Source organism: Mycobacterium sp. 1245111.1 (assembly GCF_001673405.1).
Classification (GTDB): Bacteria; Actinomycetota; Actinomycetes; order Mycobacteriales; family Mycobacteriaceae; genus Mycobacterium.
Map to the genome: position 1 here is coordinate 56,665 of NZ_LZLV01000153.1, position 55,784 is coordinate 112,448.

The following is a 55,784-nucleotide window of genomic DNA, read 5'->3' on the forward strand; positions in this document are numbered from 1 at the left end:
GCCGGGAGCCGAGATCGCCGTCTGGTCGGCGGTGCACGGCCTGGCCACCCTGCTGCTGGACGGACCGCTACCGACCAGCGACGCGGCCGTCAAATTCGCGTGGGAGCAGGTCCAAGATCTCGTCGAGCGCGGAATGCTGAACGGGGACTAGCGCTCCTGCTATCGCGTAGCGGCGATTTCCCAGTCTTTGACGTCGGCAACGGGTCCGAACAAATCTGCGGGCACATCGGGGGACAGGGGCTGCCCGGTTCGCACCCGGTGGGGCCAGTTCCGGTTGGCCAGTGCGGGTTTGGCCAGTGCGGCCACGTCGGCGGCGTCCGAGGTGAGTAGGGCGGCGGCGCCACGCGGGTCGTCGAGGTGCCCGTTCGCAATGATCGTCAGCCCGCTGTCATCGGCGCCAACGCGACACGGTTGGCGAGCTCGACGTCACCGATGACAGTCGGGGTGAACCCGGCCTCTTGCCCCCGTGTGCCGCCTGGCCGACTAGCCGCGCGCCTACCCTGCGGCGGCGTCGCTTAGCTGGTTGACTTCACGCATGAGCATGGCTTACCTGGCACAACCGGAGCAACAGCAACAACTGGAATGGCTCGACGGCGGCACGTTGGCGATCTTGCTCGACGGCGAGGCCACCGACGGCCAATTGATGGTTGGGCGTTTCGATGTGAGTGAGGGCGAAGCACCGCCATATCACAAGCACACGCGCGAGGACGAGGTCTTCATGCTCATCAAGGGCACCGCGCTGCTCTGGTTGGACGATGAGGAGATGGAGCTCTCAGAGGGCGGGATTGTGTTCTTGCCCAAGAACATTCCGCATGCCTATCGCATCACCTCGAAGAAGGCCGACCTGCTGATGATCAACACGCCGGCGGGCATCGAGGGCATGTTCCGTCACTCTGGTCGCGACAAGGCGACACCGCGACCGGACGGATTCGAGATCACGCCCGAACGGATGGCCGAGGGCGCGGACATGTACGGGCAGATCATCCTCGGCCCGCCGCGCTGACGGCGGATAAGCGCCGGAACTCTTCTCCACCAACGCCTTTCGGCCTAAGCGCGCGCTTTTACGGGCTACCGGCAAGGCGGGACGGGCAGGTCATCCGCTGACCGCCGCGCAGCCTCGCGCCGGTTAGCGGCCGGGCGGCAGGTACGTGGTCGTCACGGTCGTGGTTGGCACGTAGGTGGTCGTCGGCTCCCTGGTCACCGTGACGGTGCTGGTACTCGTGGACGGCGGCGTTATCTCGACCGTTGTGGTGACCGTGGAGACGCTGGTGGTGGTCGTCGTCGACGACGTGGTGGTGGCTGAACCGGCGGCGATGACCCCGCACCCGATCCGCTTGCCCGCGCTACCACCCGCGGAATTGGGGCTCAGATTGTCGGCGTTCTGGTGCACGATCAGCGAGGTGCCCAGGTTGTTGCGCAGGTCCGCGGCGGTGAACAAGCTCGTCGTCGTGACGAGTTTGGCCGACCCGTCCGGCCGCACCTGTAACGCGGTCAGGTCACCGCTGGCTGGAGAGCCGGTGTGGTCCGGTGCCTGGTATACGCTTCCTGCCGAGGCGAAGTCGCCCGTCGAATCTCCGCCTGGTGCGGTCGAATTGGGCTCACATTTTCCAATGGCGTGGACCATGAGACCGTGAAATCCGGGACTGAGGACCTGGTTGGGCCCGGCCTCCACGGTGACTGTCGCATACCCGTTGGCGAAATCGAAGGTCGCGTTGGCGATCGTGCTGCCATCCGCGGCCTTCACTTGCGTGGTCATCCGCTCGGTGCCGGGTGGCGGTGACGACGACGTGGACTGTCCGGTACCGCCCTGGTTCACACATCCGGCCAATGTCGCGATCGCAGCGGCGGACGCCGCGACACCGAATGCTTTACCCGCATTCATGGGCCCGGATTACCCAGATTTGCTGCGGGGAAACCGCTGACGGTAACGACGCCGCTCCACGCGGAAATAGGGCATTTGCCCGATGCGCTTTAGCCAGGCGCCGAGAAGACTCGCGAACTATGAAGCAACTAACCGCAGCCTGGGCAGCGGTGGCGTTGACGTGCGGCGGATTGGCGATGGTCGGTCCTGGTGCGGGTACCGCTCGAGCGGACGACGACTGTGGGCCCGCGGCGATGGTCGACCACGTGTGCTGGGGGCCCAATCGCTGGTGCCCGGGCGATTCCCTGTTCCACCTGACCCAGAACCACGTGCATCAACCGGTGACGTGGGATATGAACGTCTGCCACACCTACTATCACGTTGCCCCGGACCAGGCCAACCAAGGTCAAGGTATCTACGAAGGCCCCAATCCTCCTCCGCCGCAGACTCTTCCACCCCGCGGGCCGTATCTGCCGCCGCCTCCGGGGACATGCTGGAACATGTGGATCCCAGGCCCCTGCCCTGGCGGCTGACGACACCGAGCTCGGCGGGGTCAAGATCCCGGCAGGCTGCACGGTGATGCCGCTGCCCAATCTGCGGCTCGATCCCGACGCCGACGACCCGCACATTCGCTGCAGGTGTTCCGCTCACCGACGGCGCTGCCCGGCGCTGTTCGATCCGCAGTAGATCCGCGATATGGGCTTTACATTCGCGAGGGCAGCCGTAAAGTCCTACCTGAGCTTCTGCTCAACATTTCCGCTCAGGAGGAACGACGCGATTGTCCGGACAACTGCGAGACATCAGGGAATTTCTCGGCGACGCCGACGCCTACCGCGACGAGTTGTACCGCCGCTGGACGGGGCTGCTGAGCTATCGCTACATCGGGCGCAACCATTCATCGATGAATATCGGCGACACTGACGACACCGTCGTCATCCGTCGCGACATGCGCAACGAGGCGGGTGGAATCATGGTGGCGCCGTTGGCCATCGCCTCGCCCGAAGGCTGCCAGACTGACATGGTTGCGGTCCCCAACCCGGTGATCGCCTCGGTGCAGATCGTCGACCCCGGATACGACGTGAAGCGGGTGGAGATCGTCGGCTCGGGCAACGTCCATCAGGGCCGGATGATGGGCTACGGGCGCTGCAAGATCGTCGACGCCGACAATCCTGACCGTGTCATCGCGTTCAACGAAGGCCAGGGCGCGATCATCGGCGTCCCGCCCGAAGGCCTTGGCAAGATGGATGTTTCGGGCACCGAGCTGGTGATCGAGGACTCGCCGGATCTGCCGCCGCTGTGGCAGGCCTTCGGCGCATCGAGACGACCCGATGGCCGTTGGCAACTGCCGGCCCTCAGCGAGGAGCTGGCATCGCCGGATGCGGCGCTGCACATCGGGCCCCAGCACGTCGTGCTCGAAACCGCCGCGATCGACCTGGCCGCCGACGCGGTTGGGACCCGCAAATTGCAGGTGGTCAGCTGGCACGTGATGTTCATGTCGCGCGGCAAGGTCGGCCCGTTCCGGGTGGACGGCACCGCGCACGTGGGAGGGTCGGGCAAGGTCGGGGTTCGCATGCTGCTGCACGACGAGGGCAACGCCGACAAGGCGGTCACGTCGGCCGCCGCGATCTTCGAAACTGTTGGAAGTCAATGATGGCTAACGCCAAGGACGCTCGTCAGTGGGCGCGTCATTCATTGCGCGGCATCGGCGACTCGCTCTACACGCCGTTCAGCGGGCACGACGGTGACGACATCGACTGGGACGCCTACCGCACGCTGGTCCGGCACTGCGTCGGCACCCTGGGCCACCCGATGCTCTGGGTGACCAGTGGGGTGGCGGAATTCTGGTCGCTGACCATCGCCGAGCGAAAGAAGCTGTTGGAGATCGCGATTGACGAGGCCAAGGGCATCAACCCGGACGTCATCGTGCAGTCGTGTACCGCGGCGTTGTCGGCCAAAGACTGCGTCGAGCTCACCCAACACGCCCAAGATGCCGGCGCCGACATCGTCTACATCCAGACCCCGATGATGGAATTGCACGGCGGCGACGGCGTTTTGAACTTTTTCAAATACGTGGCCGAGCGCACCGACATCGCTCTCGGGATGTTCAACTCGCCCAGTTCCGGGTACGTGCTCTCCGCGCAGGAGAGTGCACGAATCGTCGAAGAGATTCCGGCGGTGTGCGCCACCAAGGAGGGCTCGTTCCGCCCCCATCAGAGCCGGATGCTGCATGAGCTCGCGCCGGATCTGGTGATCTGGGAATGCGATACGACCGTGTACCGCGCCGGCTGGCTGCGATCCGGCATCGTCGGCCCGGCTCAGCTCGGCACCACCGGCTACCTCTACGAGACGGCGGAGAATCGGTCGCTGTCCCAGTACTGGGACATGGTCTGGAACGACAAGCTGGTCGAGGCAATGGATTTCGCGCGGGAGTCTGGGCTCGACCAGTTCGAGCTCGACATGCGGGGCTGGTTCACCCGCTACCCGGGGCGGTCGGACTACTTCACCCACTGGGGCGGCGCGTTCAAATACGCCGCATCAGTGGTCGGGCTGCCGATCGGCTCGTACCCAGACCCGCCCGCCCCAAGCGAAATTACCCGAGCAGGCGCGTACCGACATCCGCGCGGCGTACCGTCGTTTCGGCCTCATCGGCGAATCACTGAAAACGACTGCGAAAGTAGAGGACTCATCATGAGCGACGCCAAACCGCTGAGCGGCATCCGCATTCTGGAGGTCGCGGCCTGGACGTTCGTCCCGGCGGCCGGCGCGGTGTTGGCCGAGTGGGGCGCCGACGTGATCAAGGTCGAGCCTCGTGAAGGCGGCGACCCGCAGCGCGGACTGGTGACTATGGGACTCATCCCCGGGGGCCCGACCGCGGTCAACTACATGATCGAAATGCCCAATCGCGGAAAGAGATCCATCGGTATCGACCTGACCACGCCGGGCGGTCAGGAGGTGGTTCACGAGCTGGCGAAGTCCAGCGACGTGTTCCTCACCAGCTATCTGCCCAGTCGCCGCAAGCATTTCGGCATCGACATCGAGCAGATCCGCGCTGCCAACCCCGAGATCATCTATGTCCGCGGGTCTGGGTACGGGCCGGAGGGTCCCGACGCCGACCGCCCCGGCTATGACGGCGTCTCGTTCTGGTCACGCGGCGGAATCGCCGATGCGCTGACCCGCGAAGCTCCCGAGCCGGTGATGCAGACCCCGGCGTTCGGCGACCTGATGGGCGGGCTGACCATCGCCGGCGGGATCGCCGCCGCGCTGTACAAGCGCAAGGCGACCGGCGAGACTTCGATCGTCGACGTTTCGCTGCTCGGGCTCGCGGCGTGGGCGATGACCCCCCAGGTGACGGCGGCCAACCTCTACGGCGGGGACCCGATCCCGACGTTCACCCACCGCGAGATGCCCAACCCGCTGGTCGGCAACTACAAGACCAAGGACGACCGCTACATCACGCTGATGATGTTGCAGGGCGACAAGTTCTACCCCGAGTTCATGACGGTCATCGGCCGCACGGACCTGATCACCGACGAGCGCTTCGCCGACGGCCATTCGCGTTTCATGAACCGGGGCGAGCTGATCGACATCATGGATGCCGAATTCGCCTCCAAGACGCTCGACCAGTGGCGCGACGTGCTCAAACCGCTGACGGGCGCCTGGGGTGTGCTGCAGAAGAGCAGCGAGTTGCACGAGGACCCCGCCGTCATCGCCAACGGATACATCCCCGAGGTCAAGGCGATGAACGGCAAGCCCTACATTCTGCCGACCAACCCGGTCCAATTCGACGGGCACCATGTCCAGCCGACGGGCGCACCCGAACACGGCCAGCACACCGAAGAGATCCTGCTGGACGCCGGCGTCGACTGGGACAAGATCGAGCAGTACAAGCAGGACGGGTCGATCCTCTAAGCGCTAAGCGCTGCGACGGATGCTGCGCGTGCGGCCGATATCCCGCTTGAGAAGCAGCTCGCGCTCGGTCTCGGACAGCCCACCCCAGATTCCGTACGGCTCGCCGACTTCGAGGGCGTGTGCGCGGCACTGGGTCATCACCGGGCAGCTGCGGCACATCTCCTTGGCCCGACGCTCACGCTGCAGGCGCGCCCGACCGCGCTCGCCGTCCGGGTGGAAGAACACCGACGAATCCACGCCGCGGCAAAGGCCTTGTAATTGCCAGTCCCAGATGTCTGCATTGGGGCCTGGAAGTTGCTCCGGTTGCGGCATTGAAGTCCCTCTCTACGCGCCCATGTTCTGGCCGAGCGGGTCATCGGTGACTACTCGTCGCGACAAACGTAGAGGCGCTAGGGAATTCCCGTCAACAGGCTGCACGCTGCCGAATAGCCGTGTGCGGCTTGGGAATTTACTTTGAGTTCATACGCCTCAAAACCTCGCTGAAGCCGGAGAGTGCATGTGAGGTGCGTGCAATATACAAATGTCGCTGCTGGCGGCCTGATTGCAGGGGAGGCACAAAATGTTCAATCCTCGGCGGATTTAATACCTGTGTAACTCAGAAACCATGAAGTCTTAACGGGTAACGCGTGGTGATACATATCTCTCACGACTCGTCCGGCGAGTCAGTACTGCTGGCCGCTGCCTTCGGCGATCGCCCCGGCCGCTGGCCGCTGCCGGCCGCGACCTCGCCCGATCAGCTGTGGTTGCGCGCGGTCGCGGCCGCGGGGCAGGGCCGCTACGGCAGCGCGTATGCGGACCTGGACGCGCTGCTTCGGGCCGCCCCGTCGGGTCGGCTGGCCTCGCTCGCGAACAGCACGCGGGCGTCGTTTTTGCGCCAGCTGGGCTGGCATGACCTGGCCCGCGGTTGGGACGGTCGCGCACTGGCGCAGGCGGGCGACGACCCGGAGGTCACCGGCGATGCGCTGATCGGACTCGCCGCCGACGCGCTCGGCGTCGGGCGGCTGGCCGTCGCGGCGACGCTGCTGACGCGCGCGGAGCCGTTCGTGACATGTGCGCCGCACCGGGTCGCAGTGCGACGGGCGTGGGTCGCGGCCGAGTTGGCGATGGCCGGCGGTGACGGCAACGCCGCGGTCCGCAACGCGGAGGCCGGTGTCGAGTTGGCGGCGAGCACCCTCGATGGCGCGGCCCGCCACGGGGCCAAGAGCCAGGTGGTGCTGGCCGCCGCCCTATGCAGCGCCGGAGCAGTGGACCGCGCACGGCCCGTCGCCGAGGCCGCGTTGGAGCTCACGGGCGACCTGGGGCTGATTCCGTTGCGCTGGGCGCTGGCCTGTCTGCTCGTCGACCTTGCCAATGCCGAAGGCCGGATCGCCGAGCTGAGCGACATCCGCGACGAGTGCGCCGCCCGCGTCGAGCGCTGGGGAGGAACGTGGCGACGGCGTTGAAATCCGCCGGGTCGTTATTGTCGAGGTGACATCCCACAGGGCCGGGTGCCAACCCGGTCGTAACGCTGGAGACGTTGCCGCCGATGACAACGCAGGAGGAGCGTCTCGACGCGGTTGTCGCGGACGCCGTCGCAGGCGATCGGGACGCGCTTCGAGAGGTTCTGCAGACGATCCGACCGATCGTGGTCCGATACTGCCGTGCGCGTATCGGCACATTCGAGCGGAGCGATTTGTCGGCTGACGATGTGGCACAGGAGGTTTGCTTGGCCGCCGTGATGGCGTTGCCGCGCTACCGTGATCGCGGCCGCCCCTTCCTGGCTTTCGTGTACGGCATCGCCGCGCACAAGGTCGCCGACGCTTACCGCGCGGTCGGCCGCGATCTCTCCTACCCCACCGAGTCTGTCCCGGAGCGGCTGTCGAGTCAGCCGGGCCCCGAGCAGTCGGCGATCGATGCCGACTCCGTGACCAGGATGTCCGAGCTGCTCGACATCCTGCCCGAGGCGCAGCGCGAGATCCTGATCCTGCGCGTGGTGGTCGGGCTCAGCGCCGAGGAGACGGCCCAGGCGGTGGGCAGCACCGCCGGAGCCGTGCGCGTCGCGCAACACCGAGCGCTGGCACGGCTCAAATCCGCGATTGCCGCCGCGGGGCGTGACTATGTCTGAGCAGCTCGACCGGCCGCATGAGATGGCGCGCAGTGCACGTTTCGTCGACGCGTTGGCCAATGGCGATCCGGTCGACGTCGCCGACCTCGCCGGTGACGGCGATGCCGGGGACCGAGAGCTGGCCGGGCTGCTGCAGGACTGGCGCGACGAGCTGCGAAGCCGCTCGACGGCCGAGCTGTGTGCCGAGCAGGACGCCGCGGCGGTGCTCAGCCGCGCGCTGGCCGGGCGCCGACGCGCGAAGCGCCGGATGACGTTGGTCACGGCCGCGGCCGCGGCGATCCTCGGCATCGCGGCCTTCGGCGCCGTGTTGGGCCAGGCCAAGCCGGGTGACGCGTTCTACGGCGTGCGCGCGACGCTGTTCGGCGAGCCGGACTGGGTACAGGACGACAAGATCGCGGTGTCGGCCGAGGCGGATCTGGATCAGGTTGAGCAAATGATCGCCCAAGGGCAATGGGATCAGGCCCACGAGAAGCTGGCCGCCGTCGGCGCTCACGTCCAGACGGTGAAGGACGTCGGCCGCAAACAAGGGCTCATCGAGAAGGTCAACCGGCTGAATGCCAAGGTGGTCAGCCGTAACGCCCATCCACCGGAGGCCGGTGCGATTGCCTCAGTAGCGGTGATACCGCCTGGCGCTCCGGTTATCACCGTGGCGCCCAGCCCAATTGGCGGCTGAGGCGGGCGAAGCAGCTATTCCCGTGACAGCGGGGTGTCAGAAGTTGCCTCGTTGAGTGAGGCGTCCGCGTATCCGCGGCAGTAATCCCAGGTCACGTACGAATCGGGCTCGGGATCATAAGCCGGCTCGTGCGGGCGGACCGTGCCGTCGACCAGCAACTGAAGAAGGTTGGCGCGCAACATGTCCCAGTCGTGGTAGTGGTCCTGTTGACACTCGTCGCAACAGACCACCAGGCCGCGAATTCCCTTGTGCGCCAACAGGGCTTCATACACCGCCAGGTCAGCGAGGTCGGCCTCGACGGCCATCCGCTCCTGCGGGTCCAGCGGCTGGCCGGGCTCGACAGCATCCAGCGCCGCCGACGGATCGCAGGGGTCGTCGGCAAACGGGTCGGGTGGCAGACCGGGTGGCAGGTAGTCGCGCACGGGTCCACAGTACGCAGCCTGGCGGGGATCACGCCAGCGCTACCCGCGCGGTCACGACGCAGTCCGTGCAACGGACTGAGGAGGCGCCGCGCCATCTACCCCGCTGCCCAGCTGCCATGTCGTGGTCTGCCCGGACTTCTGCGGCGCGCGTCGTCGGCGCTGTCCGTTAGAGCCGATAGGATGGCCAAATCAGTCCGCGCTCGTATTGGGAGGGCCCCGGCTATGTCATCTGGCTTGTCCCGTCTCGAAGGTAGCGGCGACCTGATCGTCACCTCGTATCCCCGGGTCGGTGGTTTCCCGGACGATCCGGTGCCGACCGGTGGTGACGATCCGCAGAAGATCGCGATGCTGGGACTGACCTTCGACGACGTTCTGCTGCTTCCTGCTGCCTCCGATGTGGTGCCCGCGACCGCCGACACCTCCAGTCAGCTCACCAAGAACATCCGGCTGAAGGTGCCGCTGGTCAGCTCCGCGATGGACACCGTGACCGAGTCGCGGATGGCGATCGCGATGGCCCGGGCCGGTGGCCTCGGCGTCTTGCACCGCAACCTGCCGATCTCCGAACAGGCCGGACAGGTCGAGACCGTCAAGCGCTCGGAAGCCGGCATGGTCACCGATCCGGTTACCTGCAAGCCGGACCACACGCTGGCCGAGGTGGACGCGATGTGTGCCCGGTTCCGGATCTCCGGGCTGCCGGTCATCGACGACGCCGGTCAGCTGGTCGGCATCATCACCAACCGCGACATGCGCTTCGAGGTCGACCAGTCCAAACACGTCGTCGAGGTGATGACCAAAGCCCCGCTGATCACCGCCCAGGAGGGCGTCAGCGCGGACGCGGCGCTGGGCCTGTTGCGCCGGCACAAGATCGAGAAGCTGCCGATCGTCGACGGCCACGGCCGGCTGACCGGCCTGATCACCGTCAAGGACTTCGTCAAGACCGAGCAGCATCCGCTGGCCACCAAGGACAGCGACGGCCGGCTGCTGGTTGCCGCCGCGGTCGGAGTCGGCGACGACGCCTGGGTGCGCGCGATGACGCTGGCCGACGCGGGCGCCGACGTGCTCGTGGTCGACACCGCCCATGCGCACAACCGGCTGGTTCTCGACATGGTTCGCCATCTCAAGACCGAGGTCGGCAATCGCGTCGAGATCGTCGGCGGCAACGTCGCGACCCGCTCCGGCGCCGCGGCGCTGGTCGAGGCCGGCGCGGACGCGGTCAAGGTCGGGGTCGGCCCGGGGTCGATCTGCACCACCCGCGTGGTCGCCGGTGTCGGCGCCCCGCAGATCACCGCGATCCTCGAGGCCGTCGCGGTCTGCGGCCCGGCCGGGGTCCCGGTGATCGCCGACGGTGGGCTGCAGTACTCCGGCGACATCGCCAAGGCGCTGGCGGCGGGCGCATCCACGGCGATGCTGGGTTCGCTGCTGGCCGGTACCGGTGAAGCGCCCGGCGAGCTGATCTTCGTCAACGGCAAGCAGTACAAGAGCTACCGCGGCATGGGATCGCTGGGCGCCATGCAGGGCAGGGGCGAGGCTAAGTCCTATTCGAAGGACCGCTACTTCCAGGACGACGCGCTGTCGGAGGACAAGCTGGTGCCCGAGGGCATCGAAGGCCGGGTGCCGTTCCGCGGCCCGCTCGCGTCGGTGATCCACCAACTCACCGGCGGACTGCGCGCCGCGATGGGCTACACCGGCGCCGAGACCATCGAGGCATTGCAGCGGGCGCAGTTCGTCCGCATCACCGCGGCCGGTTTGAAAGAAAGCCATCCGCACGACATCACGATGACCGCCGAAGCACCTAACTACTACGCTCGGTGAACTGATCTAAGGACCGCTCATGCGTGACATGGTTGAGATCGGCATGGGCCGAACCGCCCGGCGCACATACGAACTCGATGAGATAAACATCGTGCCGTCGCGTCGCACCCGCTCGTCGCAGGACGTCACGACGGCCTGGCAACTCGACGCCTACCGCTTCGAGATCCCGATCGTGGCGCATCCGACCGATGCGCTGGTGTCGCCGGAGTTCGCCATCGAACTCGGGCGGATCGGCGGTCTCGGAGTGCTCAACGGCGAAGGGCTGATCGGCCGTCACGCCGACGTCGAGGCCAAGGTCGCCCAGGTCATCGAAGCGGCGTCGAAAGAGCCCGAACCGTCGGCGGCCATCCGGCTGCTGCAACAGTTCCACGCCGCTCCGCTGGACCCCGATCTGCTCGGCGCCGCGGTGGCCCGCATCCGCGAGGCCGGAGTCACCACCGCGGTCCGGGTCAGCCCGCAGAACGCCCAGGCACTCACGCCGGCGCTGCTGTCGGCCGGTATCGATCTGCTGGTCATCCAGGGCACCATCGTGTCCGCCGAACGCGTCGACAGCCACGGCGAACCGCTCAACCTCAAGACGTTCATCTCCGAACTCGACGTCCCAGTGGTGGCCGGCGGCGTGATCGACCACCGCAGCGCGCTGCACCTGATGCGGACCGGCGCGGCCGGCGTCATCGTCGGCTACGGCTCGACCAGTGGAGTGACCACCAGCGACGAGGTGCTTGGCATCAGCGTGCCGATGGCCACCGCGATCGCCGACGCCGCCGCCGCCCGCCGCGAATACCTCGACGAGACCGGCGGCCGCTACGTGCACGTGCTCGCCGACGGCGACATCCACACCTCCGGTGACCTCGCGAAAGCCATCGCGTGTGGGGCCGACGCCGTCGTGCTGGGCACCCCGCTCGCCGAGGCCGCCGAAGCGCAGGGCGAGGGCTGGTTCTGGCCGTCCGCGGCGGCCCACCCTTCGCTGCCGCGGGGCGCCCTGCTGCAGATCGCCGGCGGCGAACGGCTGCCGATGGATCAGGTGCTCAACGGGCCGTCCGACGACCCGTTCGGGTCACTGAACCTCGTCGGGGGCCTGCGTCGCTCAATGGCCAAGTCGGGCTACTGCGACCTCAAGGAATTCCAGAAGGTCGGGCTGACGGTCGGCAGCTGAGAGCTACGCTGGCCGGATGGAACCTGACTACGACGTCTTGATCATCGGTTCGGGTTTTGGCGGCAGCATCATGGCGCTGCGGCTGACCGAGAAGGGGTACCGGGTCGGTGTGCTCGAGGCGGGCCGCCGCTACGCCGACGAGGACTTCGCCAAGACCTCGTGGAACCTGCGCAAGTTCCTGTGGGCGCCGCAGCTCGGGTGCTACGGCATTCAGCGCATCCACCTGCTGCAGAACTGCATGATCCTGGCCGGCGCCGGCGTTGGCGGTGGATCACTGAACTACGCCAATACCCTGTATGTCCCGCCGGATCCGTTCTTCAACGACCCGCAGTGGAAGCACATCACCGATTGGCGCGCGGAGTTGACGCCGCACTACGAGCAAGCCAAGCGGATGCTCGGTGTGGTCGAGAACCCGACGTTCACCGACGCGGACCGCCTCATGAAAGCAGTCGCCGACGACATGGGCGTGGGCGACACCTTCGTGCCGACGCCGGTCGGGGTGTTCTTCGGACCCAACGGAACCAAGACGCCCGGCGAGACGGTGCCCGACCCGTATTTCGGCGGCGCGGGCCCGGAGCGGACCGGCTGCCTGGAATGCGGGTCGTGCATGACCGGCTGCCGCTACGGCGCCAAGAACACGCTGCTGAAGAATTACCTCGGCCTCGCGGAATCGGCTGGGGCGCAGATACATCCGATGACGACCGTGACCAGGTTCGCGCCGCGGCCCGACGGGATCTGGGACGTTCGCACCAAGCACACCGGCCGCGTCGTGCGGCGCAAGAGGCGCACGTTCACCGCGAGGCATGTGGTGCTGGCCGCCGGCACCTACAACACCCAGAAGCTGCTGTTCAAAATGCGCGACACCGGCACGCTGCCCGGCCTGTCCGAAAAGCTGGGCGTGCTGACCCGCACCAACTCCGAATCGATCGTCGGCGCAGCGACATTGAACGTCAAACCGGACCTCGACTTGACCCACGGGGTCGCGATCACGTCGTCGATTCACCCGACGTCGGACACTCACGTCGAGCCGGTGCGCTACGGCAAGGGCTCCAACGCGATGGGGCTGTTGCAGACGTTGATGACGGACGGGTCGGGTCCACAGGGCACCGATGTGCCGCGCTGGAAGCAGTTGCTGGATCAAGCCGGCGAAGATCCGCGCGGCATCCTTCGCATGCTCAACCCGCGTCAGTGGAGCGAGCGCACGGTGATCGCATTGGTGATGCAGCATTTGGACAACTCGATCACCACGTTCACCAAACGCGGGCGGCTGGGCCGTCGCCGCTACGTCAGCAAGCAGGGGCACGGCGAGCCGAACCCGACCTGGATCCCGGTCGGCAACGAGGTCACCCGTCGCATCGCCGAGAAGATCGACGGGGTGGCGGGCGGTACGTGGGGGGAGCTGTTCAACATCCCGCTGACCGCCCACTTCCTCGGCGGTGCGGTGATTGGCGACAGCGCCGAACATGGGGTGATCGACCCGTATCACCGGGTCTACGGCTATCCGACGCTGTCGGTCGTCGACGGCGCGGCGATCTCGGCCAACCTCGGCGTCAACCCGTCGCTGTCGATCTCGGCTCAGGCCGAGCGAGCCGCATCGCTGTGGCCGAACAAGGGGGAGAACGACATTCGGCCGCGCCAGGGCGAGCCCTATCGCCGGCTCGACCCGATTGCGCCGGCCCAGCCGGTGGTGCCGGCGTCGGCCCCGGGGGCGCTGCGCTGGCTGCCGATCGAGCCCGTCAAGTCCGCCGGCGACGATGCAGAGCGAAGCGATGCTGACGAGCGGCGTATTAGGCCGGCGGGCTGAACCGGTCAGCTCTGAGTGGCGGCCGAAATTTTCGCTCCCAGGCCGCTACGCCGGTGCATCGGCTCGCGGCCCGGCGGCTGCGGCGGCCGCGGTAGCAGCGGCTCGCGCTCCTGAATCGCGACGGTCAACGGCTCATTGCTGTTGAGCACCAGGTCCTCGCCGGCATGCCGCATCTTCAACTCGCCGTCGGGCCCGTCCCGCAACGTGTAGGTGACATCCTTGTGGGTCACCGAGACCGTCAGCCGGTATTCCTGCCAATTCAATCGGAAACACAAGCGCGAGAAGCTATCCGGCAGCTGCGGGTCCAGTGAGAGCACGCCTTCATCGTCGCGCAGGCCGCCGAAGCCGTTGACCAGGGCCATCCACGCGCCGGCCAACGACGCCATATGCAGGCCGTCGCGGGTGTTGGAGTGCAGGTCGTGCAGGTCAATCAGCGCCGCCTCGAAGGCGTAGTCGTGCGCGAGCTCCAGGTGGCCGACCTCGGCACACATCACCGCCTGGGTGCACGCCGACAGCGACGAGTCGCGGACCATCCGCCGCTCGTAATAGTCGACGTTGCGCGCCTTTTGCTCCGGAGTGAACGCGTGACTCTGCCACTGCATCGCCAACACCAGGTCGGCCTGCTTGATCACCTGCGCGGGGTAGAGCCGCACGTAGGGTTCGTGAAGCAGCAGCGGATACTGATTCCTGTTTTCGAAGTCCCACTCGGCGAAGGTGGTGAAGCCTTCGCATTGCTGATGCACGCCGAGCTCTTCGTCGTAGGGGACGTTGGCCGCGTTCGCCGCGTTACGCCAGGCAGCCGTCTCCTCGGTGGTCACACCGAACGTGCGGGCCTGCTCCGGATGGCGGGCGCATGCGGCAGCGGCGACCTGAAGATTGTGTGCCGCCATCAGATTCGTGAAGACGTTGTCGCGCACGATCGCCGTGTACTCGTCGGGACCGGTGACCCCGTCGATGTGCCACACGCCGTGCCGGTCGTGATGGCCGAGCGAGCGCCACAGCCGAGCCGTCTCAATCAGCACCTCGAGCCCGCACTCGATTTCCAGCGACTGGTCGCCGGTAACGATGCGATACCGCTCGAACGCCATCGCGATGTCGGCGTTGATGTGGAAGGCCGCGGTTCCCGCCGGCCAGTAACCCGAGCATTCCTGACCGCGAATCGTCCGCCATGGGAATGCCGCACCTTCAAGGCCGAGTTCGACCGCGCGATCCCTGGCCAGATCCAGCGTCGACGCCCGCCAGCGCAGAGAGTCAGCGGCCGCGTGCGGCAACGTGTAGGTAAGGACGGGTAGAACGTATCCCTCACTGTCCCAAAAGATGTGGCCGTCGTAGCCGGTGCCGGTGAGCCCCTTACTCGGAATGCCGCGGCCTTCGGCACGTGCACTCGCCTGCACCAGGTGAAAGAGCCCGAACCGCACGGCCTGCTGGATCACCGGGTCGCCCTCGACCTCGACGTCGGCGTTGTCCCAGAAGTTGTCGAGGTATTCGCGTTGTGCCTCGAGCAACCCCTTCCATCCGGCGTAGCGGGCGCCGGCGAGCGCACCCGCGGCCTGGTCGCGCAGTGCGGGCCGGGAGCGCAGGCTCGACCATCCGTAGGCCAGGTACTTCACGATGCGCAGACGCTGGCCCGGGCGCAGCCCGCAGATCACGGTGGTGCGGGCCAGATCTGGGCGAGCTTCGGTCTGTACCTCGACGCGCCCCGGGACCTCGATCTCGTGATCCATCGCGGCCGACATCATCAGCCCGCTGGCCCGGGTGCGGTGCATCAGCACCGCGCGGTTGTCGGTGACCTCATGATCGACCGCCTCCAGCGGCTGGTCCAGCACCGCGGCGACCCGGGGGTCGCTCGAGGTCTCCGGCTGGTCCTCGTTGCTGACGAGCTCGGATTGCACTGTGACACGGATGAATTCGTCGACGGCCTCGACTATGTACTCGATCGCGGCGACGCTGCGATGGGCGAGCGACACCAGCCGGGTCGACGTCACTTTCACCTGCCGGCCCGCGGGCGAACGCCACTGCACGCGGCGCTCCAGCGTTCCAGCCCTCATATCGAGAATCCGCTCGTGGTCGATCAATTGGCCGTAGCGGACGTCGAACAGCTCGTCGTTGACCATGAGGCGAAACACTTTGCCATTGCTGACGTCTACGACGGTCTGACCGGCTTCGGGATAACCGAACCCGCCCTCCGCGTACGGCAACGGCCGGACTTCGTAGAACGAATTCAGGTAGGTGCCCGGCAGTCCGTGCGGCTCACCTTCGTCGAAGTTGCCGCGTAATCCGATGTGCCCGTTGGAAAGAGCGAAAAGCGACTCAGACTGAGCCAACATATTCAAGTCGAGCTTGGTTTCCCGGACGTGCCAGGGTTCGACGGGGAAGGCGTCTTCGTTGATCATCTATGCCTCCTGAATCAGATCGCCGAGGTCGGTGACCACGACATCGGCTCCGTGGCTGCGCAATTCGTCGGCCTGGCCCACCCGGTCGACACCGACGACGTAGCCGAAGTCGCCGGCGCGACCGGCCTCCACCCCGGAGAGCGCGTCTTCGAACACCGCGGCTTCGGCGGCGGGAACGTTGAGCAATTGCGCGGCGCGCAGGAAAGAGTCGGGGGCCGGCTTGCCCGCGATGTGCTCCTCGCGCAGCGTCACACCGTCGACGCGCTGCTGGATGTACTTCTCGAGCCCGGTGATCTCCAGCACCTCGCGGGTATTGGCACTCGACGACACCACCGCGGTGGCCAACCCGGCGGCGGCCACCTTTTCCAGGTAGCGCCGCGACCCTTCGAACACCTTGACGCCGTCCTTGTGCAGCGTCTCCTGGAAGGCGTCGTTTTTGCGGGTGCCCAGGCCGTAGACGGTGTTCTTGTCGCCGGAGTCGTCGGGGGCACCGTCGGGCAGCTCGATGCCGCGGCTGGCCAAAAACGAACGCACACCGTCTTCGCGCTTCTTGCCGTCGACGTATTTCAGGTAGTCGTCGACCGGGTCGAATGGCACGAACGGCTGGCCACTCTGCTCGGCATGCTGCTTCAGGAAGGCATCGAACATCACCTTCCAGGCCTTGGTGTGCACGCTTGCAGTGTCGGTGAGCACACCGTCGAGATCGAACAGGCAAGCGTGGACGGCGTCCGGTAGACCCAGCAAGGCGGGCCTCCCTTCTTGGTGACTACGGCCGGGGATGGTTTCTGCCGTGAGCAGTTATTACCTCACCATGCCCGATGCTGGTTCGCCAGCCGTTCCACTGGCCGAGTGTTTTCCCGGCGTTCGTTTGCCCGACCTTGCGTCGAGCCGTCAGGTCGACGGTGTGCCAGTGAACACCCCTTCGGCCAATCGCAGCCACGCCTCGCGGAACCGCTGGGCGTCCATGTTGCCGGGCGTTCGCCCGACTAGCAATTGCGCGATCGGCAGGTACGCCAGGGCTGCGACCAACACCGTGGCGGTCGCCTCGGGGTCGTCGGCCAGCGCGACGCCGGCGTCCTTGGCCGCCGTCAGCGCACGTCCCATTCGCTGGTAGGCGGTGCTGGCTGCCGCCGACCACAGGTCGTCGATCATGTCTTCGATCGCCTCGGGCTCACGGAACATCACCCGCAGCAATTGTGAGTTGGAGTCGATGCTGGCCCAGATCTGCTCGGCGCCTTGGCGCAACGCTCCTCGAGTGTCTGTTGGGCGCGTCCGGTTGTAGTCGTCACGCATGGCGCCCATCTGCTCCACCTGGCGGCGGGTCGCTTCCTGGAGCAGCGCCTTTTTCGACGGGAAATGCTTGTACAGCGCGCCGGATCCGGGCGAGAGCCCGCACGCCTGCTGGATGTCGGCGATCGACGTGGAGGCATACCCCTGACGGGCGAACAGCGCCATGGCCGCTTCCAGCAGACGTTCGCGCGTGCTGGCATCAGCGGAAGTCATGGGCGTGACCGTACCTTGGCCCTGACCAGCGCTTGCGATGAGTGGGCAGACCCATCAGCTCGCGGCCCACTCAGCTCGCGGCGCTGTCCACCGCCTGCAACGGCGCCCCGCTGATCACCCGGCTGCGCTGGCCGTGGATGTCGACCGGCACGTCGCCCTGCACGGTGACACGGTTCATCAGCCGGTACTGGTCGTCGTAGTCGTCGACGGCTCGGTGTTGGGTGGCACGGTTGTCCCAGACGGCGACGTCACCGGCTTCCCAATTCCATCGAACTGTGTTCTCCGGCATGGTGATTCGGCGTTGGAGCAATTCGAGCAGGGTGTGCGACTCGTAGCTGTCCAGTCCGACGAATCCGCGGACGAAGTTGCCGGCCACCAAGGTGCGTTCGCCGGTCTCGGGATGCACCCGCACGACGGGATGCTCGGTGCGGAAGTCGATCTTCTCGAAGCGGGCCCGGAAGGACGCCTGGTGGTCGGTCTGCGCCTCGGGCGGCGCGATGTAGTCGAACCGGTTGCTGTGCAACGCCCAGAGATTGTCGGCGAGGTGCTTGAGGGAGTTTGGCAGCTCCGCGTAGGCCGCGGCGGTGTTGGTCCACAGCGTCGATCCGCCGTAACTCGGCAGGGCGACGGCGCGCAGCACCGATGCGGCCGGGTAGTTCGCGACGAACGTGACGTCGGTGTGCCAGCGATTCGCCTTGCCGTACTCCGAGCTGATCGGCGTGATGACCGGCATATTCTCCTGCTGCACCGCGGGATGGGCGATAGGTGTTCCGATGCGTGACGCGAAGGCGTGCTGCCCGGCGTCGTCCAGGTGGTGTTGGCCTTTGAAGAAGATCACCTTGTGTCGTAGTAGCGCCTTGCGGATGTCTGCGACGGTGCTGGCGTCGAGATCGCCGGAGAGCCGCACGCCGTCGATGCGGGCGCCGGTCCGGCTGCCCAACTGGGTCACGGTCATCGCCATGGGAGATCCTTTCAACCTTGTCTGTAGTCACTTGACTACAGAGCGATGAAAGTGAGTGTAGACATATGACTACGGCAAGGTCAAGCGCGGACCGGCTATCTGTGCGGCGGCCCTAGCCGATCGCGCGGGCGACGCCCTGGATAGCGCGGAGCCGGCCGTCGGACAGGGCGGCCGTGAGGTTCTGGGCTTTCCGCGCAAAATCGGAGACGAAGGCCTGCAGTCCGAGCGGGCTGGGCGGCAGCGCCAAGAGTGCTTGCATCAACGTGGCCGCCTGGTCGGTCAAGTCGTTCCACTGGGCGATCGCAAACCCGGCCGACTCGACGACCCTGCGCAGTTCCTCTGGAGTGGCCAGGTGGCTGACCCCTGAGCCGTCAGCCCACGGCAACGGGTAGTCGAGTTCGCCGGGATTCCCAATTGTGATGTCCCACAAGGCAAGCCGGCCCTCGCTGCCCAGCACTCGGCGCACTTCGCGATAGAGGCTGGGCTTGTCCGCGATGTTCATCTGGACATGTTGGCTCACCACCACGTCGAAAGTTGCATCGGCGAAGGGTAATTCGGTGACATCTGCTTGCTGGACCGAAATCAGTTCGTCCAACCCGACAAGTCCGTTCAGCCAACGTGCCGTTTCGCAATACTCCTCGGTCAGATCGACAGCCGTGACTTGGCACCCACGCTGGCCGGCGACAAAGCGAGCAGTTCCGCCGATGCCGCTGCCGGCGTCGAGCACCTGGTCGTCACGTGAAATGCCCACCAGATCCACCAATTGGCTCGTCGCAATACGACCCATCGTGTGGAAGTCCTCCAGCATCGCGAGGTCTGCCGGCTGAAGCTGGTCTAGGTCTTTGCCGGCGGCGACGAGGGCGTGCTCAATGTTGCTCTGAGACAGGCCAGTCGAATACTGCGCCGGGATTTGGCTGTTGGTCATCATTGGATTTCCTTCTCTCGTTGGGTCATTCGAGCGCTTGCGGGAGGATGCGCGTCATGGCGCTTACTCGACGCGGACCGAGGACACATCCACGGTGATGATCGCGAGGCGTTGGTCGGCGACGCCGTCGTCCCCGCTCCGGTAAATCCGGCGGCGGGTCGGGAAGACGAACTCGTCGAAAGTCTTGTGGTCGTCGGTGTAGTGCGCGACGGGAGCATTGCCGGTCGCATCGGCGGCGTAGTCCATCCGACGCAGCATGAAGTTGTCGTCGTAGTAGAAGACCTGATCGGCGTTGTGGTTAGGCATGTCCGGCGGAAAGTGCACGGCGAGGCGCCGCCAGGTTTCGTCACCCTCCCACCACGGCTGGATTTCGTCGACCTGCACGCCGGGGTAGGTCAGGCTGAACGGCTGGGTGAAGTAGTTCCAGTTTGCGCAGCTGGTGAAGTACGCGATGTGGATCGCATCCCACGTGGTGGTCTGCAGGTCAAACGGGGGAAAGCTCGGCCGCGGGTCGTCGCGCTCCTCAACGACTTTCCCGCCGGCAGTGTGAATGGTCAGCCGTTCCGGATCCACGTCGAACACCGCGCGCTGATCAGGCCCGGGAAAAGGTGTCGTCGTGATGTGTTCGCGGTGGGCGGCCATCGCGACCGTCAGCGTGGGCGCGAGGTCCGGCCAGCCTCGCGGGGCCCAGAACGGCCCTCCGACCGTGATCTCGGCGGTGACCGCGCTGACGCGGTCCCAGTTCGCCAGCCCGCCGTGGGCTTCCAGCACATCGTCGAGAAGCTCGCTGCTCATCGTTATCTCCTTAATGATTGGGGGTTAGACAGGCGTGGAAATGGAACGCTTGATGAGATCGGCAACCTCAACGGGTTGATCCCATTGGGGCCAGTGGGATGCGCGATCGATCAGGTGTACTTCGGAATTCGTGAACAGGTCGCAGATGTGTTGTGCCACAGCAGGGGTCAGATTCGGATCGTCGCGGCCGAAAATCACCGATACCGGCACTTGGAGCGGCTGCAGCCGGCCCGATGCGATCACGGCATCCTGCCGGTCGAGGGCCGCGCGGAGACCGCCGGTCCATGAACGGATTTCGGCGAGGGCATCTGGTTGGCCGGTGTCGCCGAAAAATTGCGGCACGACAGAGGTCACGCCGATGCCGTCGGGGGGAAGGCTTCCGTCGAGGCCGAAGCGGCGGCCGGTGTAGGCCAACAGCCACAGCCGCTGGTCGGGGTCGTCGACGAGAGCGTCGGTCAACGGTGTCAACGCGGGATCGGCCATCAGAGCGATCATTTCGGGTAACCGAAGGTTCGGCCTCCGCCCGAAGTAAGTGTTCAGCAGCACCAGCCCTGCGACGCGTTCCGGGTGGGCCAAGGCGAACTCGATGGCTTCGGGTCCCGATGCGTCGTGTCCGACCAGCACCGCCTGCTCGAGTTCTAGGGCGTCGCAGACGGCCAAAAGCTCTCGCTGACGGCTGATGGTGCTCGATTTTCCCGAGGGGCGCCGGCTTGATCGCCCGTAGCCGATCCAGTCGAATGTCACCACCCGCTGTGGGTCGAGCGGACCGATGAGCCGGTCGTAGATACGCGAGTCGTCGGGAAAGCCGTGCATCGCCACGATCGCCGGAGGGCGGCCGGGGTGGTCCCGTACGTACAACCTCCCACCGTCGCAGTCGAGCAGCCGTTCGATGGGTTCATTCATGGTGCTGGCGTTCGAGTTCGCTGGGCACCGGCAGCCCCAGCAGCGCCAGCAGCTCGGCGACCTTGGCGTCGAGCAGGAGGCCAACCTCGGCGATGCGGGGATCTCCAAAGCTGGCGAACCGTGTCGAGGGTTGGTCGATGCTGAAATGGGTTGCGCCGGCTGCATCCTCATAGATCGCGGTGCGAAGCGGGGCGTAGAGCATGACCGCCGGATTGTGGCGGTACATCCTCTCCACGACCACGTTGTTGCCCATCATGTAGGTCATCACTCGGGTCTCGTGCCCGAGTAGCCGCATCATCGGTGTCGGGTCCAAAGACCAAAACCGGGCAAACGTATGCGGCGTGTGTTCCGCGGTGTAGCGCACCACTTCGTCCAGGTCGCCCCGGTCGAGCAGGGCTCTCAGGTCATCTGAACCGATATCGGGAACGATTTCCTCGTAGTGCCGGCACAGATCGTCGAAGCCACTGTCGGAGTCGCTGACCAGACGATTGACCTGGTGGACGACGACGCGGGCGCCGGTCGGGCCGGCAACAGATTGAGTCACGGATCGCCTTTCCTCACGTGGCCGATTACTTGAGCTTGAATCTAAACCTAGTAGATAACTTTTTCAAGCAGAAGTTTGATAAAGAAGTGTGCGCTGGTAATATGGCTGGCATGGCAGGCCGCAAGAGCTACAACCAGAACTGCCCGGTCGCCAAGGGGCTCGACATCCTCGGCGAGCGGTGGACGATGCTGATCCTGCGGGAGTTGTTCGGAGGCCCGCGTCGCTACAGCGACCTGCGTGCGGAGTTGCCGGGTATTGCGACCAATCTGCTTGCCGAGCGCCTCAAGGAGCTACAGGACGCCGGGCTCGTCGACCGAGCCGAGTTGCCGCCCCCGGTCGCGCGCACGGTCTACAGCCTCAGCGATGTGGGCTGGCAGCGAGTCCCATGCGTCCTGCAGAGCATCGCCTGGCTCGGCTTGGATCGCCTGGACTTGATCGACGGTGGGCCGGTGACGCCGTTGACGGGGTTTCTCGCCGGGTTCGTGGTCCCGTTCAACGCGGTGAAAGCCGCGAACGTGACTGGGGACTACCGCGTCGACATCGACGGTCGCCGTTTCGAATTCGCGCTGAATCACGGTCAGCTCGCCGCGGCACGCCGCCAACCTGACGTGACGGTCACGGCGAGCGCCGACGATCTCGCGACCGCCCGGTTGGGGGCCACCGACGCCAAGCGCAAAGCAGCGCTGAAGCGCATCGTCTTCGATGGTGAAGCCGACGCCGTCGACGCGCTGCGCGCGGCGTTTTCGCTGTAGGCCGATCACGCCTGTAGCGCGTTGATCCATTTCTCGAGGCGTCGGGCCTCATGAGCCATGAGTTCCGGCTGCGCCAACGCGTTGGTCAGTACCGCACTGCCCTCGTAGGAGATGACGAGTTGAAGCGCCAAGTCGCGGGCGTCGCGGCGACCCATGGCGTGGAATTGCTGCTCGGCCCAGTCCAGCTCAATATTCGATTCGCCCGACGGCGTCGACAAGCTCACCGGTGACCTGGGCGGCTTGGTCAATGATACCGACAAGCTGGATATCCTGATGCCGCAAGTGATTTCGTTGCTGCCACCGATCATGGACGCGACATCGGCCATGCGGACGACGCCACGCAGCAGAACGCGTCCGCGATGGGGCCAGGCGTTCGATGCGGCGAAAAAACGACGGTTCCTTCTACCTGCCGCCGGAAGTGTTCGACAACCCCGACTTCAAACGCGGCCTGACGGGTTCCTGTCGCCCGACGGCAGGGCGGCGCGTTTCATCATCACCCACGACGGGGATCCCGCAACGCCCGAAGGCATCTCGCACGTCGACGCGATCAAACGGGCCGCGCGTCGGCCGCGACGACACCGCGCTGTGCCGCGTGATCTCGCTGGAGCCGCCGAGGCGGGTGCGCTGGCTGCAGCACGGCCCCCGGCTACCTGTTGTGTCGGTCGAGTTCCAGCTCGCTCTCGACGCCGAAGGTGGCCCCGGGACATGGGTGAACCACACCAGGACCTGGCTTCAACCCGGCCAGCCACTAAGCTGACGGGCATGGCCGAACCTGCTGACCCGAACGCGGCCGGATCACCACCCCGCCCCGTACTGGTCGTCGATTACGGCGCGCAATACGCCCAGTTGATCGCCCGCCGGGTTCGTGAGGCCCGGGTGTTCTCGGAGGTCATTCCGCACACCGCCTCGGTCGACGAGATCAAGGCCCGCGATCCGCTGGCGGTGGTGCTCTCCGGCGGACCCGCGAGTGTGTACGCCGACGGCGCACCGCAACTCGACCCTGCGCTGTTCGACCTGGGCGTGCCGGTGTTCGGCATCTGCTACGGATTTCAGGCGATGGCGCAGGCGCTCGGTGGCACCGTCGCGCGAACCGGCACCAGCGAATACGGCCGCACCGAGCTGAAAGTCGTTGGCGGCGAGTTGCATTCCGACCTTCCCGACACCCAGCCGGTGTGGATGAGTCACGGCGACGCCGTCACCTCAGCGCCCGACGGCTTCGAGGTGATCGCCACCAGTGCGGGCGCCCCGGTGGCCGGATTCGAGAACCGGTCGCGGCGTCTGGCCGGGGTGCAGTACCACCCGGAGGTGTTGCACAGCCCGCACGGACAGCAGGTGCTGACACGCTTCTTGCACGAGTTCGCCGGCATCGCCCCGGACTGGACGCCGGCGGGCATCGCCGAGGCCTTGATCGAGCAGGTACGCGCTCAGGTCGGCAACGGCCACGCGATCTGCGGGCTGTCGGGCGGGGTCGATTCGGCGGTGGCCGCGGCGCTGGTGCAGCGGGCCATCGGCGATCGGCTGACGTGTGTGTTCGTCGACCACGGTCTGCTGCGCGCGGGCGAACGCGCACAAGTCCAGCGCGATTTCGTCGCGGCCACCGGCGCCAACCTGATCACGGTCGACGCCGAGGCAACCTTCCTCGAGGCGCTGTCCGGGGTGACCAACCCGGAAGGCAAGCGCAAGATCATCGGCCGGCAGTTCATCCGTGCGTTCGAGGGCGCTGTCCGGGATGCGTTGGGGGACAACGAGACTGAAACCGAGTTCCTGGTGCAGGGAACGCTGTATCCCGACGTGGTGGAATCCGGCGGGGGTACCGGCGCGGCCAACATCAAGAGCCATCACAACGTCGGCGGCCTGCCCGACGACCTGAAGTTCAAACTCGTCGAGCCGCTGCGACTGCTGTTCAAGGACGAGGTGCGCGCCGTCGGCCGCGAGTTGGGCCTGCCCGAGGAAATCGTTGCGCGCCAACCATTTCCGGGTCCGGGCCTGGCGATCCGCATTGTCGGAGAAGTCACCGCGGCCCGCCTGGAGACCCTACGCCGGGCTGACTCGATCGCGCGCGAGGAGTTGACCGCGGCCGGCCTGGACCAGCAGGTCTGGCAGTGCCCGGTGGTGCTGCTCGCCGACGTCCGGTCGGTGGGCGTGCAGGGGGATGGGCGGACGTACGGGCACCCGATCGTGCTGCGGCCGGTGTCCAGCGAAGACGCCATGACCGCCGACTGGACGCGGGTGCCCTACGACGTGCTGGAGCGAATCTCGACCCGGATCACCAACGAGGTGGCCGAGGTCAACCGCGTGGTGCTCGACGTGACGAGCAAGCCGCCCGGCACCATCGAATGGGAATAGCTCACCTCGACGAGTCGACCTGGTCGGGGGAGTAGCCGATGACGGGCAGTGAGTCGCCGTATACGTCGAGGGTGTGCAGGAAGCGATGCAGTCCCATCGTTCCGGCGCAAGTGAATCCGAGCTCGACGATTTGCGCGGCGGTGAAGTGCTCGCCCAGCCGCCGGTAGAACTCGTCGTCGATCGAGTGGTGATCGCTCGACAATAAGTCGAGGAATTCCACGGCAATTCGTTCTTGCGGTGTCAAGGCGTCGTGCTGCGGGGCAAGCAGACACGCAACATCTTCGTCGGTGATCGAGGCGTGCTTGCGTGATTGGCTGCAGGGCTCGCACTCGCCCAGTTGGGCACTGCGGATGCGCAACAGCTCGAGTATCCGGCCGCCGAGCAGCGTGCCGGAGCCGAGGTGGGTCCTGGCCATGTTGACCTGTTCGAGCTGCGCGCTGCGATACGCGAAGATCTGCAGGGGAACTGGGGTGGCATAGAGCCCGGCCGCCACGCCGGCCTCGACGATTTCGCGGGAGTGCGAGCTGAGCTTGTCCATCGGGATTGGCGCTATACGCGGCATGATTCAGGCTAGCTTTCTTCTAGTGTCGGCGAAAAGAATCGGCGCTGGACACCGGCGATTAGCCGCTCAGCTACTCGGGCCGAGCACATACGCGTCAGTTTCCGGGTGGTGGTACCAGCCGCCGGCCGCGTGGGTGCCGCCGTCGACGTGGATGGTCTGTCCGGTGATGTAACTGGACATCTCGGACGCGAGAAACACTGCGGCGCCGGCCATCTCGTCGACATGGCCGGCGCGGCCCATCGGGACAGTGCGGCCGAACCGCTCTTCGGAGCCCGGGGGCGCGATGTTCATGATCCCCTCGGTCAGGGTGATGTCGGGTGCCAGGGCGTTGACCCGAATGCGATGCGATGCGAGTTCGAGTGCCGCCGTTTTGGTGTAGTTGATCACGCCGGCCTTGGCCGCCGCGTAGGTCGCGTAACCCGGTGCGGCGCGGACACCTTCGATCGAGGTGACGTTGATAATGCTGCCCGCCAGGTTTCGCTCGACGAGGCCACGCGCCACCCGCTGGGTGCACAAGTAGACGTGGCGCAGATTCGATTTGTACAGCGCGTCCCAGCCGTTCTCGGTGGTGTCGAGGATTCCGGACCAGAAGACCCCGCCGGCGTTGTTGACCAGGATCGTGACCGGCCCGAGCTCGGCCGTGGTCTGCGCGAGCGCAGCGTCGACCGCCGCGTTGTCCCGGACGTCGGCGTGGATGCCGAGCGCGCCGATCTCGTCGGCGGCCGACGCGCAGGATTCGGCGTCGCGTTCCCAGATCGACACCTTCGCGCCGAACGCCTTGAGTCCCGCGGCGATCCCACGGCCGATGCCGGCCCCGCCACCGGTGACCACTGCGACGCGGTCGTTCAGATAGATGCTTGCCGGATCCAGCGCCATGGACTAAGCATAGAGTAATAGCACGTCGTTCGTTACAAAAAATACCGCAGTTGTCTCATCTGTAAGGAGCCCGGCATGACCAGCACGATCTTCGTCACCGGCGCCACTGGTCAGACCGGCGGAAATGTCTGCGAGCAACTGATCGAGCGTGGCGACCACGTCCGCGCCCTGGTTCGAAACCCCGACGAGGCCACGGCGCTGAGCGACATCGGCGTCGAGTTGATCAAGGGCGACATCAGCGATGCCGACGACGTGTCGCGCGCGGCCAAGGGCGCCGAGGCGGCCATCCACTGCGCGGCACTGCTCGGCGGGGCCAGTCAGGACCTCGACGACTTCAAGGCCGTCAACATGGTCGGCACCGCCAACGTGCTCGACGCGGGGAAGCGTCTGGGTATGCGGCGGGTCGTGGCGCTGAGCACGGCGACGTTCTTGAATTTGAGTACCGGCCTCGATTTCGAAGAAGCCCCGGTCCTGGAGAACCCGCCGAGCGATCCCTATACGGTCACCAAGCTGGCCGCCTTCCAGGAAGTGCACCGGCGCGCCACCGCGGGCGACGACGTGCTGACCTGTCACCCCGGCGCCATCTTCGGGCCTGCCCCGGTCGTCGAACGCGCTTTGCACCGCACCAGCTTCAACAGGGTGTTGCTGGCCGGTATGCGCGGAAAGATCAAGCGCTACCTGGCTTTTCCGATGACGTGGGTGTCGGGAAAGGACGTCGCGAAAGGTTCGATCGCGGCTCTGGACCGAGGGATGGCCGGCGAGCGCTACCTGTTGGTCGGTCAGCCGGGTGACACGCTGAGCACCGCCGCGGGCATCAACCGGGCCTGCGAGATCGCCGGGATCGACCACCGCGTCGAGGATCTCGACTACCGCTCCGACCCGCAGGCGTTGACGGCCGAGTTCGGGCCCACCCTGATGGCCATCGCGGAAGCCGCGGCCAAAGACGTGCGCACGCCCAGGACCCGTGACAACCTGACCGCCCGCCGGCTTGGCTATGACCCGATGTCGTTCGACGACGGCCTGCGGCTGCTGATCCCGTGGCTGCGCGAGCTTGGCCGCCTCGACCCGGTGCTCGCGTGAATTCTCCCGTGCGGCAAGGCTTCACCCCAGAGTACGGCGATCTGGCCGATCGGATACTCGATGCGACTCGACGTCTCCTCGTGACGGCCGGCGCACGCAAACTGTCGATGTCCGACGTGGCCACGCTGGCCGGAGTGTCCAGGCCGACCATCTATCGGTACTTCGCGTCCAAAGAGGACCTGATCGATGCGCTCGGAGCCCAAGAGCGACGGCGATTCGATGCCGCAATGGAACGGGCGATGACCGGAGTCACCGGCGTCGCGCGGTTGGAGGCCGCGGTCGACGTGGTGGTGAGTTTCGTGGCGGATCAGCCGCCGGGACGTCAGCTCGACCTGGACCCAGGCTTCGCGCTGGAACAGATGGCTCAGGCACTGCCGATGATCACCAAGGGATTGACGGCGGTCGTGCAGCAGTGCGCTCGTGAGAACGGCATCGATGCCGCGGTGAGTGCTCATGGTCTCGCCGGTGCGATCGCGCGGGTCGCGCTGAGCCACTACCTGTTCCCCGATACCGATTCGACGGCGATGCGCCGACAGATCCGTGCGGCGGCCGGCCTCCCGGATTCGCCGTAAGTTAGCTGGCAGCTGCCTGCGGCACGCATCCGCTTGACCTTGTCGGTGGGTGGGTATTGACTGGTGGGGTTCGAACATACATTCGAACATCAGCAGTAACACCCGTACCGCAGGAGTGGGCCATGACGGCGATGCTTGCTTCCGAACAGCCGCATCTTAACCGTGCTGAACAGCTGAAACAGCTGCGTCGGCAGATGGCGGCGGTATCGGGGAAGATCGGCTCTTCTCGGCGTGGCCATGCCCATGTGGACGACCTGCTGCCGGCTTCGGAAACCAGGCTTGCCGTTCCGCAGTGGCTGGCGGAGGTGTTGCCGGATGCGTTGCCACGAGGGGCGGTCGCGGTGCTGTCGGGTGCCCGGTCGTTACCGCTGAGCATGGTGGCCGCGGTGACGGCCGGCGGCGGGAATGCGGCCATCGTCGGCCAACCGGATGTCGGCCTGCTCGCCGCGGTGGAAATGGGCGCCGACCTGAGCCGGCTTGCGGTGATCCCGGACCCCGGGACCGACCCGGTGGAGGTGGCCGCGGTGCTCATGGACGGGATGGACCTGATCGTGCTGGCACTGGGCGGGCGCTCGGTGCCGATGACGCGGGCCCGGGCCGTGGTGGCCCGGGCCCAGCAGAAAGGCTGCACGCTGCTGGTCACCGACGGCGACTGGCAGGGTGCAGCGATACGGCTGAAGGCTCGGGTCAGTGGTTACGAAACCACCTCGGAGAGGCCGGGTTTCGGGCGGATCAGCAAGGTGCGGCTCGAGGTGTGCGCGGCGGGTCGCGCGCCTGGGCTCAGGCGCTGGGCCCAGTCGGGGTGAATGTGGCGTCCCGGGTGTTGGCGATTTGGTGCATGGACTGGCCCGCGGTCGCCGCCGCGGCGGCCGCGGGACTGCCGGCGACGTCCCCGGTCGCCGTCACGCTGGCCAACCGGGTGATCGCCTGCTCGTCGGCCGCCCGGTCGGTGGGCGTACGCCGAGGGCTGCGGCGGCGTGAGGCGTCGGCCCGCTGTCCGCAACTGCATGTCGTGGCCGCCGACCCCGACCGCGACGCCCGCTTCTTCGAAGGGGTCGTCGCGGCGGTGGACGACCTGGTGCCCCGCGCCGAGGTGCTACGGCCCGGGCTGGTGGTCATGCCGGTCCGCGGGGCGGCCCGGTTTTTCGGGTCCGAACAGCAGGTCGCCGAGCGGTTGACCGACGCGGTGGCCGCGGCCGGCGCCGAGTGCCAGGTCGGCATCGCCGATCAGCTGCCGACCGCGGTCTTCGCCGCGCGGGCGGGCCGGGTCGTAACGCCGGGGGAGGATGCGCGGTTTCTGTCGTCGCTGTCGATCCGCCAACTCGCCACCGAGCCCAGCCTGTCCGGCCCGGGGCGGGCCGATCTGGCAGATCTGTTGTGGCGGATGGGTATTCGCACGATCGGACAGTTCGCGGCGCTATCGCGGACGGATGTTGCCTCCCGGTTCGGGGCCGACGCGGTGACCGCGCACCGGTTCGCCTGCGGCGAGCCGGAGCGTGGGCCCTCGGGGCGTGAGCCGCCGGCCGAGCTCGATGCGGTGCTGCAGTGCGATCCGCCGATCGACCGGGTCGACGCCGCGGCATTCGCCGGGCGTTCGTTGGCCAGCGCGTTGCATCAGACGTTGCTTGCCGCCGGGGTGGGCTGCACCCGGCTGGCTGTCCATGCCGTGACCGCCAATGGTGAAGAGCTGACCCGGGTTTGGCGATGCGCCGAGCCGTTGACCGAGGACGCCACCGCCGACCGGGTGCGTTGGCAGCTGGACGGTTGGCTGAACACCCGGATCGTCGTGGATCGGCCCACCGCGCCGGTGGTTCAGTTACGGCTGCAGGCGGTGGAGGTGGTGTCGGCGGGGGCGCTGCAGTTGCCGCTGTGGGGTGGCCTCGGTGAAGAGGACAGGATGCGGGCCCGACGAGCGCTGGTCCGGGTGCAGGGTCTGCTGGGCCCGGAGGCGGTACAGGTGCCGACGCTGTCCGGCGGTCGCGGGCCGGCCGAACGCATCACGTTGACCCCGCTGGGCGACGAGCCGGTGCCGCTCGCCGACCCGAATCGGCCGTGGCCCGGTCAGCTGCCGGAACCGTCGCCGACGGTGCTACTCGACGATCCGGTGGAACTGCTTGATGTCCAAGGCAATTCGATACGGGTGACCAGTCGCGGATTGTTCTCCGCCGACCCGGCGCGGCTGACCGCCCGCGGCCGCGACAACCGTCTGCATTGGTGGGCCGGCCCGTGGCCGGTCGACGAACGGTGGTGGGATCCGGATCGTGCTGGTGGTCGGACGGCTCGGGTGCAGGTGCTGCTCGAGGGCGAGCGACCGGCCGATCCCGGTACCGCGCTACTGCTCTGCTATCGGCAACGGAGGTGGTACCTGGAGGGAATCTACGAGTAAGAATGCGCGTCGCCGGCCCACCGCGCCCGGGTACGATCAGGCTCAATCCACCAGCGGCCAAGGGGAAGACGCGTCTTGTCTGACACCGAAGACGGCGACGAGAAGCCGGTCGTCGACAACGAGAACACGACCGTCGTCGAGGACAAGCCACCGTCCGTCTGGCAGCGACTCACGCTGAAACAACTGCGCTGGACGGCCGTTGCCGTCGTCCTCGTCCTCACAGCGGCGTTCGGCGGACTGAAGACCGCTCACCACGTCACGCCTATCTCATTGGGGCAGACATACAACGCTGGAGCGCTGCTCGTCACCCCGCGTTCGGTCTCGGTCACCGATCACTGGGTAGGGCTGCCGCGTCTGGCGCCGGAATGTCGCTATCTGGTGTTGCGGGTGACGATTCAGAACACTGCACACGAGTCCGTTCCATTCCCCCTCCAGGGCGGGTTTTCAGGCGAGGTCGGCCATTGCGCACCCCACCGTCCGGCCGATCCGGAGTTGTTCGGGCTTACCGGTATCGCCAACCAATTCGGGGCGACCTTCCGGGGCAAGGTATCTATTGCCGTCCCCTCCATCGACGCCGGATTCACCGATGACTACTCGGTGATTTGGGCGGTGTCTCGTGCCGAACTGAGTCACCACCCCGAGATGACGATCCGTATCCACAAGATGAGCTCGTTCATCTCCACGTTCGTCCTCGCTCACCGATGGGTCGGCGACGACGATCATTTCGCCGAATTGCGCATCTCAAATCTGGAGTCGTCATGACCGATCGGAAAGCTGTGCTGCCGGCGGCTCGCGGTCTATTGGCTGTTGCATTGCTGCTCACCGCGGGGGTGATGTGGTCGTGGCTGCCGACAAAGTTGCAGTCCTGGGCCCCGATAGACGTCCACGGGACGGTCGGGCAGCGGGTTGTCGGTCGCAACATCGTCGTGACCGTCCACCGCGCCTATCTAGCACACGAGGTGGCCGCGAAGGGCGCCAACGGACTGAACAGGCTCCCATCCAAAGGTGTGTGGCTCGTCATGTTACTCACCTATGAGCCGGCGACGACACCGCAATCGCCGCGCTTCGACCTGCTCGCCGACGGAAACACCTTCAACACCAACCTGTCCGGGTTTCACAGCGTGGTGCAGCCGGACATGCCGGAGAGTGGCCCGCTGACGTTCGAACTGCCGAAAGCGCCCAAGAACGCGACGCTGTTGGTCAGCAATGCTCTCTCCGAAAGCAGCATGGCGACAATGGACTTCAGACCACTCGATTCCAGAATCGCCGTCGACGTGCCGCTAGCCGGCGTAGTCCCCGCAGTGTCGCTGAACCTCGACGAACTGGCCGACCAGTGAGTTCGTGGATTCGCCGCAACGGGCGCGCTCTCGTGATCAGCGTCCTGGTGGTCGTTTTGATCGGAATCACGATCACTCGTCCGGCCTGGCAAGACAACATCGGCTACCTGCGCCCCAAATACACTGTGCCATGGGGGCATTCGATCGTCATCGCCGATACACGATGGCAACTGGCATCGGTGACAGCGCCGACCCGTCGTGAGTTGAGCAAATACTCGTCGGTCATGCCGAAAGACCCTTACGACCTTCCGCCGAACAGCCGGCTGGCGACCTATCTGCTGCGACGCACCAAAGACGGTAAGCCGGCCAGCGTTCCGGCGGGTTACGAGTTCTGCGTTGCGACGGTGAACTCCGGTGAGCGCCAATGGACCAAGGAATCCTACGCGCTCGGCATCACCGAGTGGCAACTCCACGGTGGCGTCTCCGCGATTTGTTCGCCCCGCCACACCGAACCTCTGCTGGTGGCAATTGTTGTCCCGAAGGACATCAAACTGACCTCGGTTGACGTTCGGTTCCTGCCCGAGTCGTGGGACAACAAGAAGGAAATATCCAAGCCCACCGACCTACTCGTGGTCCGCTTCGACACGGGTTGATTCCTCGCGGGCTTTCTCGGCGCGCACCTGGTCGACGCAGAACCAATAGGATGCCGCGACCAGTGAAATGCGAAGCGGATCGACCACTGCGCCGATCAACGCCCGAATGAGTTGATCGTAGGTCTGCCACCACGGCCAGTCATGCGGCCCGATGAGCAACGCCACCCCCCGCCACAGGTAACCGTCGGTGACCTTCATATCCCAGTAAGCGCCGTTCGGCGCCAAGAGCACCAATCCGGTATACGCGAGTACGAAAAACGCCATCGGCAACGCGCCGCCATGCAGAATCAATCGCCAGGCATCCGCGATCGGTCCGAACCGCCCCAACTGCGAGCGAGCGAACTCCGTGGCGCGCCTACGGATCTCAGTCGGCACCCGTTGCCAGCGAGGCTGCGCCGCGCGTTGGCCTCGTTTGATCACCGTCTCGAACACTGCCGCAGTTCGCTCACCCAGCAACACTCGCCGCGCGTTCGCCCAGGTCGGGGTCAGCGGCGTTCCGTAGACCACCGAGCCGATGGCTAGCCAGGCGAAAGCCAACGCCACCACCGACGCGACAGCGCCCAGCAGCATGCCGGCGGCGTTCCACCAGTGCGCCAGCCACGCGGCGTGGGCGAACAACTGGTCACGAACACCGCTGAACCACACCATGATTTGCCGCTCCCGGACCCAGCGGGGAGATCCGAACAGGACGACCGATGATGCCTTGATCGCGAAATACAGCCAGACCACTTCCAGATAGGCGGCGACGATCATGGTCCACCGCGGCAGTCGATCACGAAAGCGGGTCAAGAGTTGCCGTAGTGTGAACGCGACCAGAATCGCGATCCACAACTTGCCGGTGACGTCGGAGCTGTAAATCTCCCTGGCCGCCGCGTGCTTCCAGTCGTTGAGCAGCGTGTGGGCCACGCTGGTGACGTAAATGTAGTAGTCCTCGACGATCAGCTTCCACACGGTGTAGATGACCAGGAACGGCAGAATGGCCGTCATCACTACCTCGAAGACACCCTTGGCTTGCTGGTCGTCGGTTTCGACCCCCTGCAATCCCGGTGTGACGGAGCGGATTACCAAGAACATGGCCAAATACGTCAGCAACCGCACCAGCGGCGCGAGTGGAAGGACCAGGCTTCCCCAGAAGTCGCCGTGGCTCAGGCCAATGTGGATGGCCAGATGCAATGCCCAGTACCTGAGGAACCAGCCGATGAGGTAGATCGCGACCAGCCAGGGCCAGGTTTGCCACCACAGACCGACCGTCCGCCGCACGATTGTGAGCACCGCACCTCCCAGGGGTTCAGGATAGCCGTCGCTCGCCTCCGAAGGAGACGGCTTTCAACCTCCCGCTGACGCCGCGAACGGTCCGACGCGCTCGATGAATCGGTCGAAGAACGCCCCCGGGTCTGCCTGAATAGCGATCAACGCGTTGGGCTTTCGAGCCCAGCGGCCCGACCAGTCGGTGACCGTCATGCCGCGCGTCAGGGTGCCGGTCAACTCGACGTCCACCGTGGCCTGCTGGGTCTGGACAAGCTGCGGATCCAATGCCACCGCCGCGGCCAACGGGTCGTGCAGATGCGCGAGGTAGCCGTGGCCGAGGTCGTGATAGGACTCCAGGTAAAACCGGGTCGCATCTTCGATCACCCGAATCAGCGGGTTGGAGGCCGACGACCGGGTGCCTCGCTCGTCGTCGAGACTCAGGCCGCTTGTCGTCGAGCCCGCCGCGGCGGCCAGGCGGGCGAGAATGGTCGGGGTGAGCTCGATCTGCCGGGTCACGTCGAGGCCACATAAGATCGGGAGGCGTTGCGGGTCAACATCTTCTGAGGGTGACCAGGCGGCGAACACCTCGGCGGCCGCTTCGGGGTCGAAGGCGATATTCCACTCCGCGGCCGCGGTGGTGTTACCGCGGTAGTCGTAGGCGCCGCCCATGATCACCAACCGGCGCAACAGTGTCGGCAGCGCCGGCTCCTTTCGCACCGCCAGCGCCAAGTTGGTCAGCGGCCCGGTGGCCACCCCGATCAACTCGCCCGGATGTTGTTGTGCCGCTTCGACCCACGCCGTCGCTGCGTCGTCGACATGCAGCTGTCGATCGGTCGGTGCCAACTCGGCGTAACCCAATCCCTGTGGCCCATGGACGGGGCTGTCGGCGCGCACGGCGGAGTTCAGCGGATGCTCGGCACCTTTGAACACCGGCACGCCGTCGGCCCCACACAAGTCAAGGAGTCGCAGATTGTTGGCGCAGACCTGTTCCACCGGGACGTTTCCGGCGGTTGAGGCGACACCGACGAGTGCGGCGTCCGGGCTCGCCAGCAAGTAGATCAGCGCGATGGCGTCGTCGACGCCGGTGTCGACATCGGCGAAGACTGGTACGGCGGCCACTGCGGAAACAATACCCGCTTAGCCCTGGCCGTTGCGGTTGGCGACGTTATTACCAGTGCACGCCGGGAACCAGACGCACGACACGCTTGATCGTGCCGGGGACCCGCACGCGGGCGACCGCCGCGCGGACCGGCGGCTTCGGCCGGCGTGACGAGCGCTGTTCCACAACGTCTTTCGAATCGACCGGCCGCAATTCACCACGCGCCGCCGCTGAATCGGGATAGCCGAGATAGACCTGGTGCAGGATTCGGCGAGACAGCTTCGGGGTGAAGTAATGGCCCGCCTCGGACAGCGTGCCCAGCGGCGTGTCGATGCGAGCCGGCTTGTCGATCAAACCGCGAACCACCATTGCGGCCGCGTGTTCCGCGCTGATCGGGGGCACGGGGTTCAGCTTCCGGGACGGCTTGATCATCGGGGTGGCCACCAGCGGCATGTGGATGTTGGTGAATGTCACGTGGTCGGACAGTGTTTCGGTGGCGACCACTTCGGAAAACGCGTCGAGCGCGGCCTTGGTCGGCAGGTACGCGCTGTACTTGGGGCTGCGTGCCTGCACGCCGGCGCTGGACACGTTGACCACGTGACCGAATCGGCGCTCACGCCAATGAGGCAGCAGCGCCAGCACCATCCGCACCGCGCCAAAGTAGTTGACCGCCATAACTCTTTCGTAGTCGTGCATCCGGTCGGTCTGATTGACCACCGATCGGCGGATCGATCGGCCGGCGTTGTTGACCAGGTAGTCCACGTGACCGAAGCGGCCCAGGATGTCCTTGACGGTGTGTTCCACCGAACCGGAATCGGTGACGTCGCACGTGAAGGCGTAGGCCTGCCCGCCGTTCGTGCGAATCTCCTCCACCAGATCGTCGAGCGCATCGCCGTTGCGGGCCAGCGCGAATACCGTTGCGCCACGCTCGGCCACCGCGATCGCCGCCGCCCGGCCGATCCCGCTGGATGCGCCCGTGATGATCACGTGCCGGCCGACCAGCGGGCCATCCGGATCGTCCCGGCGGGCCCGGTCGGGATCGAGATGTTCGGCCCAGTACCGCCACAACGCGGGCGCGTAGCTGCTGAACTCGGGCACGGTAATCCCGGTGCCGCGCAACGCCTTCTGCGTCCGGTCGGAGATAAAGGTGGGAGCAAGGTCGACGACGTCGAGAACCTCGCCGGGAATGCCCAGCTGGGTGGCGACCATGTTGCGCCACACCTTGGGCCGACCACGCACTTTGAGCACGGGTGCCGCCACCGATCTGGGCAGTGACCCGCGCAGGGCCGGCAAACCGGCGGCGGCCGCGACACCGCGGTAAATACCCCGCAGCCCAATGGTTTTCGGCGATGTGAGGTGAAACGTCTGGCCGTCGCGTCCGTCGGCGTGCAGCAATGCGACCAGGGCATCGGCGACGTAGTCGACCGGGACGATGTTGGTGCGGCCGGTGTCGGGCAACATCATCGGCGTGAACCGGGGCAGCACGGCGAGCTTGCCCAGCATGCCGAAGAAGTAGTACGGCCCGTCGATCTTGTCCATCTCACCGGTGCGCGAATCGCCCACCACGACGGCGGGCCGGTAGATCCGGTATCGCAGCCCCGCTGTCGAGCGCACCAACAGTTCGGCCTCGAACTTCGTCTGGTGATACGGCGTCGGCAGCCGTTGGCCGATGTCGAAGTCGTCCTCGGTGTATTCGCCGTGGAAGTCGCCGGCCACCGCGATCGACGACACGTGATGCAGGGTCGCATCGAGCCGGCGGGCCAGCTCGATGACGGCCTGGGTGCCTTCCACGTTGGCCGCCCGCTGCTCGGCTTCACCGGCGGTGATGTCGTAGATCGCCGCGCAGTGCACCACATGGTCGACCGTGCCCAGCGCGGCGGTCGCCTCCCCGGTCAACCCGAGCTGCGGCTCAGTCAGCTCACCGACCAGTGGCTTTGCTCGATCACCCCAGGCTTCGGCCAGGCGCTCGAAGCGGCTCAGCGAGGCGCGGCGAACCAGGACCCACACGTCGGCGTCGGGATTGGCGTCTAACAGACGGGACACCACGCGGCGCCCAATAAACCCGGTACCGCCGGTAACGACATAGCGCATGCAAGACATGGTGCGCTGGGTATGGCCACACGTCAACGCAGTGTGACGTGATCGTTCGCGAGCATCAATCGGGGGATTGACGTGGCCATATCGAGAGAGCAGTATTCATCACACGATGACTTCATCATATGATGAATTATTCGCGAGCGGCCTGAACCACCAAAACCGGAAGGGGCCATCGATGACGGGATATATAGCCGCGCTGGCGATCGTGCTGCTGCTCGGCACGGTGCTGGCCCGAGTGTTCCTGCTCCGACGGGCCGGGACGCAGGCGATGCATTTCGGCCGGCTGGACAAGACGGACTTTCTGATCCCCGCGGTGATGCTGTTCTACTTCTACACAGTCTTTGCCGCCGCGTTCCATTGGCCGTTGGTCAGCACTCAGCTGTTCTTCAACTCGGCCGCCATAGCGTGGATCGGTGTCGGACTGTGTTACGTCGGACTGTTGGTGTTGTTCGCCAGCCTGGTGTCGTTTGGCAGAAGTTTTCGGGTCGGCATCGACGTCGATCAGCCCGACAAGCTGGTGACCACAGGCATTTTCGCCGTCAGCCGCAACCCGATCTACGTCGGGTTCGCATGTGTGTTGGTCGGTCAGTTTCTGGTGTTTCCCAACTGGGTTCCGCTGGCCTACCTCGGCGCTGGGTTCTTACTCTTTCACCGGCAGGTGTTGCGCGAGGAAAGCTTTATGCGCCAACACTATTCCGAGGAATATGTGGAGTATTGCCGACGCGTCAGGCGGTATCTCTAGACCGATGCGCGGGACGGCGCCACCAGATCTTTTTCTTCCGAGTCGTCCCACAGCAGCAGCTGGCGGACGGCCGGGCGCGATCCGTACGGCTGCAGCATCGAACTCGCGGGACGTGGGCGCACCCGCAACGGCCACCAGAACCACCGACCGAGCAGGGCGGCGATCGACGGCGTCATGAACGACCGGACGATCAGGGTGTCGAACAGCAGACCGAGACCGATGGTGGTGCCGATCTGACCGAGCACCTGCAATCCGCTGAACACGAATCCGCACATGGTCACCGCGAAGACCAGGCCGGCGGCGGTCACCACCGAGCCGGAGCCCGCCATGGCGCGGATGATCCCGGTTTTCAGCCCTGCGTGGATCTCCTCTTTGAAGCGGGATATCAACAGCAGGTTGTAGTCGGACCCAACGGCCAACAGGATCATGACCGCCAAAGCCAATATGACCCAATACAATTTGATGCCCAGTAGGTATTGCCACACCAGCACCGACAGCCCGAACGACGCGCCCAGCGATAGCGCCACCGTACCGACGATCACGATCGCGGCGACCAGGCTGCGGGTGATGAGCATCATGATCAGCAGGATCAGGCTCAGCGATGCGGTCGCGACGATCAGCAGGTCGTAGCGGTCCATGTCCTCGATGTCTTTGTAGGTCGACGCGGTGCCACCGAGATAGAAGCTGGCGCCGGACAGGGGAGTGTTCTTCACTGCCTCGTGCGCGGCGAGCTTGATCGGATCGACGTGGGAGATCGCGGCGGGCTCAGCCGGATCGCCTTCATGGGTGATGATCATCCGGGCCGCTTTGCCGTCCGGTGAAACAAACAGCTTCAGGCCACGCTTGAAGTCAGGGTTGGTGAATACCTCGGGAGGCAGATAGAACAGGTCGTCGTTCTTGGCCTTGTCAAAAGCCTGCCCCAGCGCGGCCGGATTGTCGTTCGCCAGTTCGGATTGCTTGTTGATACCGAGGTTGGTGGCGTAGTTCTTCAGCGTCAGTTCGCGGTTGACTTCCTGGCTGGCGATCTGTGGCGGGATCAGCCCGACCAGTTGCGGCTGGAGCGCGTCGAGCTTGTCCAGGCTCGCCGTCAGGTCTTCGAACTTCTCGGTGAGCTGATCGATGCTGTCGATCGACTCGAAGGTATTGCGCAGCGCGAAGCAGATCGGGATGTCGTAGCAATGCTTTTCCCAGTAGAAGTAGCTGTGCAGTGGCCGGAAGACGTCGTCGAAATTCGCCAGCTTGTCGCGCACCTCGCCGATGATCGCCAGCGTCTCGTGGAACTTTTGCGTCTCGTCATGTGTCGCGGTAGCAAGTTGCTGCTGCAGGGTGTACTGCTGCTGCAAGATTGCGATCGTCTTGTCGAGTTCCTCTGATTGGCGCATCAAGTCGTGCGCGCGGTCCGCTTGATACTTGAGGTTCTGCACCTGACCAATGCTTTGCTGGCTGATTTGGAACGCGATCGAACTGTGGTCGAGTGGAGCGCCCAACGGCCGGGTGATCGACTGCACCTGCGCGATGCCGGGGATGTGGACGATGTTCTTGGCCACCTTGTCCAGCACGAGCATGTCGGCCGGATTTCGGAGGTCGTGGTCGGCCTCGATCATCAGCAGCTCGGGCTCCAACCGGGCGCGCGAGAAGTGCCGCTCGGCGGCGGTGTATCCGACGTTGGCCGGAGCGTTGGCGGGGATGTACGGCCGGGTGTCGTAGCTGGTCTTGTAGCCCGGCAGGGCGAGCAAGCCGATGAGGGCAACCGCGATGGATACCACCAGAATTGGCCCGGGCCAACGGACAATCGCGGTGCCGATGCGACGCCAGCCGCGGGTCTGCAGCACTCGCTTGGGGTCGAAAAGGCCGAAATGGCTGGCAACCACCAGGATGGCCGGACCGAGGGTGAGCGAGGCTGCCAGGGCGACCAGGATCCCGATCGCGGCGGGCGGGCCCAAGCTCTGGAAGTAGGGCAGCCTTGTGAAAGCGAGGCACGCGACCGCGCTGGCGACCGTCAGACCCGAGCCGAGGACAACGTGCGACGTGCCGTGATACATGGAGTAGTAGGCGTCTTCGCGATCTTCGCCCGCTGAGCGTGCTTCGTGATAGCGGCCGACGAAAAATATCGCGTAATCCGTTCCGGCGGCGACCACCAGCAGGGTCAACAGGTTGGTGGCGTACGTCGACAGTGGGAGAATCCCGATATTGCCAAGGAAGGCAACGAATCCCCGCGCCGCGGCCATCTCGATCAGGACGGTCGCCAGCACCAGGAGCGTGGTGGAAAACGATCGATAGACGAAGAACAGCATCACCGCGATCACGCCGACAGTGAGTGCGGTGACCTTGTCGGTTCCCTTACTGCCTGCGGTGAACTGGTCGGCGATCAGCGGGGCAGCGCCGGTCAGGTAGGCCTTGACCCCTGGCGGCGGCTGCATGTGGTCGATGGTGCTGCGGACCACGTCGACGGATTCGTTGGACAGCGCTTCACCCTGGGCTCCGTTGAGGAAGAGCTGCACATAGGCGGCCTTGCCGTCGCTGCTCTGGGATCCCGCAGCCGTCAGCGTGTCGCCCCAGAAGTCCTGGATGTGCTGGACGTGCTTCTTGTCCTGTTCCAGCTTGTGCACCATTTGGTCGTAAAATTTGTGCGCGTCAGCGCCCAGCGGCTTGTCGCCCTCGAGGACGATCATCGCGGAGGAGTCGGTGTCGAACTCGTGGAACACTTTTCCGATGTGCTTGAACGCCTGATACGACGGAGCCTCGGGAGAGCTGAGGCCGACGTTGTGCACCCTGCCGACTTCTTCCAGTTGCGGCACAACGATATTCGGAATCGCTGCTAACGCCAGCCAGAACAACAGGATCGGCACGGCAAGACGGTGAATGAGATGCGGGACGCGTGGCCGGCGCACGCTGTGGTTGCTCATCCGGACTTGTCCAGGCAGAAGGTGTAGGCGCTCAACTCGTTCACGGTCCTTTCGTCCTTGACGATGCCGTTGACGGTGATGCGGCACCCCAACGTGCTGCCGTTGCCCTGGGCAACGACGTTGGCGATGACCGCGGGGTCGGTGGTGGTGATCGTGTAGGACCAGGGCAGCGGGGTGTTATCGACCCGTTGCGGCGCGGCGTGGACGTCCTGATAGTTGATGGTCGCTGTGGCGCCGGGATTGCCGAAGACCTCATAGACGACTTGTTTGGGGTTGAACGGAACGATCTCATTCGAGGCGCCGCCGCCGTCCGCGGTGTTCCTGCTCGAACCGAAGGCGTCGTGCAGTCGATAGACCGCGAAGCCCGCCAAGGCGACCACGGCAACGGTGACGAGAATCATCCACCGTCGCCGGACCAGACCGCCAATCGAAAAGCCTTTCATCCGTTTGCCTTTCGGTGCCGGGTCAGGCTGGGGATGATGACCTCGTCGACCAAAGCTTCCACCGTCTGCTCGTTGGGTGGGCGGTTGGGCATGATCGACCGGAAGATCAGGTATCCGGGCAACAGGTCCCAGAGCTCGTCGCTGATCGCGGCGGCGTCGATCTCACCGCGAAGGACCGCGTCACGCAGGACTTCCTGCAAGAGGGCTTTCCGTTGATCCAGAAACTGCGACTGCATGGCGTCGTGCAACGCAGGATGACGCGATATCTCGACCATGACGGCGCGGATGATGCCGGCCTGCGCGTGGGTCTGCTGGCTGATCGTGTGTCCTAGGCGCAGCAGATCGCCGCGCAGTGTGCCAGTTTCGGGATGAACGGCGACCTGCCGGCAGCCCTCGATGAACGCGGCCAGCACCAGTTCGGCCTTCGACGGCCAGCGCCGGTAGACGGTGGCCTTGCTGGCCCGGGCCCGCGCGGCAACGGCGTCCAACGTCAACCGGTCGTAGCCGTGTTCCTGCAGCAGCTCCAGGGTGACCTCGAGCAACTCGGTTTCACGCGGCGACCACGGTGAAGCCGCCATACCGCGCTGAGTCGTCCCGGTCACAGCGCCTAACCCTAGGGGTTAGAGGGCAGTACTGTCCAGTACCGTACCGCTGCGGATCTGCCCGTGAGGCTCAGTAACTGAAGTCGCGGATCCCGTCCCAGTCGACCAACGTCCATCCCATTGCGGGGCTGCCGGTGATCACCACGCGACCAACGTTCGACAGCGGATGGGTCTTTACCAGACTGTCCTTGGGGTTTTTCACGTTCATCAACGTCCAGTACATGATCGACTCGCGAGACGAGAACGCCACGGGTTTGGCGTGACCCTCGTCGTAAATCTTCTGCACCGCCGCAGTGAACTGGTCATTGAACTGATCACCGTTGACCGAGCCGGGAATGGCGTTTTGGATATCACCGTTCAGCCAGTCGGCCGGTGCAAGCAGATGGGGCGAGCATGTGGAGTCCAACCATCGATCGTGATCGGTTTGTACGCACGCCCCCTTCGACGGTGTGTGGTTGTACCTGCCCGCGTTGATCTCGTTGAGACCGGACAGGATTTCGACGGTCTTGCCGAGCGCGTGGGCCAGGGGCGCAGCGGTCTGCTGGGTACGGGCCATCTGGGAGGCATAGACAGCGTCGAAACTGTTGCGGGAGAGCTGGTGTGCCAGCTGCTCTGCCTGTGCCCGGCCTTCCTCGGTCAGATCCGGACCGGGAATGTCGCTGTCGATTATCTTGGCGACGTTGGCTTCGGACTCGGCATGCCGGATGAAGGTCAGCGTGATGCTGCGCGGCTGTGACCCGCCCGAGCAGGCGCTGGCGAATACCATCACGGCGAGCGCGACTAGTGCGGCGGCTTTGCTGATCGCGGTGCGATTTTGCATGGCGATAGCCTGCCTTGTCGGCGGCTTCGATGTGGCGGTTTCATAGGTTTGCCATGGTTAGCCGGACGAATCTGACCGAGAGGAGACCCGCATGGCGATCGACCCGAATGCCGTCGGGGCGACGACCGAACCCATGTTGTTCGAGTGGACCGACCGCGACACCCTGCTGTATGCCCTCGGGGTGGGCGCCGGCCTCGACGATCTGAAGTTCACCACCGAGAACAGCCATGGCATCGACCAGCAGGTGCTGCCCACCTACGCGGTGATCTGCTGCCCGGCGTTCGGTGCGGCGGGCAAGGTCGGATCGTTCAATTGGGCGATGCTGCTGCATGGTTCGCAAGGCATCCGGCTGCATGCGCCGCTGCCGCCCGCCGGGAAACTGTCGGTGGTCACCGAGGTGGCCGACATCCAGGACAAGGGCGAGGGCAAGAACGCGATCCTGATGCTGCGCGGCCGCGGCAGTGATCCCGACACCGGCACGCTGGTCGCCGAAACGACGACGACGCTGGTGATCCGCGGCGAGGGCGGCTTCGGGGGACAGCCGGGCGAGCGTCCCGTCGCCCCGGAGATTCCCGATCGCGAGCCGGATGCCCGGGTCGCGCTGCCGACGCGTAAAGACCAGCCGCTGATCTACCGGCTCTCCGGCGACCGCAATCCGCTGCACAGCGATCCCTGGTTCGCCAAGGAGCTGGCCGGCTTCCCGGAGCCGATCATGCACGGGTTGTGCACCTACGGGTTCTCCGGTCGCGCGCTGGTCGCCGAACTCGGCGGCGGCGACGCCCACGCCATCACGGCCATCGAGGCCCGATTCACCAAACCGGTGTTTCCCGGCGAGACGCTGACGACACTGATCTGGCGCACCGGGCCAGGCAGAGCGGTGTTCCGCACCGAAGCGGCCGGGCCCGACGGCAGCAACGCCCGGCTGGTGCTCGAGGACGGCGCGGTGGAGTACACCGAGGTTTAGCCGGACCGTCGGTGCGGCACTCTGCGGCCATGGCATTCAAACTCACCTACAGCGACGGGCATGAAACCAACTACGACGACGACACCAAATGGGAAGTCGACGACGGGGTCCTTAAGTTAGGGAAAGAGTCCGGAAAGTGGTCGGTCTTCCTCTCCCCGAGTCATTGGGCCACCCTCGAGCTAGCGACCGGCAAAGACGACAAAGGCGAGGGCAAGCACGAAGAGCGCGACGCCGAAGACGAGGACAAGAAGGACAAGAAGGACAGCTGAGCGTTCGGCGTCAGCCGACGGCAGTCAGGGAGGGCCCAGGCGTGCGCGAATACGACGGGATCGCCTCCCGGATAGTCGGTGTAGAAGAGCGAAAACTGTTCTGCTGTCGTGATATACGGCATGGTCGGCACCTATCCCGGTAGCTTGTCGAGGAAGCCGACGACGCGGGCCAGTCGTCCGTCGGCCCCAACGGCTGCGACGTCGAACCCGATCACCAGCGGGTCATCCCCGTTGCGGCCCAGGCCCCAGGTGAAGCGGGCGACGTCGTGATGAGCATCGACCGGGCCGGCTAACGCGAAGACGTGATCCGGGAATTGGCCTTGGGTGGCGGCGATTGCGGCATCGATCGCGTCGTGGCCGTGGGCGTCGACCAGCGGATCGACGTAGCTGGCATCCTCGGCCCACGTCTTGGCGATCAGATCGCGTCGCGTGGCCGAGTCGGTCTCGTTCCAGCAGGCCAGGTATCGGTCGATCACGTCGTTCATGGAAGCATCCTTTCGATGGGTGAAAACCCGATCGTGTAGTTCTCAGTGCGCCCTGTCGATTACCCGCGAGGTAATCGTCGCGACGACGCGGCGCGGCTAGCATCGGGGCGATGACCACCCTGACCCGGAACTCGCGCGCCACCCCGGCAGTCGGTCAGCTGCTGCGCGAATGGCGGGAGCGACGCCGAATCAGCCAGCTCGACTTGTCGATTCAGGCCGAGATCTCCGCTCGACATCTGAGCTTCGTGGAGACCGGACGCTCGCAACCGACCTCGGGAATGATCCTGCGACTTAGCGAGCAACTCGACGTGCCGCTGCGAGAACGCAACGCGCTGCTGCTGGCTGGGGGTTACGCACCCGCCTATCCCGAGCATTCGCTGGACGAGCCGGAGCTGACCAGGCTGCGTGCCGCGCTTCGGCAGATCCTCACCGGCCACGAGCCGTATCCGGCGCTGGTGATCAACCGATGGTGGGAAATGCTGGACGGCAACGCCGCAGTCGCCGTCCTGATCGACGGATGCGACCCCGCTCTGCTCGAGCCCCCGATCAACGCCTTGCGCGTCTCGCTGCACCCGGACGGGATGGCGTCTCGCATCGTCAATCTGCCCGAGTGGCGGGCGCATATCCTCGAGCGGCTGCACCGCCAAGTCCAAGCGACGCGCGATCCTCGGCTGGCCGAGCTGCTGTCAGAGCTGCGAAGCTATCCCGGGGGCGAAGCCGAACGCCCCGAGCCTACCGACGTTGCCGTTCCACTACGCTTGCGGCACAACGGAAAAGAGCTTGCATTCTTCAGCATGACCGCGGTCGTCGGAGCCCCGCTGGATGTCACCGTCGCCGAAGTGGCGATCGAGTCCTTTTATCCCGCCGACGCGAACACCGCGGCGGCGTTGCAGGCACTAGGAAAGTGAGCCGATGACCGACACCGCCGCAACCGAGATGATTCACGGGCTGGTCCCGCTGTCCGTGACGCTTGGCATCACCGCGGACGCCGCCGGCCCCGATGAGGTTGTGCTGAGCCTGGATTGGGCGGAGAGCCTGACGACCGGAGGAGGCGTGCTGCACGGCGGCATCGTGATGGCATTGGCGGATACGTCCGGCGCGGTGTGCGCGTTTCTCAATCTCCCCGAGGGCGCGGGTGGAACGACCACTATCGAATCGAAGACCAATTTCTTTGCCGCCACCCGCTCCGGCACGGTCAAGGCGCACAGCAGGCCGCTGCACGTCGGACGGCGCGTCATCGTGGTGGAGACGGAGATCCGCGGCGACAACGGCAAACTGGCCGCCAAAACCATTCAGTCACAAGCGGTTTTGTGATCGAGCTGGTCCGCTAGCCGCTCGGTGAATTCGCGCACCCGGCCGGGGTTGTCCAGCGCGTAGCGGGCGGCGGTGGCACGGTCCCCGTCGTCGCTGTGCCGCACCAGAATGGCGATGCCGTCGTCGGCTATCGCGTCGAAGGCATCCTCGTCGGTGATGTCGTCGCCGAGATAGATCGGCAGCAGCGGGCCATCGCCGTCATTGTCGCGGATGTAGTCGAGCACCCACCGCAACGTTTTCCCCTTGTCCCAGTCGACATCTGGGCGTAGCTCGATGACCTCGCGGCCGGTCGTCACCCGTAGGGCGGTTCGTTGCCCGGCGCTGCGCACCGCCGCGGCCACCTCGCCGACGCGGTCGCGCGCGGCATTGCGGTAGTGCACGGCGACACCAAATCGCTTGTGTTCCACGACGACTCCCGGAATGTCGCCGAGCTGGTCGGCGAGCGCGGCTGCCACCTCGGCCAGCACCGGAACACTCGCCGCGGCCTCGGAATTCTCGTGATGTGCCCCGTCGGGCCCGGTCAGCTCGAAACCATGGCTGCCCGCGTACCAGAGGCCGGGTAGGCCGATTCGCTCGCGCACGTCGGCCAAGTCGCGACCGCTCAGGATCGCCACCGGACACCGGGCGCTCAGCGCCGTCAGCGCCTCGGCCGCGCCGTCAGCCAGTCGCGCGGTGTCGGGATCGTTGACGATCTCCGACAGGGTGCCGTCGAAGTCATAGAACACCGCGGGTTGTGCCGGGACGTTCGTCGCCTGCATGCCGTCGGGCAGTTCGGACATCCGCCGATCGCCGGTGCGGACCTCGATGGCGCTTTGCCCGGCTCCGATGTCGATGACCAGCGCGAAACCGGCGGCCCGTGCGGCCGATGCGCTCTCCTTGCTGGACGTCGCGACCGCGCAGCGCCCCGGCCGCACCGCCAGGTCGTCGGCCGACTCGACGAGGGCGGCGGCATCGGATCGACCGACGCGGACACCGGCGTCGCGCAGGTGCGCGGCCAGGGCGGGGTCGGGCTCACCGTCGAAGAGCACGGCGTCCAGGCGGCGTGGGTCGATGATGACCGACATTGCCCGCCCTGCCTTCCCGGCCCGCCGTCGCGGTGCCAGTAGTCAGGTTAGTCGGTGATCGTCAGACGGATTTCTTGTCGAACAGCAATACCGAGTCGTGGGTGAGCATCTCCAGGCGTGCGACCGCGGTTGTGATGCCATCGGCCAGTTCCTCGATGTCGGCCCCTGCGTCGTAGTCGGCGGTGATGCCGAACACCAGATCGTCGGCGTAGCTCAGCACCGCGACGCCGGTGCGCAGCTGCAAGGCGATCGGCGAGATCGGCAGCAGCCGGCTGACCGTGCGGCCCATCATCTCCAACCGGCGGTGCGGGCCCGGGACATTGGTCGCCAGCGTCACGATGCCGCGTTGTGGCAGGCGGGTGAGCACGCGAATCAACCACGAGGACAACATGAATGGGACATAACCGGTCACCGATACCGCCATGTTGCCGGCCTGTTTCTGGCCGCCCTGCTTGGTACGGGTCATCCGCCTGTGCACAGTGCGCAGCTGCTGATGCGGGTCGCCCTCGTCGACTGGCAGATAGGGCAGCATGATCGAGATTTTGTTGCCCGGCTTGTCCGCAGAATCGGGGGAGCGGACGGACACCGGTACGAGCGTGCGCAGCGAGTTCGGTCGCGGCTCCTCGCCGCGACGGAGCAGAACGCGGCGATAGCCTTCGGTGATCGCGGCCAGCGCGACGTCGTTGATCGTGACGTCGAACTTGTGGCAGACCTCTTCGACATCGGCAAGGGGGACCCGGACCGCACGGTACCGGCGCATCGATGTCACTGGCCCGACCAGCGACGACCCTGCGGTGGGCCGCATCAGGCCGCCGGCGATCTCAGACGCGCCGCCGACAGTGCGGGTCAGCGTGTTGGCGATGCCGGTGGCGGTTCGCCAGAGATTGCCCAACGGGTTGGTGCGCGGCGGGTTCTCGGGTACCGGCGTCAGATGCGGGTGCCGCCTGCCCCGCTTGGCGACAGTGGGTCGCGCAAAGACGTCGCCGTCAAACTCATCGCACAGCCGGGCGAGGATGCGGGTCGCCGAGATCCCGTCGGCCATGCAGTGGTGGGCCTTCATCAACATCGCCCACCTGTTGCCCTTCAGGCCTTCGATGACCCAGCACTCCCACAGTGGGCGATCGCGGTCCAGTCGGCGCTCCAGTACATCGGCGACGACGCGAAACAACTCGTCGTCGTCGCCCGGGCGTGGCAGTGCGATCCGGCGCACGTGACGGCTGATGTCGAAGGCGGGATCCTTGACCCAGTGTGGGGCCGCCACGTCGAAAGGTTGGGTGCGCAACATCTGGGTGCATCGTGGGATCGACTGAACGCGTTCTGCCAGAACGGCTTTGAATTCGTCGTATTTGGGCGCCCTGCCATCGATGACGGCGATCGCGCCGATCGCCAAGCTGACATTGCGGTCCGAATCTTCGGCCATGAGGAAGCCTGCGTCGAGCGTGTTGAGTTGCTCCACGAATCGTCACCGCCTGTGCTGGGGCCGTCGCTTGGGTTGCGTCCGAGTATCGGCGGTGACCAGTGGTCAGAGGTGGCGGCGACATTAATTCGTGTAAACAACTGGGGTCGGTTGTGTGGCAACGCAGTTGGCGCTCGCATGCTTTCTCAGACTCTGAGAGTTTCTGAGAACTAACCGAATTGGCTGCGGGGTGTCGATATCGTTGTGCCGGGCGATAATTGGTCAGGTGAGAGATCGGGTTGCGGCCCGCAGCTCGTCGAGAGCTGCTAATGCGTAGTGCGCCAGCGGAGTGTCGTCGTCGGCCTTCAGCCATCGCGCAAAGCCCTGTTTGAACGCGAGGACGCCGAGCTCGCACGCGAGGTGTGCGATGAGCTCGGGTACACCTCGGGCGAGCAACGCGTCTGTCATCGCTGCCGCGAGGCCAACGACCTTGAGGGCGTCGCGCTCCTGTAGCTCGACATTGGCCGCGACGGCCGCGGTGATGCGGGGGGCGAGCTCGCGGTTCATCGGACCCATCGCATTGGATGCGCGCTCGAGCCCGGCCGCGACCGCCTCCAGTGGGGTCGCGTCCTGGGGTGCCTCCGCGATGCCCTCGGTCAGCAGTCGACCGAGCGTCTGTTGGCCGGCGACCAGGATCTCGCGCTTGTCGGGGAAGTGACGGAAGAAGGTGCTCTTCGTGACGCCCGCGCGCTCGGCGATCTGGGCGACCGTGGTGGAGTCGTAGCCCTGCTCGTTGAACAGATCCACCGCGGCGAACACGAGTCGCTCCCGTGCTCCAGGTTCCCACCGCGCCATGCATCCATGTTAGTGATGGGACTCTTATCCCATTACGGTGCTACGGTGATGAGACAAAAGTCCCATCACAGTCTGGGGGAATTATGCACGTTTTCGTCACCGGAGCTACAGGCCTGATCGGCTCGGCGGTAGTCGCCGAATTGCTCGGCAACGGTCACACCGTCCTCGCGCTCGCACGTTCGGATTCGTCCGCCGCCACCGTGCAGGCCGCCGGCGCCGAGCCTCATCGGGGAGAACTTGCCGACCTGCCCGCGTTGCGCGCGGGTGTCGAGCGGGCGGACGGGGTGATTCACCTGGCTTTTAGCCACGACTTCGACAACCCCGGGGCCCTGGCGGGTGCGGTCGCCGAGGAAACCGCCGCGATCGGTGCCCTGGGCGAGGCGCTTATCGGCAGCGGCCGTCCGTTCGTCACCGTCTCGGGGACCCCGGTGGTGCCGGGCCGCAGCTCGACGGAGGCCGATCCGCCGTCGACGGATGGGCCGGTCGGCGGTCGCGGCCGTGCAGTGCTCGCGATGCTGGATCTGGCCCGACGCGGCGTCCGGACGGCGGCGGTACGTCTGCCGCGCACGGTGCACAACGAGGGCGAAGGCGGATTCGCCGGGATTCTCACCGCGGCGGCGCGTGCCAACGGGGTGGTGGGCTATCCGGGCGACGGTGCCCAGCGCTGGCCGGCAGTGCACGCGCTCGACGCGGCCGTGCTCTTCAGGCTGGTGTTGGAGAAGGCGCCTACCGCGACGGCGTGGCATGCGGTGGCCGACGAGGGCGACATGGTTCGTGACATCGCGGCGGTCATCGGCCGGCGCCTGGGGCTTGAGGTACGGGCCGTGCCGAACGAGACGTTCGGGCCGCTCGGCGCGGTCTTCGCCGCCGATCAGCCGTCGTCGAGTGCACATACCCAGCAGACGCTGGGGTGGCGGCCGCGGCAACCGAGCCTGCTCGAGGACCTGGAGAACATCCAGCCCTGATCGAACATATATTCGATACACTTGTCGGGTGGGGTGGAGCAATGGGCCGCCGGGCTGGTCGGAGATGGAGCGGGTGCTCTCCGGCAAGCCGCGCCGTTCCGGCACACCGACTGTGTGGACCCCGGCGGACGAGGCCCCCTGGTCGCGCAAGCGGGTGGCCTACCAGCCACCGGACGAAGACCGGCCGGCTCGGTCGTCCATCCCATACGCCGAGCTACACGCGCATTCGGCGTACAGCTTCCTCGACGGGGCCAGCGCGCCGGAGGAGTTGGTCGAAGAGGCGGTGCGGCTGGATCTGCGGGCCATCGCGCTGACCGACCACAACGGGCTCTACGGCGCGGTGCGGTTTGCCGAAGCGGCGGTGGAACTGGACATGCAGACGGTGTTCGGCGCGGAGTTGTCGCTGGGGTCCGGCGCCCGGACAGACGATCCGGATCCGGCCGGCCCACATCTGCTGGTGCTGGCGCGGGGACCGGAGGGTTATCGCCGGCTGTCTCGGCAGTTGGCCGTGGCGCATCTGGCCGGCGGCGAGAAAGGCAAGCTGCGCTTCGACTTCGACGCGCTCACCGAGGCGGCGGGCGGCCACTGGCAGATCTTGACCGGTTGCCGCAAAGGTCACGTCCGCTCCGCGCTGTCCACCGGCGGCCGGGATGCGGCCTCGGCGGCGTTGGCCGATCTGGTGGATCGATTCGGCTCCGATCGGGTCAGCGTCGAGTTGACCCACCACGGCTGCCCGGTCGATGACGACATCAACAGCGAAATGGCCTTGCTGGCAAGGCGATTCGGGCTCACCTGCGTGGCGACCACCGGCGCGCATTTCGCCGGTCCGTCACGTCGGCAACTGGCGATGGCGATGGGCGCGATCCGGGCCAGGCAGTCGCTGGACGAGGCGGCCGGCTGGCTTGCCCCGTTGGGCGGTTCGCATCTGCGCTCCGGTGAGGAGATGGCGCGGCTGTTCGCGCAGCACCCTGAGGCAGTGACCGCCGCGGCCGAACTCGGCGAGCAGTGCGCCTTCGGCCTCGCGCTGATCGCGCCGCAGTTGCCACCGTTCGACGTTCCCTCCGGGCACACCGAAGACAGCTGGTTGCGTGAGCTGACGATGGCTGGGGCCGAGCGTCGCTACGGCCCACGGTCACAGGCCCGCCAGGCGTATACCCAGATCGAGTACGAGCTGAAAATCATTGAGCAACTGAAGTTTCCGGGGTACTTCCTGGTGGTCTATGACATCACCCGATTCTGCCGGGAGAACAATATCCTGTGTCAGGGCCGGGGATCGGCGGCCAACTCGGCGGTCTGCTACGCGCTCGGGGTCACTGCGGTCGACCCGGTGGCCAACGAGTTGCTGTTCGAGCGCTTCCTGTCGCCGGAACGCGACGGCCCGCCCGACATCGACATCGACATCGAATCGGATTTGCGCGAAAACGTCATCCAGTACGTCTACGACAAATACGGCCGCGACTACGCCGCCCAGGTCGCCAACGTGATCACCTACCGCAGCCGAATCGCGGTGCGCGACATGGCTCGGGCCCTGGGCTTCTCACAAGGACAACAGGACGCCTGGAGCAAGCAGATCAGCCACTGGAGTGGACGTCCGTCGGACATCGACGGCATCCCCGAGCAGGTGATCGAACTGGCCGATCAGATCCAGAACCTGCCCCGGCACATGGGCATCCATTCCGGTGGCATGGTGATCTGCGACCGGCCGATCGCCGACGTCTGTCCGGTCGAGTGGGCACGCATGGAGAATCGCAGCGTGTTGCAGTGGGACAAAGACGATTGCGCGGCAATCGGTTTGGTGAAGTTCGATCTGCTCGGACTCGGCATGCTCTCGGCGCTGCACTACGTCATCGACCTGGTGGACGAGCACAAGGGCATCAAGGTCGACCTGGCCACGCTGGACCTGTCCGAACCGGCGGTCTACGAGATGTTGTCTCGCGCCGACTCCGTCGGGGTGTTCCAGGTGGAGTCGCGTGCGCAGATGGCTACGTTGCCGCGGCTGAAGCCGCGGGTGTTCTACGACCTGGTGGTCGAGGTGGCGTTGATCCGGCCCGGGCCCATCCAGGGCGGATCGGTGCACCCGTACATCCGGCGGCGCAACGGTCTCGACCCCGTTGTCTACGACCACCCGTCGATGGAGCCGGCGCTGCGGAAGACGTTGGGAGTGCCGCTGTTTCAGGAGCAGCTGATGCAGCTTGCGGTGGACTGCGCCGGCTTCACCGGCGCCGAGGCCGATCAGCTGCGCCGTGCCATGGGCTCCAAGCGGTCGGCCGAACGCATGCGACGGTTGCGCAGCCGGTTTTTCGATGGCATGCGAGAATTGCACGGCGCTTCCGACGAGGTGATCGACCGGGTCTACGAAAAGCTGGAGGCGTTCGCGAATTTCGGGTTCCCGGAAAGCCATTCGCTGAGCTTCGCGTCGCTGGTCTTCTATTCGTCGTGGTTCAAGCTGCACCATCCCGCGGCGTTCTGCGCCGCGCTGCTGCGTGCGCAGCCGATGGGCTTCTATTCGCCGCAGTCGCTGGTGGCCGACGCTCGCCGGCACGGTGTCACGGTGCACGGTCCGTGCGTGGCTGCCAGCCTGGTGCATGCCACGCTGGAGAACTCCGGAACCGAGGTGCGGCTGGGGCTGGGCGCCGTCCGTCACATCGGCGAAGACCTGGCCGAGAAACTGGTCGAAGAACGAAAAGCGCACGGCCCCTTCACTTCTCTGCTGGATTTGACGACCCGGGTCCAGCTGTCCGTGCCGCAGACCGAGGCGTTGGCCACCGCGGGCGCGCTGAACTGCTTCGGGATGTCGCGGCGCGAGGCGCTATGGGCGGCCGGCGCAGCCGCCACCCAACGGCCGGATCGCCTGCCGGGAGTGGGCTCGTCGTCGCATGTCCCGTCCCTGCCCGGGATGAGTGAGATGGAGTTGGCCGCGGCTGACGTATGGGCCACCGGCATCTCGCCGGACAGCTATCCGACCCAGTTCCTGCGGTCGGACCTCGACGAGTTGGGAGTGATACCCGCCGCCGACCTGCTGTCGGTGCCCGACGGCAGCCGGGTGCTGATCGCCGGGGCGGTCACCCATCGGCAGCGCCCCGGGACGGCGCAAGGGGTGACGTTCATCAACATCGAGGACGAGACCGGGATGGTCAACGTGCTCTGCACGCCGGGGCTGTGGGCCCGTCACCGCAAGCTAGCCCAGTCGGCGCCGGCGCTGCTGATCCGCGGCCAGGTCCAAAATGCCAGTGGCGCAGTCACCGTCATGGCCGAGCGATTCGGCGAGCTGACGCTGAAGATCGGATCGAAGTCCCGCGACTTTCGGTGAGTTCTATGCGCCCGGCGTCGTCCAAACCTTGGTCGGGGTGATCGCCAACCGGGTGCTGAAAGCATCCATCGAGATCCCCTCAGCCGACTCCAACTCTCTGGCGAGCTGGCCGTACTTTGCCCAGTAGGGTGCGTCGTCCTTGCAATTCACGTCGGTTGCGTCGATCTTCGCCGTACCGCCGATAACGATGATTCCGCCGCCGTTACCGTCCGAGTCCAGGTTCAGGCTCACTTCGGGGTGCGCCTTGATGTGGGTGACCTTGGCGGCCTGCGGCATGGAGTACACCGTCAGCCTGGTGCCGTCGAAGTAGTACCAGACCAGCCGGGGCACCGGTTGTCCCGATTTGGCGACGGTGGTCAACCACCCGAAGTGGTCCGATTCGAGCCTGCTGGAAACCTCTTGTGTGAGTTCGATGCTCATGGGTCGAATGTAGTCTCCAGGCATGGCCCTTAACCTTTCTGTCGACGAACTCCTCACCACCACTCGTTCGGTCCGTAAGCGCCTCGACTTCGACAAGCCGGTGTCGCGCGAGATCCTGATGGAATGTCTCGATTTGGCGCTGCAGGCACCCACCGGCTCCAATTCGCAAGGCTGGCAATGGGTTTTCGTCGAGGATGCCGACAAGAAGAAGGCGATCGGCGAGATCTACCTAGACAACGCCCGCGGCTACCTCAACTCACCGGCGCAGGAGTACGCCGCCGGTGACACCCGTGGCGAGCGGATGCCGGCGGTGCGGGATTCGGCGACCTATCTCGCCGAGCACATCCACGAGGCGCCGGTGCTGATGATCCCGTGCATCGAAGGCCGCGAAGACAAGCAGCCGATGGGCGGCGCGGGTTACTGGGCGTCACTGCACCCGGCGGTCTGGAGCTTCTGCTTGGCGCTGCGCTCGCGCGGGCTGGGAACCTGCTGGACGACGCTGCACCTGATCCGTGGCGGCGAGGAAAAAGTCGCCGACATCGTCGGCATCCCCTCCGAGAAGTACAGCCAGGGCGGCCTTTTCCCGATCGCCTACACCAAGGGCACCGATTTCAAGCCGGCCAAACGGCTGCCCGCCGAGCAGCTCACGCACTGGAACACCTGGTAGATCAGCCGGCGAGTTGCACCCTGACCGCGACACCGCCGGAGCTGTCGCGGCTGGCGACGGCGTGGCCGTGCCGGTCGGCGCCGTCGAGGCCGACCAGCGTGATCGGCCCGCCTTCGCCGAGGAAGTTGCGCCACCACGACTTCTGGTCGGGCCACGAGACGCCGATCGTCAGGACGTCGCCGCGTCGCGAATAAGCGACCGGGGTTTCGAACGTCTTCCCGGACCGTCGCCCGACATAGCGGATCACGATGAACTTGCGCCGGAACAGCGGCGCCTCCGCAAGTTGGGTGAAAAGGGCATTCACCCAGCGGACAAATGCGCGGTCGTTGAGTCCCATTCGACCGATGCTAATCAGACTGCGCGGGTTGGATTGCGCGGTTCGCCCCCGCAAGCGGGAGGTACCCCCACCTCAGACCGCTGCGCGTTCTGCATCGTCACCGCGCGCCGGCGAAGTTCTGCTGCCGCCACGCCTCATACACCGCGACCGCGGCGGCGTTGGCCAGGTTCAGCGACCGCCGGCCGTCGAGCATCGGGATGCGCACCCGCTCGGTGATGCGCGGATCGTCGAGTGTGGCCGCATCCAATCCGGTGGGCTCCGGGCCGAACATCAGAACGTCGCCGGCTTGGTAACTGATATCGGTGAACAACTGCGTCGCATGCGCGGTGAAAGCGAACACCCGCCGCGGCGCGATTGCTGTCCACGCGGCGTCCAGTGAAGGGTGCACGGTGACCGACGCCAAGTCGTGGTAGTCCAGTCCGGCCCGACGCAGGTTTGGTTCAGACAGGTCGAAACCCAACGGCTCGACGAGGTGAAGTTCCGCTCCGGTGGCTGCCGCCGTTCGGATGGCATTACCCGTATTGGGCGGGATTCGGGGTGACACGAACATCAGGTTGAACACAACACAAGGTAGCATGTCAGACCATGAAACAACAGCGGGGACTCCGCGTCGTTGGTCGGGTTCGGCTCTCGGCCGACCGTCTGGAGAGTACGTCGGTCGAACGCCAGCGGGAGGTGATCGGGCAATGGGCCTCGGCCAACGATCACGAGATCGTCGGGTGGGCTGAGGACGTAGACGTCTCGGGCTCGGTCCGCCCGTTCGATACCCCCGGCCTGGGGCCGTGGCTCAGCGACCGCGCCCCGGAGTGGGACGTCCTCTGTGCTTGGAAGCTCGACCGCCTCGGACGTAACGCTATCCAGCTCTCGGAGCTGTTCGGCTGGTGTCAGGACCACGACAAAACCGTGGTCTCCTGCTCGGAGTCGATAGACCTCAGCAGTTGGGCCGGGCGGATGCTGGCCGGGGTCATCGCCGGGCTCGCGGAAGGGGAGCTGGAGGCAATCCGGGAGCGGACCAAGGCGAGTCGAGCGAAGCTGCGGCAGTCGGCCCGCTGGCCGGGAGGCAAGCCCCCGTATGGCTACAAAGCGGTTCCCCGCGAGGGCGGGGGATGGGTACTGGTTCAAGATCGGGAAGCGGTCTCGGTAATCCAAAGGATCGTCCGAGACCTGCTGAGCGGCACCACGTTAACCGGAGAGGCGCGCTCGCTGACCGCCGAGGGTATCTGCACCCCCGCCGACCACTACCGAGCCCAGCGGGGCCTACAGCCCCTCGGGCGGCGGTGGCAGACCACGCCGTTGCGGAACCTGCTGCGGTCCCCGGCGTTATTGGGCCGGGTCCACCACGACGGGGAGTTAGTCCGAGACGACGACGGCCAGCCGGTCCAATTCGCCGAACCTGTTGTGTCGCTGGATGAGTGGGAGCGGATACAAGCGTTCTTAGATGGCAACCGAGAGGCCCGCAAAGACGACCGCCGGTCGGATACCAGCCTCCTGTCGGGGCTGGCGTACTGCGCT

57 protein-coding genes and 2 pseudogenes (2 of these 59 only partly in view) are annotated in these 55,784 nt (G+C 65.9%); 31 read left to right on the forward strand and 28 right to left on the reverse strand.

All coding sequences use genetic code 11. The features are described 5' to 3' along the window. Together A5658_RS25605 and A5658_RS25610 are read left to right on the forward strand one after the other, a co-directional pair. Positions 1–151, forward strand: the 3' portion of a protein-coding gene (locus A5658_RS25605) for a TetR/AcrR family transcriptional regulator (protein ID WP_067342056.1). 470 nt of this gene lie to the left of the window's left edge; only the last 151 of its 621 coding nucleotides appear in the window; the start codon falls outside the window, past its left edge; its stop codon occupies positions 149–151. Positions 152–535: 384 nt separating this feature from the next. Next, positions 536–1,003 carry a cupin domain-containing protein gene (locus A5658_RS25610; RefSeq protein ID WP_067342058.1) on the forward strand — a complete coding sequence of 156 codons (468 nt, stop codon included), beginning with the start codon at positions 536–538 and terminating at the stop codon, positions 1,001–1,003. A gap of 123 nt (positions 1,004–1,126) precedes the next feature. Here A5658_RS25610 and A5658_RS25615 read toward each other — a convergent pair whose 3' ends face one another. Next, a complete protein-coding gene (locus A5658_RS25615) occupies positions 1,127–1,882 on the reverse strand; it encodes a superoxide dismutase family protein (RefSeq protein ID WP_067342059.1) in 756 nt (251 codons plus the stop codon). A gap of 119 nt (positions 1,883–2,001) precedes the next feature. Between A5658_RS25615 and A5658_RS27795 the strand changes: the two genes are divergently transcribed. From A5658_RS27795 to A5658_RS25630, 4 genes and pseudogenes are all read left to right on the forward strand, one after another. Beyond that, complete coding sequence (locus A5658_RS27795) at positions 2,002–2,394, forward strand: hypothetical protein (protein ID WP_231997446.1); 393 nt, start codon at positions 2,002–2,004, stop codon at positions 2,392–2,394. 245 nt (positions 2,395–2,639) lie between these two features. Beyond that, positions 2,640–3,512: a hypothetical protein gene (locus A5658_RS25620; RefSeq protein ID WP_067342060.1), complete on the forward strand. Its 873-nt coding sequence runs from the start codon at positions 2,640–2,642 to the stop codon at positions 3,510–3,512. Next, positions 3,512–4,553 (forward strand): annotated as a pseudogene (locus A5658_RS25625) (dihydrodipicolinate synthase family protein). Before A5658_RS25620 ends, A5658_RS25625 begins: the two are co-directional and overlap by 1 nt. After that, positions 4,550–5,770 carry a CaiB/BaiF CoA-transferase family protein gene (locus tag A5658_RS25630; protein ID WP_067342061.1) on the forward strand — a complete coding sequence of 407 codons (1,221 nt, stop codon included), beginning with the start codon at positions 4,550–4,552 and terminating at the stop codon, positions 5,768–5,770. Before A5658_RS25625 ends, A5658_RS25630 begins: the two are co-directional and overlap by 4 nt. A 3-nt stretch (positions 5,771–5,773) precedes the next feature. Here the strand turns inward: A5658_RS25630 and A5658_RS25635 are convergent, their stop codons facing one another. Beyond that, positions 5,774–6,082 (reverse strand): WhiB family transcriptional regulator, encoded by a 309-nt coding sequence (locus A5658_RS25635; RefSeq protein ID WP_067342063.1) that lies wholly within the window; start codon positions 6,080–6,082, stop codon positions 5,774–5,776. A 320-nt stretch (positions 6,083–6,402) separates the two neighbouring features. Here A5658_RS25635 and A5658_RS25640 point away from each other — a divergent pair, with 320 nt between their 5' ends. The 3 genes from A5658_RS25640 to A5658_RS25650 all read left to right on the forward strand — a co-directional run bounded on the left by A5658_RS25640 (position 6,403) and on the right by A5658_RS25650 (position 8,547). Next, complete coding sequence (locus A5658_RS25640) at positions 6,403–7,212, forward strand: hypothetical protein (protein ID WP_156751657.1); 810 nt, start codon at positions 6,403–6,405, stop codon at positions 7,210–7,212. Positions 7,213–7,295: 83 nt separating this feature from the next. Further along, positions 7,296–7,874, forward strand: coding sequence for a sigma-70 family RNA polymerase sigma factor (locus tag A5658_RS25645; protein WP_067342067.1), 579 nt, complete (start codon positions 7,296–7,298; stop codon positions 7,872–7,874). Further along, positions 7,867–8,547 carry an anti-sigma-D factor RsdA gene (locus A5658_RS25650; RefSeq protein WP_067342068.1) on the forward strand — a complete coding sequence of 227 codons (681 nt, stop codon included), beginning with the start codon at positions 7,867–7,869 and terminating at the stop codon, positions 8,545–8,547. Before A5658_RS25645 ends, A5658_RS25650 begins: the two co-directional genes overlap by 8 nt. A gap of 14 nt (positions 8,548–8,561) precedes the next feature. Here A5658_RS25650 and A5658_RS25655 read toward each other — a convergent pair whose 3' ends face one another. Then, positions 8,562–8,969, reverse strand: coding sequence for a DUF5319 domain-containing protein (locus A5658_RS25655; RefSeq protein ID WP_067342070.1), 408 nt, complete (start codon positions 8,967–8,969; stop codon positions 8,562–8,564). 222 nt (positions 8,970–9,191) lie between these two features. Between A5658_RS25655 and guaB the strand changes: the two genes are divergently transcribed. Genes guaB through A5658_RS25670 form a run of 3 tightly spaced genes read left to right on the forward strand, consistent with a single transcriptional unit; the run spans position 9,192 to position 13,741 of the window. Continuing rightward, positions 9,192–10,781, forward strand: a complete 1,590-nt coding sequence (guaB, locus tag A5658_RS25660) for an IMP dehydrogenase (RefSeq protein WP_067342072.1) — start codon at positions 9,192–9,194, stop codon at positions 10,779–10,781. 28 nt (positions 10,782–10,809) lie between these two features. Then, positions 10,810–11,937 carry a GuaB3 family IMP dehydrogenase-related protein gene (locus tag A5658_RS25665; protein WP_156751658.1) on the forward strand — a complete coding sequence of 376 codons (1,128 nt, stop codon included), beginning with the start codon at positions 10,810–10,812 and terminating at the stop codon, positions 11,935–11,937. A 16-nt stretch (positions 11,938–11,953) separates the two neighbouring features. Further along, on the forward strand, positions 11,954–13,741 hold the full coding sequence (locus A5658_RS25670; protein WP_067342075.1) for a GMC family oxidoreductase: 1,788 nt from the start codon (positions 11,954–11,956) through the stop codon (positions 13,739–13,741). 5 nt (positions 13,742–13,746) lie between these two features. Here the strand turns inward: A5658_RS25670 and A5658_RS25675 are convergent, their stop codons facing one another. The 8 genes from A5658_RS25675 to A5658_RS25710 all read right to left on the reverse strand — a co-directional run bounded on the left by A5658_RS25675 (position 13,747) and on the right by A5658_RS25710 (position 21,765). Next, positions 13,747–16,134: a glycoside hydrolase family 65 protein gene (locus A5658_RS25675; RefSeq protein WP_067342077.1), complete on the reverse strand. Its 2,388-nt coding sequence runs from the start codon at positions 16,132–16,134 to the stop codon at positions 13,747–13,749. After that, positions 16,135–16,878 carry a beta-phosphoglucomutase family hydrolase gene (locus A5658_RS25680; RefSeq protein WP_067342079.1) on the reverse strand — a complete coding sequence of 248 codons (744 nt, stop codon included), beginning with the start codon at positions 16,876–16,878 and terminating at the stop codon, positions 16,135–16,137. A 147-nt stretch (positions 16,879–17,025) separates the two neighbouring features. Further along, positions 17,026–17,637: a TetR/AcrR family transcriptional regulator gene (locus tag A5658_RS25685; RefSeq protein ID WP_067342081.1), complete on the reverse strand. Its 612-nt coding sequence runs from the start codon at positions 17,635–17,637 to the stop codon at positions 17,026–17,028. 70 nt (positions 17,638–17,707) lie between these two features. Next, a complete protein-coding gene (locus A5658_RS25690; protein WP_067342082.1) occupies positions 17,708–18,598 on the reverse strand; it encodes a TauD/TfdA family dioxygenase in 891 nt (296 codons plus the stop codon). A gap of 112 nt (positions 18,599–18,710) precedes the next feature. Next, positions 18,711–19,523 (reverse strand): class I SAM-dependent methyltransferase, encoded by an 813-nt coding sequence (locus A5658_RS25695; protein ID WP_067342258.1) that lies wholly within the window; start codon positions 19,521–19,523, stop codon positions 18,711–18,713. Positions 19,524–19,586: 63 nt separating this feature from the next. Next, positions 19,587–20,318 (reverse strand): hypothetical protein, encoded by a 732-nt coding sequence (locus A5658_RS25700; protein WP_067342083.1) that lies wholly within the window; start codon positions 20,316–20,318, stop codon positions 19,587–19,589. 24 nt (positions 20,319–20,342) lie between these two features. Continuing rightward, positions 20,343–21,221, reverse strand: coding sequence for an alpha/beta fold hydrolase (locus tag A5658_RS25705; RefSeq protein ID WP_067342085.1), 879 nt, complete (start codon positions 21,219–21,221; stop codon positions 20,343–20,345). Then, positions 21,214–21,765, reverse strand: a complete 552-nt coding sequence (locus tag A5658_RS25710) for a DUF302 domain-containing protein (RefSeq protein WP_082993423.1) — start codon at positions 21,763–21,765, stop codon at positions 21,214–21,216. The genes A5658_RS25705 and A5658_RS25710 overlap by 8 nt, the downstream gene beginning before the upstream one ends. A 110-nt stretch (positions 21,766–21,875) precedes the next feature. Between A5658_RS25710 and A5658_RS25715 the strand changes: the two genes are divergently transcribed. Continuing rightward, positions 21,876–22,517 (forward strand): helix-turn-helix domain-containing protein, encoded by a 642-nt coding sequence (locus A5658_RS25715; protein WP_067342087.1) that lies wholly within the window; start codon positions 21,876–21,878, stop codon positions 22,515–22,517. 5 nt (positions 22,518–22,522) lie between these two features. Here the strand turns inward: A5658_RS25715 and A5658_RS29020 are convergent, their stop codons facing one another. Further along, positions 22,523–22,843 carry a hypothetical protein gene (locus tag A5658_RS29020; protein WP_067342089.1) on the reverse strand — a complete coding sequence of 107 codons (321 nt, stop codon included), beginning with the start codon at positions 22,841–22,843 and terminating at the stop codon, positions 22,523–22,525. 37 nt (positions 22,844–22,880) lie between these two features. On the opposite strand from A5658_RS29020, the pseudogene A5658_RS29025 reads away from it, so the two are divergent. Next, positions 22,881–23,078, forward strand: a pseudogene (locus A5658_RS29025) (MMPL family transporter); the annotation flags it as partial. A gap of 201 nt (positions 23,079–23,279) precedes the next feature. Then, complete coding sequence (gene guaA, locus A5658_RS25725; RefSeq protein ID WP_067342090.1) at positions 23,280–24,863, forward strand: glutamine-hydrolyzing GMP synthase; 1,584 nt, start codon at positions 23,280–23,282, stop codon at positions 24,861–24,863. A gap of 1 nt (position 24,864) precedes the next feature. Here the strand turns inward: guaA and A5658_RS25730 are convergent, their stop codons facing one another. Beyond that, complete coding sequence (locus tag A5658_RS25730; protein WP_231997447.1) at positions 24,865–25,401, reverse strand: carboxymuconolactone decarboxylase family protein; 537 nt, start codon at positions 25,399–25,401, stop codon at positions 24,865–24,867. A 90-nt stretch (positions 25,402–25,491) separates the two neighbouring features. After that, positions 25,492–26,301, reverse strand: a complete 810-nt coding sequence (locus tag A5658_RS25735) for an SDR family NAD(P)-dependent oxidoreductase (RefSeq protein ID WP_067342093.1) — start codon at positions 26,299–26,301, stop codon at positions 25,492–25,494. Positions 26,302–26,376: 75 nt separating this feature from the next. Here A5658_RS25735 and A5658_RS25740 point away from each other — a divergent pair, with 75 nt between their 5' ends. The 7 genes from A5658_RS25740 to A5658_RS25770 all read left to right on the forward strand — a co-directional run bounded on the left by A5658_RS25740 (position 26,377) and on the right by A5658_RS25770 (position 32,269). Further along, a complete protein-coding gene (locus A5658_RS25740; RefSeq protein ID WP_067342094.1) occupies positions 26,377–27,381 on the forward strand; it encodes an NAD-dependent epimerase/dehydratase family protein in 1,005 nt (334 codons plus the stop codon). Next, a complete protein-coding gene (locus tag A5658_RS25745) occupies positions 27,378–27,953 on the forward strand; it encodes a TetR/AcrR family transcriptional regulator (protein ID WP_067342095.1) in 576 nt (191 codons plus the stop codon). The genes A5658_RS25740 and A5658_RS25745 overlap by 4 nt, the downstream gene beginning before the upstream one ends. A gap of 122 nt (positions 27,954–28,075) precedes the next feature. Then, positions 28,076–28,759 carry a hypothetical protein gene (locus tag A5658_RS25750; protein ID WP_082993425.1) on the forward strand — a complete coding sequence of 228 codons (684 nt, stop codon included), beginning with the start codon at positions 28,076–28,078 and terminating at the stop codon, positions 28,757–28,759. A gap of 32 nt (positions 28,760–28,791) precedes the next feature. Beyond that, on the forward strand, positions 28,792–30,339 hold the full coding sequence (locus A5658_RS25755; RefSeq protein ID WP_067342264.1) for a DNA polymerase: 1,548 nt from the start codon (positions 28,792–28,794) through the stop codon (positions 30,337–30,339). Between the two features lie 75 nt (positions 30,340–30,414). After that, positions 30,415–31,101, forward strand: coding sequence for a hypothetical protein (locus tag A5658_RS25760; RefSeq protein WP_067342096.1), 687 nt, complete (start codon positions 30,415–30,417; stop codon positions 31,099–31,101). Then, positions 31,098–31,676 carry a hypothetical protein gene (locus A5658_RS25765; protein ID WP_067342098.1) on the forward strand — a complete coding sequence of 193 codons (579 nt, stop codon included), beginning with the start codon at positions 31,098–31,100 and terminating at the stop codon, positions 31,674–31,676. The genes A5658_RS25760 and A5658_RS25765 overlap by 4 nt, the downstream gene beginning before the upstream one ends. Next, positions 31,673–32,269, forward strand: a complete 597-nt coding sequence (locus A5658_RS25770; RefSeq protein WP_067342101.1) for a hypothetical protein — start codon at positions 31,673–31,675, stop codon at positions 32,267–32,269. The genes A5658_RS25765 and A5658_RS25770 overlap by 4 nt, the downstream gene beginning before the upstream one ends. Here A5658_RS25770 and A5658_RS25775 read toward each other — a convergent pair. From A5658_RS25775 to A5658_RS25785, 3 genes are read right to left on the reverse strand one after another with little or no spacing between them, the layout of a single operon-like run. Further along, the gene (locus A5658_RS25775) at positions 32,240–33,541 is read right to left on the reverse strand and encodes a hypothetical protein (RefSeq protein ID WP_067342103.1); all 1,302 of its coding nucleotides are present in this window, start codon (positions 33,539–33,541) and stop codon (positions 32,240–32,242) included. The two genes, A5658_RS25770 and A5658_RS25775, sit on opposite strands and share 30 nt — an antisense overlap. A 54-nt stretch (positions 33,542–33,595) precedes the next feature. After that, on the reverse strand, positions 33,596–34,636 hold the full coding sequence (locus A5658_RS25780) for a nucleoside hydrolase (protein ID WP_067342104.1): 1,041 nt from the start codon (positions 34,634–34,636) through the stop codon (positions 33,596–33,598). 49 nt (positions 34,637–34,685) lie between these two features. Further along, positions 34,686–36,707 (reverse strand): SDR family oxidoreductase, encoded by a 2,022-nt coding sequence (locus A5658_RS25785; RefSeq protein WP_067342107.1) that lies wholly within the window; start codon positions 36,705–36,707, stop codon positions 34,686–34,688. Positions 36,708–36,888: 181 nt separating this feature from the next. Between A5658_RS25785 and A5658_RS25790 the strand changes: the two genes are divergently transcribed. Beyond that, entirely contained in the window at positions 36,889–37,455 is a 567-nt protein-coding gene (locus A5658_RS25790; protein WP_067342267.1) for an isoprenylcysteine carboxylmethyltransferase family protein, read from the forward strand. Here the strand turns inward: A5658_RS25790 and A5658_RS25795 are convergent. The 4 genes from A5658_RS25795 to A5658_RS25810 all read right to left on the reverse strand — a co-directional run bounded on the left by A5658_RS25795 (position 37,452) and on the right by A5658_RS25810 (position 42,226). Further along, on the reverse strand, positions 37,452–40,361 hold the full coding sequence (locus tag A5658_RS25795; RefSeq protein ID WP_067342109.1) for an RND family transporter: 2,910 nt from the start codon (positions 40,359–40,361) through the stop codon (positions 37,452–37,454). The two genes, A5658_RS25790 and A5658_RS25795, sit on opposite strands and share 4 nt — an antisense overlap. Continuing rightward, a complete protein-coding gene (locus tag A5658_RS25800) occupies positions 40,358–40,804 on the reverse strand; it encodes an MmpS family transport accessory protein (protein WP_197503225.1) in 447 nt (148 codons plus the stop codon). The genes A5658_RS25795 and A5658_RS25800 overlap by 4 nt, the downstream gene beginning before the upstream one ends. After that, entirely contained in the window at positions 40,801–41,382 is a 582-nt protein-coding gene (locus tag A5658_RS25805) for a TetR/AcrR family transcriptional regulator (RefSeq protein ID WP_067342113.1), read from the reverse strand. The genes A5658_RS25800 and A5658_RS25805 overlap by 4 nt, the downstream gene beginning before the upstream one ends. Before the next feature lie 94 nt (positions 41,383–41,476). Next, positions 41,477–42,226, reverse strand: coding sequence for a histidine phosphatase family protein (locus tag A5658_RS25810; RefSeq protein ID WP_067342115.1), 750 nt, complete (start codon positions 42,224–42,226; stop codon positions 41,477–41,479). Positions 42,227–42,317: 91 nt separating this feature from the next. Here A5658_RS25810 and A5658_RS25815 point away from each other — a divergent pair, with 91 nt between their 5' ends. Together A5658_RS25815 and A5658_RS25820 are read left to right on the forward strand one after the other, a co-directional pair. Continuing rightward, positions 42,318–43,190 carry a MaoC/PaaZ C-terminal domain-containing protein gene (locus A5658_RS25815; protein ID WP_067342117.1) on the forward strand — a complete coding sequence of 291 codons (873 nt, stop codon included), beginning with the start codon at positions 42,318–42,320 and terminating at the stop codon, positions 43,188–43,190. Positions 43,191–43,219: 29 nt separating this feature from the next. Further along, the gene (locus tag A5658_RS25820; RefSeq protein ID WP_067342119.1) at positions 43,220–43,459 is read left to right on the forward strand and encodes a hypothetical protein; all 240 of its coding nucleotides are present in this window, start codon (positions 43,220–43,222) and stop codon (positions 43,457–43,459) included. Between the two features lie 131 nt (positions 43,460–43,590). Here A5658_RS25820 and A5658_RS25825 read toward each other — a convergent pair whose 3' ends face one another. After that, the gene (locus A5658_RS25825; RefSeq protein WP_067342121.1) at positions 43,591–43,944 is read right to left on the reverse strand and encodes a nuclear transport factor 2 family protein; all 354 of its coding nucleotides are present in this window, start codon (positions 43,942–43,944) and stop codon (positions 43,591–43,593) included. Positions 43,945–44,054: 110 nt separating this feature from the next. On the opposite strand from A5658_RS25825, the gene A5658_RS25830 reads away from it, so the two are divergent. Together A5658_RS25830 and A5658_RS25835 are read left to right on the forward strand one after the other, a co-directional pair. Next, positions 44,055–44,852 (forward strand): helix-turn-helix domain-containing protein, encoded by a 798-nt coding sequence (locus tag A5658_RS25830; RefSeq protein ID WP_067342122.1) that lies wholly within the window; start codon positions 44,055–44,057, stop codon positions 44,850–44,852. 4 nt (positions 44,853–44,856) lie between these two features. Further along, the gene (locus A5658_RS25835) at positions 44,857–45,258 is read left to right on the forward strand and encodes a PaaI family thioesterase (RefSeq protein WP_067342123.1); all 402 of its coding nucleotides are present in this window, start codon (positions 44,857–44,859) and stop codon (positions 45,256–45,258) included. On the opposite strand, the gene otsB is transcribed toward A5658_RS25835, so the two are convergent. The 3 genes from otsB to A5658_RS25850 form a co-directional block, all read right to left on the reverse strand. After that, entirely contained in the window at positions 45,237–46,322 is a 1,086-nt protein-coding gene (otsB, locus tag A5658_RS25840; RefSeq protein ID WP_067342126.1) for a trehalose-phosphatase, read from the reverse strand. The genes A5658_RS25835 and otsB overlap by 22 nt on opposite strands. 61 nt (positions 46,323–46,383) lie before the next feature. Then, a complete protein-coding gene (locus A5658_RS25845; protein WP_067342127.1) occupies positions 46,384–47,778 on the reverse strand; it encodes a wax ester/triacylglycerol synthase family O-acyltransferase in 1,395 nt (464 codons plus the stop codon). A 222-nt stretch (positions 47,779–48,000) separates the two neighbouring features. Beyond that, positions 48,001–48,573 carry a TetR/AcrR family transcriptional regulator gene (locus A5658_RS25850; RefSeq protein WP_067342128.1) on the reverse strand — a complete coding sequence of 191 codons (573 nt, stop codon included), beginning with the start codon at positions 48,571–48,573 and terminating at the stop codon, positions 48,001–48,003. Positions 48,574–48,656: 83 nt separating this feature from the next. On the opposite strand from A5658_RS25850, the gene A5658_RS25855 reads away from it, so the two are divergent. Together A5658_RS25855 and A5658_RS25860 are read left to right on the forward strand one after the other, a co-directional pair. Then, positions 48,657–49,538 (forward strand): SDR family oxidoreductase, encoded by an 882-nt coding sequence (locus A5658_RS25855; protein WP_067342129.1) that lies wholly within the window; start codon positions 48,657–48,659, stop codon positions 49,536–49,538. A 28-nt stretch (positions 49,539–49,566) separates the two neighbouring features. Next, positions 49,567–52,848: an error-prone DNA polymerase gene (locus tag A5658_RS25860; RefSeq protein WP_067342131.1), complete on the forward strand. Its 3,282-nt coding sequence runs from the start codon at positions 49,567–49,569 to the stop codon at positions 52,846–52,848. A gap of 3 nt (positions 52,849–52,851) precedes the next feature. Here the strand turns inward: A5658_RS25860 and A5658_RS25865 are convergent, their stop codons facing one another. Continuing rightward, entirely contained in the window at positions 52,852–53,268 is a 417-nt protein-coding gene (locus tag A5658_RS25865; RefSeq protein ID WP_067342132.1) for a TIGR03667 family PPOX class F420-dependent oxidoreductase, read from the reverse strand. A 22-nt stretch (positions 53,269–53,290) separates the two neighbouring features. Between A5658_RS25865 and A5658_RS25870 the strand changes: the two genes are divergently transcribed. After that, entirely contained in the window at positions 53,291–53,935 is a 645-nt protein-coding gene (locus A5658_RS25870) for a nitroreductase family protein (RefSeq protein ID WP_067342134.1), read from the forward strand. A 1-nt stretch (position 53,936) separates the two neighbouring features. Here A5658_RS25870 and A5658_RS25875 read toward each other — a convergent pair whose 3' ends face one another. Together A5658_RS25875 and A5658_RS25880 are read right to left on the reverse strand one after the other, a co-directional pair. After that, entirely contained in the window at positions 53,937–54,272 is a 336-nt protein-coding gene (locus tag A5658_RS25875; protein WP_067342136.1) for a hypothetical protein, read from the reverse strand. A 97-nt stretch (positions 54,273–54,369) separates the two neighbouring features. Beyond that, positions 54,370–54,834: a tRNA (cytidine(34)-2'-O)-methyltransferase gene (locus A5658_RS25880; protein ID WP_067342138.1), complete on the reverse strand. Its 465-nt coding sequence runs from the start codon at positions 54,832–54,834 to the stop codon at positions 54,370–54,372. Between the two features lie 23 nt (positions 54,835–54,857). Between A5658_RS25880 and A5658_RS25885 the strand changes: the two genes are divergently transcribed. Continuing rightward, positions 54,858–55,784 carry the 5' portion of a recombinase family protein gene (locus A5658_RS25885; RefSeq protein ID WP_067342140.1) on the forward strand. The gene runs 570 nt beyond the window's last position, so the window shows 927 of its 1,497 coding nt (coding positions 1–927); its start codon is at positions 54,858–54,860; its stop codon lies off the right edge, out of view.

Bases quoted from the DNA above. Each gene is read 5' to 3' on its own strand.
- A5658_RS25610 (WP_067342058.1), top strand. From the start codon at position 536: ATGAGCATGGCTTACCTGGCACAACCGGAGCAACAGCAACAACTGGAA.
- A5658_RS25615 (WP_067342059.1), bottom strand. From the start codon at position 1,882: ATGAATGCGGGTAAAGCATTCGGTGTCGCGGCGTCCGCCGCTGCGATC.
- A5658_RS27795 (WP_231997446.1), top strand. From the start codon at position 2,002: ATGAAGCAACTAACCGCAGCCTGGGCAGCGGTGGCGTTGACGTGCGGC.
- A5658_RS25630 (WP_067342061.1), top strand. From the start codon at position 4,550: ATGAGCGACGCCAAACCGCTGAGCGGCATCCGCATTCTGGAGGTCGCG.
- A5658_RS25635 (WP_067342063.1), bottom strand. From the start codon at position 6,082: ATGCCGCAACCGGAGCAACTTCCAGGCCCCAATGCAGACATCTGGGAC.
- A5658_RS25645 (WP_067342067.1), top strand. From the start codon at position 7,296: ATGACAACGCAGGAGGAGCGTCTCGACGCGGTTGTCGCGGACGCCGTC.
- A5658_RS25650 (WP_067342068.1), top strand. From the start codon at position 7,867: ATGTCTGAGCAGCTCGACCGGCCGCATGAGATGGCGCGCAGTGCACGT.
- guaB (WP_067342072.1), top strand. From the start codon at position 9,192: ATGTCATCTGGCTTGTCCCGTCTCGAAGGTAGCGGCGACCTGATCGTC.
- A5658_RS25665 (WP_156751658.1), top strand. From the start codon at position 10,810: ATGGTTGAGATCGGCATGGGCCGAACCGCCCGGCGCACATACGAACTC.
- A5658_RS25670 (WP_067342075.1), top strand. From the start codon at position 11,954: ATGGAACCTGACTACGACGTCTTGATCATCGGTTCGGGTTTTGGCGGC.
- A5658_RS25675 (WP_067342077.1), bottom strand. From the start codon at position 16,134: ATGATCAACGAAGACGCCTTCCCCGTCGAACCCTGGCACGTCCGGGAA.
- A5658_RS25685 (WP_067342081.1), bottom strand. From the start codon at position 17,637: ATGACTTCCGCTGATGCCAGCACGCGCGAACGTCTGCTGGAAGCGGCC.
- A5658_RS25690 (WP_067342082.1), bottom strand. From the start codon at position 18,598: ATGGCGATGACCGTGACCCAGTTGGGCAGCCGGACCGGCGCCCGCATC.
- A5658_RS25695 (WP_067342258.1), bottom strand. From the start codon at position 19,523: ATGACCAACAGCCAAATCCCGGCGCAGTATTCGACTGGCCTGTCTCAG.
- A5658_RS25700 (WP_067342083.1), bottom strand. From the start codon at position 20,318: ATGAGCAGCGAGCTTCTCGACGATGTGCTGGAAGCCCACGGCGGGCTG.
- A5658_RS25705 (WP_067342085.1), bottom strand. From the start codon at position 21,221: ATGAATGAACCCATCGAACGGCTGCTCGACTGCGACGGTGGGAGGTTG.
- A5658_RS25715 (WP_067342087.1), top strand. From the start codon at position 21,876: ATGGCAGGCCGCAAGAGCTACAACCAGAACTGCCCGGTCGCCAAGGGG.
- A5658_RS29020 (WP_067342089.1), bottom strand. From the start codon at position 22,843: ATGGCCGATGTCGCGTCCATGATCGGTGGCAGCAACGAAATCACTTGC.
- guaA (WP_067342090.1), top strand. From the start codon at position 23,280: ATGGCCGAACCTGCTGACCCGAACGCGGCCGGATCACCACCCCGCCCC.
- A5658_RS25730 (WP_231997447.1), bottom strand. From the start codon at position 25,401: ATGGACAAGCTCAGCTCGCACTCCCGCGAAATCGTCGAGGCCGGCGTG.
- A5658_RS25735 (WP_067342093.1), bottom strand. From the start codon at position 26,301: ATGGCGCTGGATCCGGCAAGCATCTATCTGAACGACCGCGTCGCAGTG.
- A5658_RS25740 (WP_067342094.1), top strand. From the start codon at position 26,377: ATGACCAGCACGATCTTCGTCACCGGCGCCACTGGTCAGACCGGCGGA.
- A5658_RS25750 (WP_082993425.1), top strand. From the start codon at position 28,076: ATGACGGCGATGCTTGCTTCCGAACAGCCGCATCTTAACCGTGCTGAA.
- A5658_RS25755 (WP_067342264.1), top strand. From the start codon at position 28,792: ATGGACTGGCCCGCGGTCGCCGCCGCGGCGGCCGCGGGACTGCCGGCG.
- A5658_RS25765 (WP_067342098.1), top strand. From the start codon at position 31,098: ATGACCGATCGGAAAGCTGTGCTGCCGGCGGCTCGCGGTCTATTGGCT.
- A5658_RS25785 (WP_067342107.1), bottom strand. From the start codon at position 36,707: ATGCGCTATGTCGTTACCGGCGGTACCGGGTTTATTGGGCGCCGCGTG.
- A5658_RS25790 (WP_067342267.1), top strand. From the start codon at position 36,889: ATGACGGGATATATAGCCGCGCTGGCGATCGTGCTGCTGCTCGGCACG.
- A5658_RS25795 (WP_067342109.1), bottom strand. From the start codon at position 40,361: ATGAGCAACCACAGCGTGCGCCGGCCACGCGTCCCGCATCTCATTCAC.
- A5658_RS25800 (WP_197503225.1), bottom strand. From the start codon at position 40,804: ATGAAAGGCTTTTCGATTGGCGGTCTGGTCCGGCGACGGTGGATGATT.
- A5658_RS25805 (WP_067342113.1), bottom strand. From the start codon at position 41,382: ATGGCGGCTTCACCGTGGTCGCCGCGTGAAACCGAGTTGCTCGAGGTC.
- A5658_RS25810 (WP_067342115.1), bottom strand. From the start codon at position 42,226: ATGCAAAATCGCACCGCGATCAGCAAAGCCGCCGCACTAGTCGCGCTC.
- A5658_RS25815 (WP_067342117.1), top strand. From the start codon at position 42,318: ATGGCGATCGACCCGAATGCCGTCGGGGCGACGACCGAACCCATGTTG.
- A5658_RS25820 (WP_067342119.1), top strand. From the start codon at position 43,220: ATGGCATTCAAACTCACCTACAGCGACGGGCATGAAACCAACTACGAC.
- A5658_RS25825 (WP_067342121.1), bottom strand. From the start codon at position 43,944: ATGAACGACGTGATCGACCGATACCTGGCCTGCTGGAACGAGACCGAC.
- A5658_RS25830 (WP_067342122.1), top strand. From the start codon at position 44,055: ATGACCACCCTGACCCGGAACTCGCGCGCCACCCCGGCAGTCGGTCAG.
- A5658_RS25835 (WP_067342123.1), top strand. From the start codon at position 44,857: ATGACCGACACCGCCGCAACCGAGATGATTCACGGGCTGGTCCCGCTG.
- otsB (WP_067342126.1), bottom strand. From the start codon at position 46,322: ATGTCGGTCATCATCGACCCACGCCGCCTGGACGCCGTGCTCTTCGAC.
- A5658_RS25850 (WP_067342128.1), bottom strand. From the start codon at position 48,573: ATGGCGCGGTGGGAACCTGGAGCACGGGAGCGACTCGTGTTCGCCGCG.
- A5658_RS25855 (WP_067342129.1), top strand. From the start codon at position 48,657: ATGCACGTTTTCGTCACCGGAGCTACAGGCCTGATCGGCTCGGCGGTA.
- A5658_RS25865 (WP_067342132.1), bottom strand. From the start codon at position 53,268: ATGAGCATCGAACTCACACAAGAGGTTTCCAGCAGGCTCGAATCGGAC.
- A5658_RS25870 (WP_067342134.1), top strand. From the start codon at position 53,291: ATGGCCCTTAACCTTTCTGTCGACGAACTCCTCACCACCACTCGTTCG.
- A5658_RS25875 (WP_067342136.1), bottom strand. From the start codon at position 54,272: ATGGGACTCAACGACCGCGCATTTGTCCGCTGGGTGAATGCCCTTTTC.